At 62.0% G+C, this 55512-nt stretch carries 59 protein-coding genes, 1 tRNA gene and 1 other RNA gene (2 of these 61 running past the window's edge); 30 read left to right on the plus strand and 31 right to left on the minus strand.

The genetic code is table 11. From position 1 onward, the window contains the following. The 5 genes from I2H38_RS08985 to uraH all read right to left on the minus strand — a co-directional run. On the minus strand, nt 1-35 hold the start of the coding sequence (locus I2H38_RS08985) for a c-type cytochrome (RefSeq protein ID WP_196271509.1). The gene continues 400 nt to the left of window position 1, outside the view; only the first 35 of its 435 coding nucleotides appear in the window; the start codon lies at nt 33-35; the stop codon falls past the left edge of the window. Nucleotides 36-156: 121 nt separating this feature from the next. Continuing rightward, a complete protein-coding gene (locus I2H38_RS08990; RefSeq protein WP_196271510.1) occupies nt 157-477 on the minus strand; it encodes a rhodanese-like domain-containing protein in 321 nt (106 codons plus the stop codon). Nucleotides 478-559: 82 nt separating this feature from the next. Then, a complete protein-coding gene (gene lysM, locus I2H38_RS08995) occupies nt 560-1006 on the minus strand; it encodes a peptidoglycan-binding protein LysM (protein ID WP_196271511.1) in 447 nt (148 codons plus the stop codon). Nucleotides 1007-1139: 133 nt separating this feature from the next. Further along, on the minus strand, nt 1140-2582 hold the full coding sequence (gene puuE, locus I2H38_RS09000) for an allantoinase PuuE (protein WP_196271512.1): 1443 nt from the start codon (nt 2580-2582) through the stop codon (nt 1140-1142). Nucleotides 2583-2584: 2 nt separating this feature from the next. Then, on the minus strand, nt 2585-2938 hold the full coding sequence (gene uraH / locus I2H38_RS09005) for a hydroxyisourate hydrolase (protein WP_196271513.1): 354 nt from the start codon (nt 2936-2938) through the stop codon (nt 2585-2587). 193 nt (nt 2939-3131) lie between these two features. Here uraH and I2H38_RS09010 point away from each other — a divergent pair, with 193 nt between their 5' ends. The 6 genes from I2H38_RS09010 (at nt 3132) to I2H38_RS09035 (ending at nt 10530) form a co-directional block, all read left to right on the plus strand. Then, nucleotides 3132-4358 (plus strand): urate hydroxylase PuuD, encoded by a 1227-nt coding sequence (locus I2H38_RS09010; RefSeq protein WP_196271514.1) that lies wholly within the window; start codon nt 3132-3134, stop codon nt 4356-4358. Nucleotides 4359-4571: 213 nt separating this feature from the next. Continuing rightward, nucleotides 4572-5006 carry a GlcG/HbpS family heme-binding protein gene (locus tag I2H38_RS09015; RefSeq protein WP_196271515.1) on the plus strand — a complete coding sequence of 145 codons (435 nt, stop codon included), beginning with the start codon at nt 4572-4574 and terminating at the stop codon, nt 5004-5006. Nucleotides 5007-5165: 159 nt separating this feature from the next. After that, nucleotides 5166-6749: a peptide ABC transporter substrate-binding protein gene (locus tag I2H38_RS09020; RefSeq protein WP_196271516.1), complete on the plus strand. Its 1584-nt coding sequence runs from the start codon at nt 5166-5168 to the stop codon at nt 6747-6749. Between the two features lie 79 nt (nt 6750-6828). Next, a complete protein-coding gene (locus tag I2H38_RS09025) occupies nt 6829-7749 on the plus strand; it encodes an ABC transporter permease subunit (RefSeq protein WP_196271517.1) in 921 nt (306 codons plus the stop codon). Between the two features lie 8 nt (nt 7750-7757). Next, nucleotides 7758-8894, plus strand: coding sequence for an ABC transporter permease subunit (locus I2H38_RS09030; protein WP_196271518.1), 1137 nt, complete (start codon nt 7758-7760; stop codon nt 8892-8894). 1 nt (nt 8895) lies between these two features. Then, a complete protein-coding gene (locus I2H38_RS09035) occupies nt 8896-10530 on the plus strand; it encodes an ABC transporter ATP-binding protein (protein ID WP_196271519.1) in 1635 nt (544 codons plus the stop codon). Nucleotides 10531-10639: 109 nt separating this feature from the next. Here I2H38_RS09035 and I2H38_RS09040 read toward each other — a convergent pair whose 3' ends face one another. Beyond that, nucleotides 10640-10972, minus strand: coding sequence for a GYD domain-containing protein (locus I2H38_RS09040; RefSeq protein ID WP_196271520.1), 333 nt, complete (start codon nt 10970-10972; stop codon nt 10640-10642). An 87-nt stretch (nt 10973-11059) separates the two neighbouring features. Then, nucleotides 11060-11695 carry a glutathione S-transferase family protein gene (locus tag I2H38_RS09045; RefSeq protein WP_196271521.1) on the minus strand — a complete coding sequence of 212 codons (636 nt, stop codon included), beginning with the start codon at nt 11693-11695 and terminating at the stop codon, nt 11060-11062. Between the two features lie 128 nt (nt 11696-11823). On the opposite strand from I2H38_RS09045, the gene I2H38_RS09050 reads away from it, so the two are divergent. The 10 genes from I2H38_RS09050 (at nt 11824) to greA (ending at nt 21133) form a co-directional block, all read left to right on the plus strand. Further along, nucleotides 11824-12645, plus strand: coding sequence for a polyphosphate kinase 2 family protein (locus I2H38_RS09050; protein WP_196271522.1), 822 nt, complete (start codon nt 11824-11826; stop codon nt 12643-12645). Nucleotides 12646-12747: 102 nt separating this feature from the next. After that, nucleotides 12748-13557: a GNAT family N-acetyltransferase gene (locus I2H38_RS09055; RefSeq protein ID WP_196271523.1), complete on the plus strand. Its 810-nt coding sequence runs from the start codon at nt 12748-12750 to the stop codon at nt 13555-13557. A 44-nt stretch (nt 13558-13601) separates the two neighbouring features. Further along, on the plus strand, nt 13602-14438 hold the full coding sequence (locus I2H38_RS09060) for a universal stress protein (protein ID WP_196271524.1): 837 nt from the start codon (nt 13602-13604) through the stop codon (nt 14436-14438). A 315-nt stretch (nt 14439-14753) separates the two neighbouring features. After that, nucleotides 14754-15686, plus strand: a complete 933-nt coding sequence (locus tag I2H38_RS09065) for a DMT family transporter (RefSeq protein WP_196271525.1) — start codon at nt 14754-14756, stop codon at nt 15684-15686. Nucleotides 15687-15779: 93 nt separating this feature from the next. After that, a complete protein-coding gene (locus I2H38_RS09070) occupies nt 15780-16970 on the plus strand; it encodes a substrate-binding domain-containing protein (RefSeq protein WP_196271526.1) in 1191 nt (396 codons plus the stop codon). A 9-nt stretch (nt 16971-16979) separates the two neighbouring features. Beyond that, nucleotides 16980-17756: an ABC transporter ATP-binding protein gene (locus I2H38_RS09075; protein WP_196271527.1), complete on the plus strand. Its 777-nt coding sequence runs from the start codon at nt 16980-16982 to the stop codon at nt 17754-17756. Then, nucleotides 17749-18474 (plus strand): ABC transporter ATP-binding protein, encoded by a 726-nt coding sequence (locus I2H38_RS09080; RefSeq protein WP_196271528.1) that lies wholly within the window; start codon nt 17749-17751, stop codon nt 18472-18474. Before I2H38_RS09075 ends, I2H38_RS09080 begins: the two co-directional genes overlap by 8 nt. Further along, the gene (locus I2H38_RS09085) at nt 18471-19493 is read left to right on the plus strand and encodes a branched-chain amino acid ABC transporter permease (RefSeq protein ID WP_196271529.1); all 1023 of its coding nucleotides are present in this window, start codon (nt 18471-18473) and stop codon (nt 19491-19493) included. The genes I2H38_RS09080 and I2H38_RS09085 overlap by 4 nt, the downstream gene beginning before the upstream one ends. Next, a complete protein-coding gene (locus tag I2H38_RS09090; protein ID WP_196271530.1) occupies nt 19490-20611 on the plus strand; it encodes a branched-chain amino acid ABC transporter permease in 1122 nt (373 codons plus the stop codon). Before I2H38_RS09085 ends, I2H38_RS09090 begins: the two co-directional genes overlap by 4 nt. A 54-nt stretch (nt 20612-20665) precedes the next feature. Further along, entirely contained in the window at nt 20666-21133 is a 468-nt protein-coding gene (gene greA / locus I2H38_RS09095) for a transcription elongation factor GreA (protein WP_196271531.1), read from the plus strand. 16 nt (nt 21134-21149) lie between these two features. Here greA and I2H38_RS09100 read toward each other — a convergent pair whose 3' ends face one another. Continuing rightward, nucleotides 21150-22913, minus strand: coding sequence for a mechanosensitive ion channel family protein (locus I2H38_RS09100; RefSeq protein WP_196271532.1), 1764 nt, complete (start codon nt 22911-22913; stop codon nt 21150-21152). A 402-nt stretch (nt 22914-23315) separates the two neighbouring features. Between I2H38_RS09100 and I2H38_RS09105 the strand changes: the two genes are divergently transcribed. Next, nucleotides 23316-23780 (plus strand): hypothetical protein, encoded by a 465-nt coding sequence (locus tag I2H38_RS09105; protein WP_196271533.1) that lies wholly within the window; start codon nt 23316-23318, stop codon nt 23778-23780. A 101-nt stretch (nt 23781-23881) separates the two neighbouring features. Here the strand turns inward: I2H38_RS09105 and I2H38_RS09110 are convergent, their stop codons facing one another. From I2H38_RS09110 to phhA, 3 genes are all read right to left on the minus strand, one after another. Continuing rightward, a complete protein-coding gene (locus tag I2H38_RS09110) occupies nt 23882-25378 on the minus strand; it encodes a sensor domain-containing diguanylate cyclase (protein ID WP_196271534.1) in 1497 nt (498 codons plus the stop codon). Between the two features lie 376 nt (nt 25379-25754). Further along, a tRNA-Lys gene (locus I2H38_RS09115) sits at nt 25755-25830 on the minus strand. 101 nt (nt 25831-25931) lie between these two features. After that, nucleotides 25932-26789 carry a phenylalanine 4-monooxygenase gene (phhA, locus tag I2H38_RS09120; RefSeq protein WP_196271535.1) on the minus strand — a complete coding sequence of 286 codons (858 nt, stop codon included), beginning with the start codon at nt 26787-26789 and terminating at the stop codon, nt 25932-25934. A 118-nt stretch (nt 26790-26907) separates the two neighbouring features. On the opposite strand from phhA, the gene I2H38_RS09125 reads away from it, so the two are divergent. Beyond that, nucleotides 26908-27384, plus strand: a complete 477-nt coding sequence (locus I2H38_RS09125; protein WP_196271536.1) for an Lrp/AsnC family transcriptional regulator — start codon at nt 26908-26910, stop codon at nt 27382-27384. 253 nt (nt 27385-27637) lie between these two features. Here the strand turns inward: I2H38_RS09125 and I2H38_RS09130 are convergent, their stop codons facing one another. Beyond that, nucleotides 27638-29203, minus strand: coding sequence for a 2-isopropylmalate synthase (locus I2H38_RS09130; RefSeq protein ID WP_196271537.1), 1566 nt, complete (start codon nt 29201-29203; stop codon nt 27638-27640). 445 nt (nt 29204-29648) lie between these two features. Between I2H38_RS09130 and I2H38_RS09135 the strand changes: the two genes are divergently transcribed. Beyond that, entirely contained in the window at nt 29649-29975 is a 327-nt protein-coding gene (locus tag I2H38_RS09135; RefSeq protein ID WP_196271538.1) for a hypothetical protein, read from the plus strand. Here I2H38_RS09135 and I2H38_RS09140 read toward each other — a convergent pair. Genes I2H38_RS09140 through pdxY form a run of 3 tightly spaced genes read right to left on the minus strand, consistent with a single transcriptional unit; the run spans nt 29966 to nt 32453 of the window. After that, the gene (locus I2H38_RS09140; RefSeq protein ID WP_196271539.1) at nt 29966-30679 is read right to left on the minus strand and encodes an NUDIX hydrolase; all 714 of its coding nucleotides are present in this window, start codon (nt 30677-30679) and stop codon (nt 29966-29968) included. The genes I2H38_RS09135 and I2H38_RS09140 overlap by 10 nt on opposite strands. 14 nt (nt 30680-30693) lie before the next feature. Continuing rightward, nucleotides 30694-31599 (minus strand): PhzF family phenazine biosynthesis protein, encoded by a 906-nt coding sequence (locus I2H38_RS09145; protein WP_210324744.1) that lies wholly within the window; start codon nt 31597-31599, stop codon nt 30694-30696. A 5-nt stretch (nt 31600-31604) separates the two neighbouring features. Continuing rightward, nucleotides 31605-32453, minus strand: coding sequence for a pyridoxal kinase PdxY (gene pdxY, locus I2H38_RS09150; RefSeq protein ID WP_196271541.1), 849 nt, complete (start codon nt 32451-32453; stop codon nt 31605-31607). Nucleotides 32454-32604: 151 nt separating this feature from the next. Between pdxY and I2H38_RS09155 the strand changes: the two genes are divergently transcribed. Continuing rightward, complete coding sequence (locus I2H38_RS09155; protein WP_196271542.1) at nt 32605-33126, plus strand: DedA family protein; 522 nt, start codon at nt 32605-32607, stop codon at nt 33124-33126. A gap of 179 nt (nt 33127-33305) precedes the next feature. Further along, a complete protein-coding gene (locus I2H38_RS09160) occupies nt 33306-33662 on the plus strand; it encodes a hypothetical protein (RefSeq protein WP_196271543.1) in 357 nt (118 codons plus the stop codon). A gap of 77 nt (nt 33663-33739) precedes the next feature. Here the strand turns inward: I2H38_RS09160 and ilvC are convergent, their stop codons facing one another. Next, complete coding sequence (ilvC, locus tag I2H38_RS09165; RefSeq protein WP_196271544.1) at nt 33740-34759, minus strand: ketol-acid reductoisomerase; 1020 nt, start codon at nt 34757-34759, stop codon at nt 33740-33742. A gap of 289 nt (nt 34760-35048) precedes the next feature. Between ilvC and I2H38_RS09170 the strand changes: the two genes are divergently transcribed. Next, nucleotides 35049-35597: a DUF924 family protein gene (locus I2H38_RS09170; RefSeq protein WP_196271545.1), complete on the plus strand. Its 549-nt coding sequence runs from the start codon at nt 35049-35051 to the stop codon at nt 35595-35597. Here I2H38_RS09170 and ilvN read toward each other — a convergent pair whose 3' ends face one another. Together ilvN and I2H38_RS09180 are read right to left on the minus strand one after the other, a co-directional pair. Further along, on the minus strand, nt 35598-36140 hold the full coding sequence (gene ilvN / locus I2H38_RS09175) for an acetolactate synthase small subunit (RefSeq protein WP_196271546.1): 543 nt from the start codon (nt 36138-36140) through the stop codon (nt 35598-35600). Nucleotides 36141-36240: 100 nt separating this feature from the next. Further along, nucleotides 36241-38013: an acetolactate synthase 3 large subunit gene (locus tag I2H38_RS09180; protein ID WP_196271547.1), complete on the minus strand. Its 1773-nt coding sequence runs from the start codon at nt 38011-38013 to the stop codon at nt 36241-36243. Between the two features lie 281 nt (nt 38014-38294). On the opposite strand from I2H38_RS09180, the gene I2H38_RS09185 reads away from it, so the two are divergent. Further along, nucleotides 38295-39122, plus strand: coding sequence for an RMD1 family protein (locus I2H38_RS09185; RefSeq protein WP_196271548.1), 828 nt, complete (start codon nt 38295-38297; stop codon nt 39120-39122). Here I2H38_RS09185 and miaA read toward each other — a convergent pair. Further along, a complete protein-coding gene (miaA, locus tag I2H38_RS09190) occupies nt 39100-40032 on the minus strand; it encodes a tRNA (adenosine(37)-N6)-dimethylallyltransferase MiaA (protein WP_196271549.1) in 933 nt (310 codons plus the stop codon). The genes I2H38_RS09185 and miaA overlap by 23 nt on opposite strands. Nucleotides 40033-40047: 15 nt before the next feature. Between miaA and serB the strand changes: the two genes are divergently transcribed. Beyond that, nucleotides 40048-40956, plus strand: a complete 909-nt coding sequence (serB, locus tag I2H38_RS09195) for a phosphoserine phosphatase SerB (protein ID WP_196271550.1) — start codon at nt 40048-40050, stop codon at nt 40954-40956. A gap of 136 nt (nt 40957-41092) precedes the next feature. Here the strand turns inward: serB and I2H38_RS09200 are convergent, their stop codons facing one another. From I2H38_RS09200 to I2H38_RS09250, 11 genes are all read right to left on the minus strand, one after another. Then, the gene (locus tag I2H38_RS09200) at nt 41093-42616 is read right to left on the minus strand and encodes a DegQ family serine endoprotease (protein WP_196271551.1); all 1524 of its coding nucleotides are present in this window, start codon (nt 42614-42616) and stop codon (nt 41093-41095) included. 89 nt (nt 42617-42705) lie between these two features. Beyond that, a complete protein-coding gene (locus tag I2H38_RS09205) occupies nt 42706-42897 on the minus strand; it encodes a DUF2065 domain-containing protein (protein WP_196271552.1) in 192 nt (63 codons plus the stop codon). A gap of 9 nt (nt 42898-42906) precedes the next feature. Next, nucleotides 42907-43833 carry a protease modulator HflC gene (hflC, locus tag I2H38_RS09210; RefSeq protein ID WP_196271553.1) on the minus strand — a complete coding sequence of 309 codons (927 nt, stop codon included), beginning with the start codon at nt 43831-43833 and terminating at the stop codon, nt 42907-42909. After that, nucleotides 43830-44978: an FtsH protease activity modulator HflK gene (gene hflK, locus I2H38_RS09215; RefSeq protein ID WP_196271554.1), complete on the minus strand. Its 1149-nt coding sequence runs from the start codon at nt 44976-44978 to the stop codon at nt 43830-43832. The genes hflC and hflK overlap by 4 nt, the downstream gene beginning before the upstream one ends. 135 nt (nt 44979-45113) lie before the next feature. Next, nucleotides 45114-45626 (minus strand): dihydrofolate reductase, encoded by a 513-nt coding sequence (locus I2H38_RS09220; RefSeq protein ID WP_196271555.1) that lies wholly within the window; start codon nt 45624-45626, stop codon nt 45114-45116. Next, nucleotides 45623-46105, minus strand: a complete 483-nt coding sequence (locus I2H38_RS09225) for a GNAT family N-acetyltransferase (RefSeq protein WP_196271556.1) — start codon at nt 46103-46105, stop codon at nt 45623-45625. The genes I2H38_RS09220 and I2H38_RS09225 overlap by 4 nt, the downstream gene beginning before the upstream one ends. Before the next feature lie 87 nt (nt 46106-46192). Continuing rightward, nucleotides 46193-46570 (minus strand): DUF6481 family protein, encoded by a 378-nt coding sequence (locus I2H38_RS09230; RefSeq protein ID WP_196271557.1) that lies wholly within the window; start codon nt 46568-46570, stop codon nt 46193-46195. Beyond that, nucleotides 46567-46758, minus strand: a complete 192-nt coding sequence (locus tag I2H38_RS09235) for a hypothetical protein (protein ID WP_196271558.1) — start codon at nt 46756-46758, stop codon at nt 46567-46569. The genes I2H38_RS09230 and I2H38_RS09235 overlap by 4 nt, the downstream gene beginning before the upstream one ends. A 121-nt stretch (nt 46759-46879) precedes the next feature. Further along, on the minus strand, nt 46880-47089 hold the full coding sequence (locus I2H38_RS09240; protein WP_196271559.1) for a cold-shock protein: 210 nt from the start codon (nt 47087-47089) through the stop codon (nt 46880-46882). Nucleotides 47090-47469: 380 nt separating this feature from the next. Next, nucleotides 47470-47820 carry a DUF2293 domain-containing protein gene (locus I2H38_RS09245; protein WP_196271560.1) on the minus strand — a complete coding sequence of 117 codons (351 nt, stop codon included), beginning with the start codon at nt 47818-47820 and terminating at the stop codon, nt 47470-47472. After that, complete coding sequence (locus I2H38_RS09250; protein ID WP_196271561.1) at nt 47780-48574, minus strand: thymidylate synthase; 795 nt, start codon at nt 48572-48574, stop codon at nt 47780-47782. The genes I2H38_RS09245 and I2H38_RS09250 overlap by 41 nt, the downstream gene beginning before the upstream one ends. An 80-nt stretch (nt 48575-48654) precedes the next feature. On the opposite strand from I2H38_RS09250, the gene ssrA reads away from it, so the two are divergent. From ssrA to I2H38_RS09280, 6 genes are all read left to right on the plus strand, one after another. Then, nucleotides 48655-49011: a transfer-messenger RNA gene (gene ssrA, locus I2H38_RS09255) on the plus strand. A gap of 21 nt (nt 49012-49032) precedes the next feature. Further along, nucleotides 49033-49659: an SspB family protein gene (locus I2H38_RS09260; RefSeq protein ID WP_196271562.1), complete on the plus strand. Its 627-nt coding sequence runs from the start codon at nt 49033-49035 to the stop codon at nt 49657-49659. Between the two features lie 169 nt (nt 49660-49828). Beyond that, nucleotides 49829-51919, plus strand: a complete 2091-nt coding sequence (locus I2H38_RS09265; RefSeq protein WP_267875955.1) for a hybrid sensor histidine kinase/response regulator — start codon at nt 49829-49831, stop codon at nt 51917-51919. 152 nt (nt 51920-52071) lie between these two features. After that, complete coding sequence (fumC, locus tag I2H38_RS09270; protein ID WP_196271564.1) at nt 52072-53463, plus strand: class II fumarate hydratase; 1392 nt, start codon at nt 52072-52074, stop codon at nt 53461-53463. Between the two features lie 17 nt (nt 53464-53480). Beyond that, complete coding sequence (locus I2H38_RS09275) at nt 53481-53666, plus strand: DUF4169 family protein (RefSeq protein ID WP_196271565.1); 186 nt, start codon at nt 53481-53483, stop codon at nt 53664-53666. A 1-nt stretch (nt 53667) separates the two neighbouring features. Continuing rightward, nucleotides 53668-53901, plus strand: coding sequence for a ribbon-helix-helix domain-containing protein (locus tag I2H38_RS09280; protein WP_196271566.1), 234 nt, complete (start codon nt 53668-53670; stop codon nt 53899-53901). 15 nt (nt 53902-53916) lie between these two features. On the opposite strand, the gene I2H38_RS09285 is transcribed toward I2H38_RS09280, so the two are convergent. Next, nucleotides 53917-55512, minus strand: the end of a protein-coding gene (locus I2H38_RS09285) for an AsmA family protein (protein ID WP_196271567.1). It continues 1917 nt past the right edge of the window; the window shows 1596 of its 3513 coding nt (coding positions 1918-3513); its start codon lies off the right edge, out of view — the gene reads right to left on this strand; it ends in the stop codon at nt 53917-53919.

The raw sequence follows: 55512 nt of genomic DNA on the forward strand, positions 1-55512 counted from the left end.
GCCAGGAGGCCGGCAACGAAAATAGCACGCTTCATATATTCTTCCCTTCGTTGGCCCAAGCAATCGCATTTTGTCGATCTAAGCTCGGCAGGCTGTTACTAGCACACACTTTTCCCGATTCCGGCAATCCGAGACGGACACACATCTCCGTGAGGCCTATTCGATCGGCTCTCCCGCCAAGACCCAATCCTTGAAGCCTCCCTTGTAGTGCTCGCGGATATCCCGTCCTGAGGCTTGTGCGAATTCGAGTGCCCGGATCGATCGGACGCCGGCGGCACAGGAAAAGACGATCCGCTTGTCTTGCGGGAGGGAGGACGGATCGAAGGACGACAAGGGATGGGAAATGGCCCCCGGAATATGGCCCGCCGCGTATTCCTGCGGCTCCCGCACATCGACCAGAAGGATGGAGCCGCCCTGAAGCCCCTGCTTGATGGCCTCGCGGTCAAGATCGACGATTTGGGTTGTTACTCCGCTCATGGGGCTCCTCCGTGCGCATGCCTGAACCCTATCGGTTTCGCACGGAGAACGGCAATCGGAAATAGTCCCATTTCCGGAGTGCCTAAGCGAGCGCCGGAATGCGCAGCACCCAGCCCGGCTGGATCATGTCGGGGTTTTTGACCGGGGGGGAGTTGGCCTTCACGATCTCCGTGTATTTCGCGCCCTTGCCCTTGCCGTAGTGCTTCTCGGCGATCGCCCAAAGGGTGTCGCCCTTTTGAACCGTGTACATGGTGGATTCGGGGGTGGGATTTTGGATCTGGAGCCCGGCCGTGTCTACCTCGGCCACCCCAAAGGTGTTGCCGAGAGACAGGATGATCTTCTCCGCCTCCTCCTGGCTGACGGCCTGGCCGGACAGCTTGACCTTGTCGCCATCGACCTCGATTCCGAGCTTGTTGGCATCGAAACCGTGCCCTTGAACCTCTTGCTTCAATTTGTCCGGAGTGGCCGCTTCGGCGCTGCCGCCGAAAATCTTGGCTCCCGCCTCCTTGATGAACGTGAACAAACCCATGGCCCCGTCTCCTCTCGCACGGCCCAGGCCGAATTTGGCCAAGCCGAGACGAAGACGCGCAGGCCGCGCCAGCGGTTCCGCTTAAGGCGGGAAAGAAGGGACTAAAGTCACCCCTCTCCCCTTGAAAGATTGCCTAAGCCAGGGACGAGAACACATCAGCAAGCGACGGCAGGCGATCCTTCAGCCGCAACAGGGCGATCAGCTCGATCTGGACAACTGCCGTGTCGAATTCCCGGTCCGGATCGTGATTGAGCCGCTCCTCAAACGCCGCCAGGATTTCTTCCTTCGTCCGCCCTTTGACCGCCATGATGAAGGGGAACCCGAATTTCTGCTTGTAGGCGTCGTTGAGCGCCAGAAAGCGGTCACGTTCAGCTTCGGTCAGGCTGTCGAGCCCGGCGGAAGATTGCTCGCTGCGGGAATCGTCGGTGAGGTCGGCGAGCTTCAACCGGCCAGCGAGATCGGGATGCGCCCGGATGAGCGCGAGTTTCGGCTCGCGGCCGGCGTCCGACAGCACGTGAACCATCGCGGCATGCAAGCCCTCCGCCGTGTCCTGCGCCGAGGACAGACCGGCGTCATAGGCCTTCTCGGCAATCCAGGGCGAATGCTCGAAGATGTCACCATAAAGCTCGACGAAGACCGCCTTGTTCATGGTGCTTGGCCTCAAGCCCGGGAGGCGATGCTGCCTGATCCAGTGCCGTGCGATATCGATCCGCTTCGCGACCCAGACGTGCTCGTGCGAGGCGACATAATCCAAGAAACGCGCCAAAGCGGCGGCGCGGCCCGGTCGGCCGACGAGGCGGCAATGGAGGCCGACCGACATCATCTTCGGCGCGGTCGCGCCCTCGGCATAGAGCGTGTCGAACGAGTCCTTCAGATAGCTGAAGAACTGGTCGCCCGAGTTGAAGCCCTGCGGCGTTCCAAACCGCATATCGTTGGCATCGAGCGTGTAGGGCACAATCAGTTGCGGGTGCTTCGTGCTCTCGTCCCAGTAGGGCAATTCATCCGCATAGGAATCGGCGCAGTAGAGGAAACCGCCCTCCTCCGCCACGAGACGGATCGTGTGTTCCGAGGTGCGGCCTGTGTACCAGCCGAGCGGCCTTTCTCCCGTGACCTCGGTGTGGATGCGGATCGCCTCCCTCAGATGTGCGCGCTCCTCGTCCGAGGAAAAATCCTTGTAATCGATCCATTTGAGCCCGTGGCTCGCGATCTCCCACTCCGCCTCCCTCATGGCGGCGACTGCCTCCGGATTGCGCATGAGGGCGGTCGCAACCCCATAGACGGTCACCGGCATGGCTCGCTCGGTGAACATCCGCCACAACCGCCAGAAGCCGGCGCGGGAGCCGTATTCGTAGATCGACTCCATGCTCATGTGCCGCTGGCCCGGCCAGGGCGCAGCCCCAACGATCTCCGACAAGAATGCCTCGGACGCCCGGTCGCCATGGAGGATGTTGTTCTCGCCGCCCTCCTCATAATTGATCACGAACTGGACGCAGACCCGCGCGCGGTTCGGCCAATGGGGCTGCGGCGGATTGCGGCCGTAGCCGATCAGGTCGCGGGGATAGGATGCGTCAGCCATGGTCAGCTTCCTCGATAGGTCGAATAGCTCCAGGGCGAGACGAGAAGCGGCACATGATAGTGCCCATCAGGCTCGGCGATGGAAAAGCGGATCGGGACAACATCCAGGAAAGGCGGATCGGCCATCGCCGTTCCAGCCGATCTGAAATAGGCTCCGACTTCAAATACGAGTTCGTAAGTCCCGGTACGGAAGGCCTCGCCGATCATCAGGGGCGCATCAGTCCGTCCGTCCGCATTGGTCGTGGTGCGCAGGACGGAGCGGCGTCTGTCGCCCTCAACTGCGAACAGCTCGATAGCGACACCCCTGGCCGGCCTGCCATTGGCGGTATCCAGGACGTGGGTGGACAGGCGGCCCATGAGAACCTCGCGTGAAATAAAGAATAGGAATGTTCCGACCCCTCGCCCCGCCGTCAAGCGGCGACTTCAGAACAAGCCGACGAAGATTGGATTATTTGGAATCGGTTCCTGTTGAAAAAGCCTAACGGCAGGTCTTTCGCAAACAGCAAAGCCCCCCTAGGCTCTCATTTCCTTAAATCTCACAAGTGGCCGCATGATCGACCCGCAAATTTCCGAATGGATCAGCCAGCTTCTTCGCTGGACCCACGTCATCACCGCCATTGCCTGGATTGGCTCGTCTTTTTACTTCATCCATCTCGACCTGAGCTTGAAGAGGCGGGAAGGCCTGCCTCAAGGGGTCGGCGGCGAGGCCTGGCAGGTTCATGGCGGCGGCTTCTACAACATGCGCAAATATCTCGTTGCGCCGGCGGAGATGCCGAAGGAGCTGACCTGGTTCAAATGGGAAAGCTACGCGACCTGGATCACCGGTTTTTTCCTGATCGTGTGGGTCTATTATCTCCAGGCGGATCTCTACACGATCGACCCGTCCGTCCGCGCGCTGAGCCCCTGGCAGGCTCCCGCCATCGGTCTGGGGGCGATCGCGCTGAGCTGGTTTGTCTATGAGGGGCTGTGCCGGTCGCCGCTCGGCCGGAGCGCTCTCGCCCTTGGGATCGTCCTGTTCTTCTACATTCTGGCGGCGGCTTATTTCTTCACGCAGGTCTTCAACGGCCGCGCCGCCTTCCTCCACACCGGTGCGATGATCGCGACCTGGATGTCGGCCAGCGTGTTCTTCATCATCATCCCGAACCAGAAAAAGGTCGTGGCGGATCTTTTGGCCGGGCGCTCGCCCGATCCGGCCCTCGGCAAAGAGGCGAAGCTGCGCTCGACCCACAACAATTACCTGACGCTGCCCGTCATCTTTCTGATGCTCTCGAACCACTATCCGCTGACATGGTCTTCGCGATATTCGGTCGCGATCATCGGGCTCGTGGTGATCGCCGGCGCGGTGCTCCGCCACTTCTTCAATTCCCGCCATGCCGACAAGGGCTCGCCCTGGTGGACATGGGGTGTGGCGACAGCGTGTCTCGTTGCCGCGATCTGGCTCTCGATCATCGGAAAACCCGGCGGCTCCAACATGGCGAACGCTCAGGCCGAGCCAACGCGAGCGACGCTCGCTGCCTCTTTCGAGGAGGCGACGCTTGCCGTTCAGTCACGCTGTTCCATGTGCCATGCGGCCGAGCCCGTTTGGGAAGGCATTCACATCGCACCGAAGGGCGTGCGTCTCGACACGCCGGAGGATATCGCCCGCCATGCTGACCAGATCCGGATCCAGAGCGTCCTGACCCATGCCATGCCGCCCAACAACATCACCGAGATGACCTTGGAGGAGCGGACGGCCGTCGCGGCCTGGCTGGCTCAAAAGGATGCGGTAACGCGCTAAAGGTCTGCGAAAGCGCGTACTGCGGCCGACCCAAAATGCGGCAAAATCGCTCAAGCGCATGATCCGCCGAAGCGGTTCGGCGGCCAAATTATAGTCCATTTCAAGAGTTTAGAGCGCGAACACGAAGCTGGTTTCCACTTTTGCTGATCACGCTCTGAGACGCCTCGTATATTCCCACACCTCAAAACTGGCTCTCAAAGGAGGGACCCCAGAATGTCCGAACTCACCCTGCAAACGGCGCAGACCATCGTCACGGCCGCTCTCAAGACCGCGCGGGAAAAGGCGTTCAAGCCGCTCGCGATCGTCGTTTACGATGAGCGCGGAGCCCTCAAGGCCCTCCTGTCCGAGGACGGAACCAGCCTCAAGCGCGCCGAGATCGCCATGGGCAAGGCCTATGGGGCCCTGTCTCTCGGAGTCGGCTCGCGGGCCCTCCACAAAATGGCGACCGAGCGCCCCTATTTCATCGCGGCTGCGACCCACGCGGTCGGCGGGCAGCTTGTCCCCGTTCCCGGCGGCGTCCTGATCAAGGATGCGAAGGGACGTGTCCTCGGCTCCGTCGGGGTGTCGGGCGATACTTCTGACAACGACGAAATTGCGGCTGCCGCAGGCATCGAAGCCGCCGGTCTGGTCTTCGACGCCGGAGCATAATGCTTCTCCACACCCTGAAATCCTTGGTTTTCCTGGATTTTGAAGGGGGCTCTGGACAGAAACAGTTGTTTGAACAACAAATGAGATAAGGTCACGTCCGACGGGCGGGACCGAAGCATTTCGAAACCCTAACGAATAACAGTAAAGGGAACGCGTCTAATGTCATGGTTGAAAACGTTGGCTCTCGCCTCTGTCGCGACGGCCGCTCTCATGGGCGCAGCATCGGCTGAAGTCGTCTATAATCGCGCTAATTCCGGCGAGCCGGAAACCCTCGATACGCACAAGACCTCGACCGTTCAGGAAGCCCACATTCTGCGCGACATGCTCGAAGGCCTTGTGACTTACAACGCCAAGGGCGAGGCGATCCCCGGCCAAGCCGAGAAGTGGGACATCAGCGCCGATGGCAAAACCTACACCTTCAAGCTGCGCGACGGCATCAAGTGGTCGAACGGCGATCCGGTGAAGGCGTCCGACTTCGTCTTCTCCTACCGCCGCATCATGAACCCGGAAACGGGCGCGAAGTACGCGAACATCCTCTACCCGATCCTGAATGCCGAGAAGGCCAACAAGGGTGAGGGCAAGGTCGAGGATATCGGCGTCAAGGCGATCGACGACAAGACGCTCGAAATCAAGCTCGAGGCGGCGACCCCCTACTTCATCGAGCTTCTGACCCACCAAACCAGCCTTCCGGTCCATCCGGGTTCGGTCGAGAAGTTCGGCAAGGACTTCGTGAAGCCGGGTAACCTGGTATCGAACGGCGCCTACAAGCTCGCAGAGTCCGTGCCGAACTCGCACATCAAGCTCGTGAAGAACGAGAACTACTACGGTGCGAAGGACGTCAAGATCGATACGGTCATGTACTACCCCACGCCCGATTTCGCGGCGATGGTGCGTCGTTATGAAGCCGGCCAGCTCGACACGACCGACGATATCCCGGCGGATCAGACCAAGGCCCTGAAGGAAAAATTCAAGGATCAGGTCAAGCTCGGCCCGTATCTCGGCACCTGGTATCTGGTGATCAACTCGTCCAAGGCGCCCTTCAATGACGTGCGCGTCCGTCAGGCGCTCTCGATGGGCGTGGACCGCGAGTTCATCTCCGAACAGATCTGGGGCCAGACCATGCAGCCCGGCTATTCGTTCATGCCCCCCGGATTGGGCAACTACGGCGAGCCTGCCTACGCGGACTTCAAGGACGCCTCGCCGATCGACCGTGAGGAAAAGGCGAAGGCCCTTCTCAAGGCAGCTGGCTTCGGCCCCGGCAAGCCGCTGAAGGTCGAGATCCGCTACAACACCACCGACAACAACCGCAACACGGTTGTGGCTGTGGCCGAGCAGTGGAAGCAGATCGGCGTCGAGACCTCGTTCATCAACACGGACGGCAAGACCCACTTCGCTTATCTGCGTGACGGCGGCGACTTCGACGTGGCCCGCTACGGCTGGATCGCTGACTACTCGGATCCGAACGTCTTCCTGTTCCTGCTCCTGAGCGACAACAAGGGCTTCAACTACGGCAAGTACAACAACCCTGAGTACGATGCCCTTCTGAAGCAGGCCGCTACCGAGCTCGACCTGAAGAAGCGCGCAGACCTCATGAAGAAGGCCGAGGCCATCACCATGAAGGACATGCCGTGGATCCCGGTCATGTACTACGGCAAGAGCAATCTGATCTCGCCGAAGATCCATGGCTACGTCCATAACACCCGCGGCGTCTATCCGTCGCGCTTCCTGTCGAAGGACCAATAAGCTTTAAGCAATGGGGTGGCTCGTGCGAACGGGCCACCTCTTTTTGTTTTTTGCGGTCCTGGGCAATGGAGGCGTCACCTTGCTCTCGTACATCTTACGCCGATTGTTATCGGCGATCCCGACCCTTTTCGTGATCATCACGATCGCGTTCTTCCTCATCCGCCTTGCGCCGGGTGGTCCGTTCGACCTCGAACGCCCCCTTGAAGCCAAGGTGATGGAGAACCTCAACCGGATCTATAAGCTCGACCGGCCGCTCATCGAGCAATTCTGGCTTTATCTCAGCTCCGTCCTGCACGGCGATTTCGGCCCTTCCTTCTATCTCCGGGATTTTTCCGTCGCCGAACTCTTCGCCCGCGGTCTTCCCGTTTCCATGACTCTCGGCGGCCTCGCCCTCTCGCTCGCCGTCCTCGTCGGCGGCACGCTCGGAGCCATCGCCGCTTTGCGTCAGAACAGCGGCATCGATTATCTCGTCACCGGTCTCGGTGCTCTGGGCCTCACGATCCCGAACTTCGTCGTTGCGCCCGTCTTCCAGATCGTCTTCGGCCTGGCGCTGGCCTGGCTGCCCATTGCGGGCTGGAACAACGGCTCCCCGCCTAACCTCGTCCTCCCGGTGCTCGTGCTCGCCCTGCCTCAGATCGCCGTCGTGTCGCGCATGACCCGCGCGGCGATGATCGAGAACCTGCGCTCGAACCATATTCGTACGCTGCGTTCGCTGGGCCTGCCGTCGCTGACGATCATCAAGCATGCGCTTCGCGGCGCGGCGTTGCCGGTCGTCTCCTATCTCGGTCCGGCTGCCGCCGCGCTGTTGACGGGTTCGGTGGTGGTGGAAACCATCTTCGGGTTGCCTGGAGTCGGCCGCTATTTCGTCGAAGGTGCACTCAACCGTGACTACACGCTCGTCATGGGCACAGTCGTCGTGGTCGCCGTCTTCGTCCTGATTTTCAACCTCGTGGTCGATATCCTCTACGCGATTATCGATCCGCGCATTCGCTACGATTGAGTTGTTCCATGGCTGAAGGCGCTGTATTTCCCGCTGAAACGCTAAAAGATCCGGTCGTGGGGCGCTCGCTTTGGGTGGAGGCGCGTGGCCGCCTCGTCCGCAACAAGGCCGCCCTCACCAGCATCATCGTGCTGGGCTTCGTTGCGCTGGCCTGCATATTCGGGCCGCTCGTGACCGGACACCCGTTCGACAAGGTCTATCCCGACTACGTGAAGGTCCCCGCCAGTCTCGAATCCTATCCCAAGCCCGATCAGATCGAGCCGAACATCGAACGCATCGGCTCGCGCGTTCGCGCAAAGGCAGAGAACATCACCATCAATGGTGACAACGTCCACATGACGCTCGTCGGTCAGCGCCCCATCGATGAGCGCCTGCTCGCCTATTTCGAGCGATCCGATCTTTTCGGCGCGGCGAAGGTTGTCGAGCGCGCGGATGAAGGGAAGCGGCTGGTCGTCGATGTTCCCATGAAGCGCAAGTATTTCTTCTTCGGCACAGACACGAACGGACGCGATCTTCTCACGCGCACCATGAAGGCGGGTCAGGTTTCGCTCGCCATCGGCCTTCTCGCCACTTTCGTCGCCATTGTGATCGGCGTCATCTACGGCGCGACCTCGGGCTATCTCGGCGGACGGGCGGATCTCGTGATGATGCGCGCGGTCGATGTTCTCTATTCGCTGCCGTTCATCTTCTTCGTGATCATGCTGGTCGTGTTCTTCGGCCGGAACTTCGTCTTGATGTTCATCGCGGTCGGCGCGGTCGAGTGGCTCGACATGGCCCGCATCGTTCGCGGCCAGACGCTGTCGATCAAGCGTCAGGAATATGTCCAGGCGGCCGAGGCCCTCGGCGTCGAGACGAAGGGCATCATCCGTCGTCACGTCATCCCCAACACGCTGGGTCCCGTGGTCGTTTACATGACGCTGCTTGTGCCCAAGGTCATCCTGCTCGAGAGCTTTCTCTCCTTCCTCGGCCTCGGCGTGCAGGAGCCCAACACCAGCCTTGGCGTGCTGATCTCGGAAGGCGCCAAGAATATCCAGGGCGCGACCTGGATGCTGCTCTACCCGTCCATCACCCTCGTCACGATCCTGTTCTGTCTGAACTTCATCGGCGACGGCCTGCGCGATGCGCTCGATCCGAAGGACCGCTAACATGGCCGAACCTGTTCTTGCGGTCCGCAACCTTCACGTCCGCTTCCGCACGGGCGATGGCATCCTGCATGCCGTGAAGGGCATCGATATCGACGTCAACGCGGGCGAAACCGTCGCCATCGTCGGCGAGTCCGGCTCCGGCAAGAGCCAGACCATGATGTCGGTCATGGGTCTTCTCGCCTCGAACGGCTGGGCCGAAGGCTCGGTGAAGTATCGCGGCGATGAGCTGGTGGGTCTCTCCCCCGACAAGCTCAACCGCTATCGCGGCTCGAAGCTCACCATGATCTTCCAGGAGCCGATGACCTCGCTCGATCCGCTCTACAAGATCGGCGATCAGCTCGCGCTGCCGCTGACCACCCATGGCGGGTTGAGCAAGGCGAAGGCGCGCGAGCGCGCCATCGAACTGTTGGAGCTGGTGCGTATCCCCGATCCGGCCCGGCGCATCGACTCCTATCCGCACGAAATGTCGGGCGGCCAGCGTCAGCGTGTCATGATCGCGATGGCGCTCGCCAACAGTCCGGACGTGCTGATCGCGGACGAGCCGACGACCGCCCTCGACGTGACGGTCCAGGCAAAGATCCTCGAACTTCTCGCGGATCTGCAAAAGCGGCTTGGCATGTCGATCGTGTTCATCACCCACGATCTCGGCATTGTGCGCCGCTTCGCCGACCGTACCTATGTGATGAAGCGTGGCGAGGTGGTGGAGAGCGGCAAGACCGCCGACATTTTCGCCACGCCGAAGCATCCCTACACGCAGATGCTGATCGACGCCGAGCCGACTGGACGCAAGGAGCCCGCGCCGGCCAACGCGCCGATGGTTCTGGAAGCCAAGGATGTCCAGGTCGTATTCGGCCTGAAGAAGGGCTTTTTGGGCAAGACGGGGCACGTGCTTCGCGCGGTCGACGGCGTCAGTCTTTCGGTGCGCGCGGGTGAAACCGTCGGCGTCGTCGGCGAGTCCGGCTCGGGCAAATCGACGCTCGGCCGCGCGATCCTGAGGCTGCAGACGGCCTCCGGCATGGTGCGGTTCGAAGACAGGAACCTGATGCCCCTCGACCGCGCGGGCATGCGCCCCTTAAGGCGTCACCTGCAGTTGGTGTTCCAGGACCCGTTCGGCTCCCTGTCGCCCCGCATGACCTCAGGCGAAATCGTCACCGAAGGCCTCCTCGTCCACGAGCCGAGCATCTCCCGCAAGGAGCGCGACCGGCGCGCAGCGCAAGCCTTCGAGGAAGTGCGCCTCGATCCGGCATGGCGCAACCGCTTCCCGCACGAATTCTCGGGCGGCCAGCGGCAGCGTATCGCCATTGCCCGCGCGATGATCCTGCATCCGAAGCTCGTCGTTCTCGATGAGCCGACTTCGGCGCTCGACCGCTCGGTGCAGAAGGAGATCGTCGAACTGCTGCGCGACCTGCAGAAGGCCCACGGCCTGGCTTATGTCTTCATCAGCCACGACCTCGCCGTCGTGCGGGCGCTCTCGGACGAGATCATGGTCATGAAGTCCGGCAAGGTGGTGGAACGTGGAACCGCCGAGCAGATCTTCGAGCGGCCGAAGGAGGACTATACCCGCGATCTGATCGCGGCAGCCTTCCTAACGCAGCGCGATAATGCCGAAGCGAAGGGCCAATCTCTGGCCTCCTAGACCATCGAGACCCTGGAACCGATTTTCATGGCGCGGGTTCAACTCCGCGCCATCAAGAAGCTCGCGGTTTATCGCGCAAAGCGCGGCTCCCGGGGCTGACTCGGGAAACCTACGCCGCCCCAGCTGGCCGGAAAGAGGCTGTGATCGAGCCCGCGTTCGTGAAAGCGGTCTTCATCTCGGCGGATGTAAAGGCAACCGTTGTCTTGAGATCGGTCACCGCGCCGCTCGCGCCCACGATGACGGCCGCTGTCGGGGCCCCCTCGAGAGGCCCTTCCGAGATGGTGAGAAAGTCATACTCGCCGAAGGTCATGTAATAAGCGATGAGCCGTCCGCCCGATTTGGCGAAAAGTTGCCCGACAGCCTCGGCGCGATCCTCCGGCTTGGCCAGCATCCCCTTGAGAGCCTGCGGCGTGAAACGTCCCTGCGTGATGAAAATCGGCATGTTTCAATCTCCCGTCGAAAGGGAGAAAATCCTCGCACAGGGGCGCGCGGTCTTATTGATGGATGTCAATAAGACCTGGACCCCGCCTCAAATGAACGGGGCTGCAAGGCCTTCGACCTTGAGTGTCTCCTGAACGGCAGGTCGCGCCAGAACCCGTTCGACAAGCGCGTTCAGGTTCGGGATCGTGCGTGCCGGACGCGGCATGTTGCGGCTCCAGCGGATCAGCATGAAAAGGAAGAGATCGGCGGCGGAAAACTGATCTCCCAACAGCCATGTTTTGTCGCCGAGCTGTTCGGAAATCAGGTCGAACATCCCGTTGAGGCGCTGCCCGGCCGCTTCCTTCACGGTCGCCGCGGCCGTCTGATCGATGACATGTTCATGCGGATAGAACCACGCGCGGTATTCCGGCTGCGGCGTATTCGTGAGGTGAATCATCCACTTGTAGAACTCGGCCCGCTCCGGGCTTCCGACAGCAGGCGCGAGACCGGATGCGGGGAACTTATCCGCGATGTGCAGCGCAATGGCCGCAGTCTCGAAAACGACGAGATCGCCATCGACGAGCAGCGGAATGCGCCCATTCGGATTGAGCTTGCGGTATTCCTCGCCCTTATGCGCATCGTTGTCCCGGTCGATAAAGCGCAGTTCGAACGCTGCTCCGGCCTCCCGCAGCATCATATGGGGGACCAGGCTGGCAAGGCCGGGCGAATAGTAGAGTGCGAGCATCGTCTTTGCGCCTTCCAGTCTTCATCTGTGATGCGCTTTGATAGCGAGTAAAGCTGTAGCGCGCCAGCCAGGCCTTTCTTTCGCGCTACCTTGCCCTATCGTTCTGGTGCCAAGCTAAAGGGCGAGCGATGGATCTTTTGCAGGACGCGATCAAGAAACTTCAGGTCAAGCCGGGCGAGCATATCAAGCTGAAGGAGCGCGACCCGCGCGACAAATGTGGCTTTGAGGACGAGGTCAAGACCGAAGCGCAAACGGCGATCATCGCGCAGGAGATCGATCAGCTTCAGGACAGGCTTTACGCGGAAGGAAAGCGCGCCCTGCTCGTCGTCCTGCAAGGCATGGACACGGCCGGCAAGGATGGCACCATTCGCGGTGTCTTCAACACCACCGGCCCCATCGGCATCGCCGTGACCGCGTTCCGGCAACCGACCGAGAACGAGTTGGCGCACGACTTTCTCTGGCGCGCCCACGCCGCGTGCCCTCGCCGCGGCACCATCGGCATCTTCAACCGCTCGCATTATGAGGACGTGCTCGTGGCGAAGGTGCGGGGCTTTGCACCGAAGGATGCCATCGAGCAGCGCTACGAGCAGATCAACGCCTTCGAGAAGACGCTGATCGAGAACGGCACGGTGATCCTGAAATTCATGCTCCACATCTCGAAGAAGGAGCAGGCCGAGCGGCTGCAGGAGCGTCTCGACAATCCGAAGAAGCACTGGAAGTTCAATCCCGGCGACCTGGAAGACCGGAAACTCTGGGACGAGTTCGAGGACGCCTACGAGACCATGCTGCATCGCTGTTCGACCAAGTGGGCACCCTGGTACCTGATCCCCGCCGATCGAAAATGGGTTCGCAACGCCGCCATCGCCGGTGTGGTTCAGGCAACGCTCGAAGACATGAATCCCCACTATCCGCAGGTTTCCTGGAAGCCCACCGATTTCAAGATCGTCTAGCCGCAATCGTCTAGAGGACCCTGCACAGCTTCAAGGGCGGCCGGAGTTGCGCAAAAATCGCAATGTGATTTCATGGCACTCTGTTGCTCGCGGGGCTTTCGAATGGGCACATCTGACTTGCTCAACCTTTACGATGCCGAAGTCCGGGCGTGGACGGGCCAACTCTCGCCCGGATATGTCACGGAGCGGGACGGCGCCGTCGTGCGCCTGATCGGGCCCGGCCCGGAAGCGCATGACAATGCGGTGCTCTGGACCAGGCTCGACGGCGCGAATGCCGACGCGGTCATAGCCGCGCAGGTCGATTTCTTCGGATCTCGCGGGCGCGCCTTCGAATGGAAGCACTTCAGCCACGACAAACCCTCCGACCTTGCCGCGCGACTTCAGGCGGCAGGCTTTGTCGCGCAGGAGACAGAAACCTTCGTCGCCTTCGATGTCGCCCAGGATCCGGGCCAGAAAAATCTGCCTTCCGCCATCCGCGTCGAGCGGCTCGATGATCCGGCGGCTTGCAAGGACATCGCAGCCGTAAACGGCGCGGTCTATGGGGATGCCGACAGCGCGGGGCGGCTTGCAGACATGATCGCGCGGGAAAAGCAGTCGGACCCGGACAGTCTGTCCATCTACGCCGCCTATGTTGATGGCAATCCGGTCAGCGTCGGCTGGATGCGGCACAAGCGGGGAGATGCCTTCGGCGGCCTGTTCGGCGGCTCGACGCTCATGGAGTGGCGCGGCAAGGGTGTCTATTCGGCGCTCGTCGCCGCCCGCGCCCGCGAGGCTTTGGCGCGCGGCTGCCGCTGGTTGACCGTGGATTGCAGCCCCATGAGCCTTCCTATCCTGGAGCGCCGGGGCTTCCAGCGCCTCTCAGTCATCACGCCCTTCATCTGGTCGCCGGAATCCGCCGCCTCACAACCTTAACCGGAGGGCTTGCCGAGGGACGGTTTGAGCGCGACAATATTGGTATGAAAAGCATCCTCGTCCCCATCGAAGATCACGGCGTCGTCGAGCCGATCCTGGAAACGGCCCTCCTGCTTGGGCGGATGTTCGACAGTTATATCGAGGGCATCGCGATCACCCCGGATTATCCGGTGGTGCTCCCGGTGGACATCGCTATCGGGGTTCCCTCCCCCATTACCCCAGAGAACCGGGTCGAGATTGCGCAAGCGTGCCGCGAACGTTTCCAAGCCTTCATGGTGACGAAACAAATTCCCCGTGCCGCCTCTGCGCTTGCCGGGTTGAGCTACGCTTGGCGCCAGGACGGGTTGGTGGAAGACGCCTTCCTGGGGGCCTATGGGCGCGTGTTTGATATCAGCGTGGTTGGGCGTCCCGATGGAGCGAGTGGCCACACGCGCCTTTCGACGGTCGAGGCGGCCTTGTTCGAGACGGGCCGGCCCGTTCTCATCGCCCCTCCGAAGACGCCGACCACCCTCGGCGAGACCGTCCTGATCGCCTGGAACCGGAGCACAGAGACCGCGCGCGCCGTGCTGGGCGCCATGCCGATTCTCGCCAAGGCGCGCCGCATCGTCGTGCTTGAACTCGAGGATTGGGGCCTTCCCGGACCATCCGCTGCGGAACTGGTGCGATCCTTACGGATCCACGGCATGACCGCCGAGGCGCTGACCCTGCCGGATCCGGCAAACAAACCGGGAGAAGCGATCCTCGCCGAGGCCAAGGCGCTCGGCTGCGATCTCCTGGTCAAAGGTGCTTACACCCAAAGCCGCCTGCGGCAGATGTTCTTCGGCGGTGCGACGAGCCATATCCTGAGCCAGACGACGATCCCTGTTCTGATGGCACACTGATAAAGGCGGCCAAGTCCTCGCCACCTGCACGATTCTACGCGACGATCTCCCTCTGCTCATGCTTCTGGTCAGCGGGACCAAGACCTCCTGAGCCGGAGCCGCTCGGCGCAGCGCTCTACCATGGCTTGTGAATCGCGCATGTTTCACTCATGAATGCGCCTCATTGACAAAAACACGGATACATCGCGCGAACGCGCATTCCGATACGGCTTTTCCAGAGTTTTCAATGCTTTTCCCAATCATGAGATTACCCAACCTGCGACAAGCGGCGGCCGCCTCGCTTTCTCGCCGTGTCTTCGAGTTTGATGGTGTGAAATGAGTCGCTCCGCATCGTTGCCGGATTCCAAGCTCCGGTCGGGAGCGCTCGCCGGCATCGGCTTCATGGTGCTCGGCGTCTTCCTGTTCTCCGTCAATGACGTCATGGGGAAATGGCTGGTGGCCACCTATTCGGTCGGCCAACTCCTTCTCTTGCGCAGCATCGCGGCACTCGCCGTGCTCTTTCCGCTCATGCGGAAGCAGAATGTCCCCCTCCTCGCGATTCCGCCTCAGCCGGGGATGCATCTCCTGCGTGTCATCTTCTCCACGCTGGAGGTCGCCTGCTTTTATTGGGCCGTCACCTATCTCTCCCTCGCCGACGTCATGACTTATTATCTGGCGGGCCCGATCTATGTGGCGGCCCTGGGCGTGTTCTGGCTCGGCGAAAAACTCGACTGGCCCCGGGTAGCGACCATCGGTGTCGGCTTCATTGGCGTTCTCATCACGCTGCGCCCATCTGCAGCAACGCTCAGCCTGCCTGCCCTCGTCGCGCTGGCGGGCAGCGTGTCCTACTCGATGTTGATGATAACGACCCGCCAATTACGCGATACCCACGACGCCACCCTGGTTCTGGGCCAGATCCTGGGCGCTCTGCTGTTCGGCGTGTTCACCGCGCCCTTCGCCTGGGTCGCGCCAGGGTTCCTCGATCTCGCGGCCCTCTTTCTTCTGGGCATCGTCTCGATGGCCGGGCACGCCTGCACCAATCGCTCCTTGAAGATCGCACCGGCCTCCATCGTCGCGCCCTATCAATACACGCTGATCGTCTGGGCCATCGTTTTGGGCTATCTCGCCTTCGGCGACATCGTCGAATTCTGGACGCTCGTCGGCGCGGCGGTCATTTGCGCATCGGGACTCGTGCTGATGGTGCTGGAAAGAAGTACCGCGCTGCGCGCCCGGAAGGACATCGAAGCGCCGATCCTGCCGGAAGCTTGAGACAGCTAAATAATCTCCACAGGGGGTCCAAGAGTAGAACTTGACAGGCAACAGGACGGCAACCTCAATAACCTTACAAAAATGGGGAGTCGGATGCGTCTAAAGCTTTCATTTGCTACCGCTGCGGCAGGTCTTTTGTTGACCTCGGCGGCTTTCGCCCAGGATATCAAAATCGCCCTCATCGCGGGCAAGACCGGACCGCTCGAGGCTTACGCCAAGCAGACCGAAGCGGGCTTCATGATGGGGTTGGAATACCTCACCAAGGGCACGATGACCGTCGGCGGGCGCAAGATCTCCGTCATCGTCAAGGACGACCAGCTCAAGGCGGATCTCGCCAAGACCCTTCTCGAGCAGGCCTATAACGACGATAAGGTCGACCTCGCCATCGGCACGACCTCATCGGCTGCCGCCCTTGCGATGCTTCCGGTCGCGGAAGAAAATGGCAAGGTGCTGATCGTGGAGCCCGCCGTCGCGGACGCGATCACCGGCGAAAAATGGAACCGCTTCATCTTCCGCACCGCCCGCAACTCGACGCAGGATGCGTACGGCGCGGCTGCCGCCGTTCCGGCGACCGGCGATGTGTCGATCGCGACGCTGGCGCAGGACTATGCCTTCGGCAAGGACGGCGTCGCCGCGGTCAAGACCGCGCTGGCCGAAATCCGTCCGAACGCCAAAGTCGTGTTCGAGGAGTACGCCCCTCAGAACGCCACCGACTTCACCGCCTCCGCCCAGCGCATCTTCGACGCACTCAAGGACAAGCCGGGCAAGAAGATCATCAACATCATCTGGGCGGGCCAGCATCCGCTGCCGAAGATCGCTGACCTGAAGCCCGAGCGCTTCGGCATCGAGATCGCACCGGGCGGCAACATCCTGCCGGCCATGCAGATCTACAAGAACTATCCCGGCATGGAAGGCGCGGTTTACTACTACTACGCGTTCCCCAAGAACCCGATGAACGACTGGCTCGTGGCCGAGCACCAGAAGCGCTTCAACGCGCCGCCGGACTTCTTCACGGCGGGCGGCTTCGCGGCGGCGTCCGCCGCTCTCACGGCCATCGAGAAGGCTGGCGGCACCGATACCGAGAAGCTGATCAAGGCCATGGAAGGCATGAGCTTCGAGACGCCCAAGGGCACGATGACCTTCCGCAAGGAAGATCACCAGGCGCTGCAAGCCATGTATCACTTCAAGGTCAAGGCCGACGGCAAGGACGCGAACGATCTGCTCGATCTCGTCAACACCATTCCGGCCGACAAGATGCCGATCCCGGTCCGGAACAAGCGCTGATCTGACATCGTGTCTCAAACAACAACAACGCCCGCGCTGGAAACGCGCGGGCTTACCATTCGTTTTGGCGGCCATGTGGCCGTCAATGACGTTTCGTGCCGGTTTACCCCCGGCACCCTGACGGCGATTGTCGGACCGAACGGGGCCGGCAAGACCACCTATTTCAACCTCGTCTCCGGCCAGCTGCGCGCCAGCGCGGGACAGGTGCTGGTCGATGGCGAGGACGTCACGAACCTAGCGCCCTCCGCCCGAACCCGGCGAGGGCTCGGACGCGCGTTCCAATTGACCAATCTCTTCCCGCAATTGACCGCGCTGGAGAATGTGCGTCTTGCGGTGCAAAGCCGCGCCGATGCGGGCTGGTCCTTCTTCAAGGTCTGGAACAGCCGCCGCGATCTGATCGAGAAGGCGGAAGCCGTCCTCGAGCGCGTGCGCCTCGCGGACAAGCGCCATGTGGCCCCCAAGACGCTCTCGCATGGCGATCAGCGCAAGCTCGAAGTGGCGTTGCTCATCGCCATGGAACCCAAGGTGTTCATGTTCGACGAGCCGACGGCCGGCATGAGCGTCGATGAGGTGCCGACGGTGCTCGAACTGATCCACGACATCAAGCAGCGCGGAGATGCGACCGTTCTTCTCGTCGAGCACAAGATGGACGTGGTGCGCTCGCTCGCCGACCGCATCGTCGTGCTCCACAACGGAACGCTCGTCGCCGACGGCGACCCGGCGACGGTGATCGCCTCGCCGGTCGTGCAGGAAGCCTATCTCGGAGTGGAGACCACCCGTGACTGAGCCCCTTCTCCAACTGACCGACGTGCACACCCACATCGGCCCCTATCACATCCTGCAAGGCGTGACCTGCGACATCCCCACCGGCAGCCTGACCATGCTTCTCGGCCGCAACGGCGCGGGCAAGACCACGACGCTCCGCACGATCATGGGTCTGTGGCGGGCTTCAAGCGGCAAAATCCGGTTCGACGGACGTGACATCACGACGTGCTCGACACCCAGTATCGCGCAAGCGGGCATCGCCTATGTGCCGGAATCCATGGCCATCTTCACCGATCTGACAGTGCGCGAGAACATCGTGCTTGCCGCCCGCAGCGGCCCCGTGGACAGCGCGAGGCTCGACTGGATGCTCGGCCTCTTCCCTGCCCTCAAACGGTTCTGGAACCTGCCCGCCGGCAATCTATCCGGCGGCCAGAAGCAGATGCTCGCCATCGCCCGCGCTATCGCGGAGCCCCGCCGGTTGCTGCTCGTCGACGAACCCACCAAGGGCCTCGCGCCCGTCATGGTGCGCAGCATGATCGAGGCGTTCCGCGCCCTGAAGGCGGCGGGCGAAACGATCCTGCTCGTGGAGCAGAATTTCTATGCGGCTTCCGCACTCGGCGACAATGTGCTGGTGATGGATGACGGGCGCATCGTGCATTCGGGGGCCATGAGCGATCTCGTGGCCGATCAAGTCCTGCAACAACGCCTGCTCGGCCTCAGCCTGGATGCCCACCAATGACCGACATCGCCGTTGAAACCTCCGCTCCGGCTGAACTGCCGCGTACCAAGACGGATTGGGTTCCGCTGGCCCTCGTGCCGGCGCTTGCCCTTCTCGCGCTCCCCTTCATCGGGTCCCCCTCCGCCTGGGTAACGCTGACCGTCGCCGGGCTCGCGATGGGCATGATGATCTTTCTCATGGCCTCCGGACTGACCCTGGTCTTCGGCCTGATGGACATCATCAATTTCGGCCACGGCGTTTTCATCTCGCTCGGGGCCTATGCCACGCTCATCGTCCTCGGCCCGCTCGCCGGATGGGGCGAGGCGGATTCGATCGGGCTCAATCTGGCCCTTCTCGGGCTTTGCATCGTCACTGCCATGGCGGTGACGGGCGTTGTCGGCGCAGTGTTCGAGCGGGTGATCGTCCGCCCGGTCTATGGCAGCCACCTCAAGCAGATCCTCGTCACCATGGGCGGCCTGATCGTGGCCGAACAGGCGATCCACGCCATCTGGGGCGCATCGCCCATTCCGATCCGCCTGCCGGAAACCTTACGCGGCGCGTTCGTCATCGGCGACATCGTGATGGAGCGTTACCGCGTCGTCGCCGTCGGGGTCGGCCTCGTCGTCTTCATCGGCATGCAGCTCCTCCTGAACCGCACCCGCATCGGCCTCCTGATCCGCGCGGGCGTCGAGAACCCGGAAATGGTCGAGGCGCTCGGCTATCGCATCCGCCGCCTGTTCGTCAGCGTGTTCGTGGCGGGCTCGGCGCTCGCCGGCCTCGGTGGCGTCATGTGGGCCTTCTATCGCCAGACGCTCACCGCCGGCATGGGCATGGAGGTGATGGTCCTCGTGTTCATCGTCATCATCGTCGGCGGTCTCGGCTCGGTCGGCGGATGCTTCGTCGGCTCCATCCTCGTCGCTCTCGTGGCGAACTACGTCGGCTTCCTCGCGCCCAAACTAGCGCTGATCTCCAACATCCTCGTGATGGCTCTCGTGCTGACCTGGCGTCCGCAGGGCCTCTTTCCGGTAGCACGCCGATGACCGCGACCTCCGTTATTCCTGCCCCCTTTGATGAAAGCCGGAGCCGCGCTGGCTTCCTTAGCCGGGCTCTTTCCTCGGACCTGCCGCGCTCACGGGCGCTATCCTTCATCCTCATCGCCATCGTGCTCACACTGGCGCTGACGCCCCTCCTCTTCTCGGGCAGTCAACCTCTGAGCACGGCGGCGAAGATCTGCGTCTTCATCGTGCTGGTCGCGAGCTACGACCTGCTGCTCGGATATTCGGGCATCGTCTCGTTCGCCCACACCATGTTCTTCGGCATCGGCGGCTACGGCATCGCCATTGGTCTCGAAAAGCTAGGGCCGGATTGGAGCTCCGTCGCCATCGGTCTTATCGCGGCGCTGGCGCTCTCGGCGGTGCTTGCCATCGCCATCGGCCTGTTGTCGCTGCGCGTGCGGGCGATCTTCTTTTCAATGATCACCCTTGCCGTCGCTTCCGCCATGGCGGTCCTGGCCTCCCAGATGTCCGGCATCACGGGGGGCGAGGACGGGCTGTCCTTCCAACTGCCCTATGCCTTGCGTCCTGCCTTTCGCGTCTTCTCGGAGCCGGTTTTCGGCGTCATGATCAACGGGCGCATCGTCGCCTATTACCTCGTGTTCTTCGTGACGGTCGGCGTGTTCCTCCTCCTGCTGCGCATCGTGAACTCCCCCTTCGGGCGCGTGTTGCAGGCAATCCGCGAGAATGAGTTTCGCGCCGAGGCCCTCGGATACCGCGTCGTGGCCTATCGCACCGCCGCCTCGGTCATCTCGGCGCTCGCCGCCACCATCGCAGGGGGCCTGCTCGCCCTGTGGCTGCGCTATAACGGTCCGGACACGACGCTGTCGTTTGCGATCATGATCGACATCCTGCTCATGGTCGTGATCGGTGGCATGGGAACCATGTATGGCGCGATCATCGGCGCAGCGCTCTTTGTCCTGGCTCAGAGCTATCTTCAGGTTCTGATGGACGCGGGCAGCAAGGCGTTGGCGGGCATTCCGCTCCTTCCGAACCTCGTCCACCCGGATCGCTGGCTCCTCTGGCTCGGCGCGCTGTTCGTCATCAGCGTCTATGCCTTTCCCGGTGGGATCGTAGGACGATTGCGGCAGGGCAAGCAGTCTTGATCGAACCAAGCCCGCGTCGGATCGTTGGTCCTTCAAAGCTTGGAGGGATGCCCGATGAGTCGTGCCTTTGTTCGTGAGGCCGAAGGCGGTGAGGCCTATGAGGACCTCCCCGACCGGCCGATCAGCCCGCACGCCAATCTGGTAACACCGGAAGGCCTCACGCGGATCGACGAGGATGTCGAGGCCTTGCGACAGAGGCTTGCCGAGGCGCAAAAGACGGCGGATCGAGCCGAAATCGCCCGGGTCTCGCGGGACCTGCGCTACTGGTCGCATCGCAAGTCCACCGCGGAGGTCGTCCCACCTCCCATGGACACCTCGCATGTGCGCTTCGGATCGCGAGTGACCTTCGAGCGAGATGACGGGCGCAGGCAGACCTATCGGATCGTTGGGGAGGATGAGGCGGAACCGGCGCGCGGCAGCATCTCCTATGTCTCCCCGTTGGCGCAGGCTCTCATGGGTAAAGAGGTTGGCGATACCGTGCGCATCGCCCAGGGCGAGGCCGAGATCATCGAGATCGAATAACGCATCGGGCCTTTGCTCACGCGAGGCTCGATGCTCTCGCCTCGTCGCCCACTCCCACTTCCTTCAACGGGTAGATGTTGCCGGCGCCAGAAGTGTCGGCCTTGTTGGCGGCCAACGCCGTGTCACGCAGCAAGAGATCTATCTCCTGCTGAATCTTCAGGAACTCGTCCCAATTCGACGTCAGAATGAGGCCGCGGATTTCCGCCTTCGGCTTCTCCTCGTGGCCTTCGCGTAGCCGAACCTGCACGGTGCCCGGTTCGATCTTCGGATGCCCGGCCACAAGGGCGGCCAGTGCCTCCGTCTCAAGCCGGATCGCGGCGCTGTCGCCAGCCTGAAGTGCGACGGTCCGGTCATAGGGCATCCGGTCGCGATTGGTCAGGTTGATGATGTTCATATTCACGAAGGTCGCATTCGGAATCGTGATCAGCGACCGGTCGAGCCCTCGGATGCGGGTCGATCGGATGCCGATCTCCTGCACGCGGCCTTCGAGGTTACCGAACCGGCACAGATCCCCGACCCGGACCGGCCGGTCCGCGTAGAGGATCAGTCCACCGATGAAGTTCTCAAGCGTCGGTTTCGCCGCCAACGCCACGGCAAGACCGCCGACACCGAGACCGGCGAGGAGACCGGCGATCGGTATGCCGAGATAGGAGGCGCCGTAGACCAGAAGGCCGAGCGCGGCCACGATGCCGGCGATACGCACCGCAGCCCGCGCGAGGTGAGCATCGATGCTCTCGGATTTGGAAAAATTCAGCCTACCGGCGAGCGCATTCGAGAATTTCAAAACGCCCCATATGGCGGCGATATAGGCTACGATTTCGGCTGCCTGTTGGACGAAGTCATTCACGCGGCCGGTGAGATTGATCTGATAGTCGGCCACGTACACCACGAGCAACGCAGCGACCGCGACCGTCCCCGGCACGACTACATTCGCCGTCAACGATGTCGCCGAGCCGTGGCGCCGCTCGCGTGCCAGGGTCAGTTGGCGAACTCCGAAGACCGCCGCGCCGACAACCGTGAGAAGCAGAGCGAAGCCGATCCATTGCCACACCGCCTGCCCATGGATTTCCGTCCTCAGAGGTGCTGGCAGGGCTTCGACAAGGCCATACCATTTCGGCGGCAGCAGATGGCCCGGGGACTGGCTGAAGAAGTCGTAGAAGTCCTCGGTCGCGTCATTCGTGTCGGACTGGTCGCGGATCAGCCTGTAGAAATCATCGAGCCGTCGGACGGTTTCGCCCGAGAACAGATATTCCCCCGCGCGCGGACCCTCCGAAATGCGGGAGATCCGGATCTCCGTTCCGGGCACACTCCAACCCGGCAGAGGCTGTAGCGGCTCGATTTCCCTATCGCCCGGGATTGTCCCGGCCTCGGGCAGCGGCAGGCGGTCCAGGATCTCCTTAAGCAGGAGGGTTGCCTCAAGACGGCGATGTTCCAGTTCGACCGGCGGGACGTCACGCAAGTCGAGCGCGCGGGATGCCTTCGCAAGCAGGGTCTCCGCGTCCCTTACCTTCTCCTTCACGGCCGGACTCCAGAAGAAGCCCGGCTCGGTGCGGTTCTGACGGTACGCCTCCATCAGAAGCACTGAGGCTTGCCCGGCATTGGCCCGAAACCCTTCGAGCGTCGCGCGTGGGCTCGACGTCTCAGCGGGAGCGAGAAGCCGAAGATTGCCGAGTGCCGGTGGAGTAGCGAGAAACTGGAATGCGACGAGCAGCGCGGCCAGGAGCGCGCAAACCAGAGGAATCGCCGCGTCCCGAAGGCGTTGCCCGGGTGACATGCTCATGAAATTCCCCGTTCTTCCGCAGGAGCACGGCGCCAGCCGGCTAGATTTCGCGGTAACTTACCCGAACATCGCGACTCGATAAACTGCCGAGAAAATATCATTTCCAATACAAGATGATATGAAGTAATATTCGATAGAGAGCTTCGAATATTCGTCCTTCTCTCATTGCATTGAATGAAAAAGGCCAACTCGATCATCCTCACTCAAATGTCACCATGCAAGTGTTGCGCGAACCGGTCCACGGTCTATATCATTGGGAGAGGCTTTTTTTTGAGAATATTTTGTTATCTGAGATGACTCCGTTGATTCGCGTATCCCGCCGCCGTTACGGCGGTTCCATTTTCCAGGAACGCCACATCACTACGGAGGCGTTTGGCGTCGATGGTGGAGGAAACGAGCCGCATGGACGAGACTGAAGTCGAAATCGTTGCGGAAGAGCTTGCGAAATTAGGGGGCACGGCCTGGTACCCCGGTCGGGAACAGGGGGGGCCCGTTCTGCGGGTGGTGCATGAGCGCTATCGGGATCGAGCCCGCGCAGCTATCGCGGCGTTGGATCGTTATCGAGCCGAAAAAAATCGCCCCTATGGCGCGCCGGCGTTGGATCCACGAGTTCATGAACTGAATGAGGTCGCTTCCACCCCCAACCTTCCACCGAGCGATCAGATCGAGGTCGGGGCGACGGTAGTCTTCCGCCCCCCGGGAGATCGAAGGGCCTATCCCTGTATCGTCGAAAAGATCACCGAGGGGCATGTTTACCTCATCCCCCAGGATCGGACCGGCATCAGCTGGGTTTATGCGACGGGATCGGCCGAACTGACAGAGGCACCCCGTCCTCGCAAGGAAGAGCCGACAGTCAAGGACAGTTAGAATCGCGAAACCGCCCGTCGCATGGCATCCAAGCGGCGGCGTCCATGGATTTGCCAAGAAGGCCCGAGGCCCCAATCCTCGGGCCTGATTATTTTCAGCCCTCAGGTTGTCGCCAAGCGCCGGTCTTGCGTCGCTTCATAATAAGCGCGCTTTGCCGCGTACATTCGCATGTCGGCTCTTTTGACCACGGCCTCGAGGCGCTCTCCCGCTCGACTGGTCGCCGCGCCCATCGCGAAACTAAGCGTGAGGCCGGAGTAAAACTGGTTATTGATCTCCACCAGTTTCTCGATGCTGTCCATCATCGCCGCGCCTTCCCGCTCGTCAGTCCCGGGCAAGAGCACGGCGAACTCGTCGCCGCCGATGCGCGCCGCGCAGCACGGCCTTTCGACAGCGCCGTTCAGAACTTCACCGGCCCGGCGCAGCAAGGCATCACCGGCGGCATGTCCCAATTGGTCATTGGCCGCTTTCAGACCATTGAGATCGACGATGATGATCGTCACAGGCGAAGGGCCTTTACGCTCCAGGCGGTTCAGCTCGTCGGCATAGAAGGAGCGGTTATAAAGCTTGGTGAGGACATCATGCTTGCCGAGATATTCCAGATAGGCCTCAGCCCTCTTGCGAGCCGTAATATCGGTTAATCCCACCTGCACCAACGACCAATCGCGCTCGTACCCCGGCAGCACGGAGAACTGCATGTGGAGATAGAGTTCACTCCCGTCGAGCGAATAATTGACCACCTCCCGCTGCTGGAAAATCTTTCCCTGCCAAAGGTCGATCAACTGCTCCCGGAAGGGCTCCTGCATATCATCGCGGAAGACGTCACCGAGTCGGCGCAATAACGTCGGTTTGTCGGGAGCGCCGAATAGGTCGAGCGTCTGCCGATTGACGTCGATCACGCGGATCTCGCTCATGCAGCGCTCGACGAATTCGGGATGCACGTCGGTAAAGACGCGGAAATCCATGATGCCTCTCGCGCGCACTTCGTCCAGCAATCGCTTGACGCTGCTGAAATCCTCCACCCAAAGCGAAACCGGAGAGTGCTCGAACAATCCGCGCGCGTATTCATCGCTAACTGCGAGCTTGCGCTGTGCCGTCTCCCGATCGGTCACGTCCTCGACGGCGACCAGAACGCGCTCCCACCCATCCTCGTATCCCGGCAGGACACTGCCCTTGAGCTGGATGTCGAGCCGTTGGCCCGAGAGGGTATAGTTCACCGTATTGCTGAAGAACTCCGTCTTCCCATCCCAAAGCTGCACCAGCTCGTTGATGTGGGTCTTGAGCATGTCATTGCGAAAGATGCGTCCGAGGTTTTCGACCAGATGCGACAGGTCCTCGGCCTCGAAAAGCGAGAGCGTCCGCTGGTTGACCTTGATGACGCGGATCCGGTCCGAACAGGCTTGAACCCGCGCCGGATCCTCGCTCAGAAAATCCCGCAGCGACGTCACGCCGGCCTCGCGCCACTCGGCGAAAAGATTCTTCACGCCGCTGTAGTCTTCAAGCCAAAGCGAGACAGGCGCCAGATCGAACATCTCAGCGTCATCATCATCATGATCGCCGCTCCGCCGAGCGCCAATGGCATCGTTATTGGAATGCTGCATGAGGGGCCTATTGGTCAGGACCACGGAAACAGTATTGCTCAACACCTGCGTGCAATGCCAGGTGAAGCCTTAGTAGAACAATTTCACGTTTTAAATCAAACGCCACGACATTCCGTAGCGTCAAAACCTTAAAAAACCAACTTCGCTCCGGAAACGCGCGTGCAAATCATCAGTCGTTGAGGGCGGACGCGCTACGCGGCATTCCGGATGCTGAGCGTTCGGTTCCCCATTGCCTTGGACCAGAGGTCCGCGCTGTCGGAGCTATCGATGTCGGAGGATTTGAATTGCGGAGAGAAGCAACGCTCCGTCGAACGCGAATTCGCGGCGGCGTGTCGGAGTGACACACCGGGAATTCGATTACATTTCTTGGAGGAAATGGTGGGTGATGTAGGGCTCGAACCTACGACCCGCTGATTAAGAGTCAGCTGCTCTACCAACTGAGCTAATCACCCGTCGCCGAAGCGATTTTCCGCAGCGAGATATTCGCTGAAGAGGCCGTGCGTGTAACAAACCGCCCGGCCCCTGTCTACCCCATTCAGAGAGGTTTTTCGCCTCACGCTGCAGATTTCGATTTTGCGCGATGATAAGTGCCGTCTCCGCGAGAAATGATGCGGTCGTCCGGCTGCAAATCGCCGGGCTTGATGTCTTCTTTTGCCTCCAACTCCTTCCAGAGTGGAATCAGCCGATCGAGGTCAAGACTCGGCCAAGCTTCGATTCCATCCAGGACGAAATAGGTCTCCTGGAAATCGTCGATCCGATAGAGCGTACGCATGACGCGGGCGAGATCGAACCCGACACGGTTTGGCGATGGGCTCTCCAGCGAAAATACCGTCTCCGAGGGCGACGAGGCGATGCCCGCGCCGACAATGCGCAAACCCTCCGGCGTCTGGGCGAGGCCGAACTCCACCGTGTACCAGTAGAGCCTCGCAAGGCGCTTCAGAGCTCCGTGTTCGGCGGCGACGAGGCCAGCCTTGCCATAGGCTTCGAGATAGTCGGCATAAATCGGCTGCATGATCAGCGGCACATGGCCGAACACGTCGTGGAAGATGTCCGGCTCCTCGATGTAGTCGATCTGCTCCGGCTTGCGGATCCAGAAACCCGCCGGGAATTTCCGGTCGGCCAGGAGCCGGAAAAACGCGAGATCGGGAATCAACCCCGGCACAGCCACCACCTCCCAGCCCGTCGCGGCCTCGAGGCGCTGGTTCATGACCCGGAAATCGGGAATGCCCGCTTCGCCGATCCCGAGCCTGTCCAACCCCTCCAGGAACTGATCCGCGATGCGGCCCTTCAGGATCTCCCGCTGACGCTTCGCCAGAATACGCCATGTGGCGTGATCGGCGTTGGTGTAGTTCTCGAAGCCTTGCTCGACGAGATAATCACGCGGATCGTCGCTACCGGTGGCGCTGTTCATGGGGCGTCTCCTCCGTTGGTCACGGCATAATATCATCCCGTCCGGGTCATTGTTCGCCGGACTGAAACCGGATTAAGGTCAGGAAGGTCAGAAAATGACCTTCTGCCGTGAGGAACCGATGAAGCGTCCCCTCTCCCCCTCCGACCGCCGTATCCTGCGCGTTCTTCAGAACGATGGGCGCATCACCAATTCGGCCTTGTCCGAGAAGGTCGGGCTTGCCGCCTCGCCCTGCCTGAGGCGGCTCAAGGCGCTCGAAGATGACGGAATCATCGAAGGCTACCGCGCAGTGGTGAACCGCAAGGCGCTCGGCTTCGAGGTGGAGGCCTTCGTGTTCATCAAGCTCGAGCAATCGGAGCCCGGCTGGCGCACGCGGCTTGTGGAACGTCTGAAGGGCTATGAGGAAGTGATCGCCTGCCACGCGCTCGCCGGCGAGGTGGACCTGATCGTCCACGCCGTCGCCAAAGACATCGAAAGCTTCGGCGAATTCACCATGAACCAGTTGCTCACCCTGCCCGGCGTGGCGGATGTGCGCTCAAGCTTCGTGTTGTCGAGCATCAAGCCGATGGGGCCGATCCCGGTGCCGGACCATGGGTAGCGCAGCCGTGAAAGACTTCTGGAACGCAGTACCCCACTGTCATTCCGGGGCCGCGAAAAGCGGAGCCCGGAACCCATAGCCGCTGAGGTTCAAGAAGACGGTGCAGAGTAAGAATCTCTGCGCCCGCTCCTGAAGCGTCAGCGTTTATGGGTTCCGGGCTCGCGCTAAAGGCGCGCCCCGGAATGACAACGAGGGATGTGTTCAACACATGAATGCCCGGCACAAGGCCGGGCACGACGTTGAGTGGCTGCGGCTACTCCGCCGCGTGCTGAGCGTGCAGGCGCGCGCCTCGGCTCATGAGCTTGTTGAGCGCACCGAGATAGGCCTGTGCGGATGCGACGAGCGTATCCGGGTCTGCCGCGCGGGAGGTCACGCTGCGGTCGTCGGCGGACAGCCGAACCGAGACTTCGGCCTGGGCGTCCGTTCCCTCGGTGACCGCGTGGACCTGATAGAGCTCCAACACGGCCTCGTGCGGCACCAGCGCCTTGATGGCGTTGAAGGTGGCGTCCACGGGGCCGTTGCCCTCCTGCTCCTCGGTGATGACCTTGCCATCGACCTGGAGCTTCATGGTGGCGCGCTGCGGCCCGCGTGTGCCCGCGACGATGGAGAGCGAAACCAGCTTGATGCGGTCATGGGCCATGGCGATGTTCTGATCGACCAGCGCCTCGATATCCTCGTCGTAGACGTGCTTCTTGCGGTCAGCGAGATCCTTGAAACGCTCGAACGCATCCTGGAACTGATTGTCCGAGAGCTTGTAGCCCAACTCGTCCAGCTTGTTGCGGAAGGCGGCGCGGCCAGAATGCTTGCCCATGACCAGGTTGGTCTTGGAGACACCGACGCTCTCCGGCGTCATGATTTCATAGGTCTGCGCATTCTTCAGCATGCCGTCCTGGTGGATTCCGCTTTCATGCGCGAAAGCGTTCCGACCCACGATGGCCTTGTTGTACTGCACCGGGAACGAGGTCGCCGCCGACGCCAGCTTCGACGCGCGCGTCAGCATCGTGGTCTCGATGCCGGTCTCGTAGGGCAGCACGTCGCCGCGGGTCTTGATCGCCATCACGACCTCTTCGAGAGCCGCGTTGCCCGCGCGCTCGCCGATGCCGTTGAGGGTGCACTCGATCTGCCGCGCACCGCCTTCCAAAGCCGCGAGCGAGTTCGCTACAGCGAGGCCGAGGTCGTTGTGGCAATGGGCGGAGAAGATCGCCTTGTCCGCGTTCGGCACGCGCTCGCGAACCGCGCGGAACATGGCGCGGTATTCGTCCGGCGTCGCATAGCCCACCGTGTCGGGCAGGTTGATCGTGGTCGCCCCCGCTTTGATGGCGGCGTCAACGCAGCGGCAAAGATATTCAATCGGGGTGCGCGTGGCGTCCATGGCGGACCATTCCACATCCTCGACGAGGTTACGGGCCTGGCCGACCGTCCTGGTGATGATCTCCAGCACCTCGTCCTCGGTCTTGCGCATCTGGTGCGCCAGATGGATCGGCGAGGTGGAGACGAAGGTGTGGATCCGCGGCCGCACGGCATGGCGAACCGCCTCACCGGCCCGAGCGATGTCGGCCGAGATGGCACGGGCGAGACCGGCGATGGTCGCTCTTTTCACCTGCTTGGCGATCAGCGAGACGGCTTCGAAATCGCCGTTGGAGGCAATCGGGAAACCCGCCTCGATGATGTCGACGCCCATGGTGTCGAGCAGCTCGGCCACTTCGAGCTTCTCTTCCAGGGTCATCGTCGCGCCGGGGCATTGCTCCCCGTCGCGCAAGGTGGTGTCGAAGATCAAGACGCGGTCTTTGGAAGAGCCGGCGGCGGAAGAAACGGTCATTCGGTTAGTCCTTCTCGGGGCGAGCGATCCAAATGCAAAGGTTGGTCCCGCTCAAGGTTGGTTCCTGTTCGCGAACCCCTGAGAGCCCAGGCGACAACGCCCAGCCGACCCTCAGGGGCGACTAAGGAGAAGGAGGCCAAGGAGGCGCGCGCGACCGGCCGCGGAAGCGGACGAGGTCGTCAATGCGCTGGGGGAGCCGATGAACATCGCTTCCCATTCCTCCTGAACATCGCGGACCATGCCACGATCGACGGACGTGTTTGTAAAGGTGCTTCGGTTCGATGGCAAGAGAATGAAACATCCGCAAAGCCAAAACTTGCCCTTGCGACAGAACCTTTCTCACCCGGCAGGCTTGGCTGTGTACCCGAATGAATTGCCACGCTGTCCCCCCACCCTAGTTGAGTGCGAAGCCCGAATGGGCACTCATTGAAGGGGAGACATTCTGATGAGGACCTTATCCGTTTCCGCATGGCTGCTCGGCGCCGTGGCCCTTCCCCTCGCCGCCTGCAACCAGACCACGTCCAATGCCGTGGTGATCACGAACATCACGCCGGCAAGCTTCCGCATGCCTGAGGGAACCGGCTGCCGGGGCGAGGCGGCCCGCTATCGCGCGGTCATGGACAACGATCTGCGCATGGGCCACGTCAATCAATCGGTCTATGTACGGGTCGACAAGGAAATCGCCCAGGCTGAGTCAGCCTGCGCCAGCGGGCGCGAAGCGGATTCCGTGCGCATGATCAACGCCACCAAGAGCCGCTACGGCTACCGCTGATCGAAACTCCAGCGGAAGAAGGATTGCAGGAACAACGGCATCGTTTTCGGGTCGATATCTTCTACTCCGCGAACGATCCGCACGTCCGACAATTCGGGATCGTCCTGCGCGGCGATGGTGGCGCGGATACGCTTCGCCCCCTCCTCCGCAGAAACCGGAAGCGTGACCATGCGCATCAGGGCGACGGCGGGCCAGCGCTGCACGACGATCCATTCGTCCTCGACGTGATAGTCGGCCTCCGACAGGCCGGTTTCCTCGAATAGTTCACGGGTCAGGCTGGTCGCCAGATCGACAGAGCCGTCCGGCTGCATATCCGCCCGGTCTGGCGTCCCGGCGGGGAAATAGACCCGGCCGCCATTGGCCGTATCTCCGCTCATGACTCCGCAGATGAACGCGCCATCCGCCCCCCGTAACGCACCCATGGCGAAGCCATTGGCGACGCCGGGATCGGGGTGGCCCAGATCCATCCACCCGATCATGTCGGCGTAGTCGACCTCGAAATAGGTGTTGCGACACAGCTCCGGCGTCACTTCGATGTCCCGCAGCAGCAGGACGCGTCCGTTGAACATCTTCGGTGTCTTGACGAGGCGGCGCTGCCAGTTCGCTTCGATCTTGTCCTGGTTCTGCTCGGCCCACGGCCAATCCCACGGCGTGAACCGGGCCTTCACCTCGGCCACGCGGGTGATCGTGACAGTCTGGGTCATGCGAACTGCCTGGTTCATCCGAGAAGCTCTCCACGGCTGACCATGACCGCATGGCCGCCAATTTCCGCTGAAACGAGCGCGCCATGCTCGATCACCATTTGCAGGGCGATCTCGCTCGGACGGCCCATTTCGACGCCCTGTTCAATGACGATGTTATGCTCGCCGTCGCCGAGGGGCTCGCATTGCATGAGCGCGCCTGCAAAGGCGGCCGCCGCCGACCCTGTTGCGGGGTCTTCCGCGACTCCGAGTCCGAAGCCGAACATCCGCGCCCGGAAGCGGTGGCCGGTCGCGCCCGGAACGCGGGTATAGACATAGGCCGCCGGGTGATCGCTGTCGCTGAACACCTTCTCGAAGGCTTCCCCCTGCGGCCTGGAGCGCGCCAGCGCATCGAGCGAGGCCACGGGGATCAAATCGTAAGCGACGCCCGCCGAATGGCGGCTCGGAATGTGACGTTCAAAGCCGATTTCCGTCGGATCGAGCCCCAAGGCCCAAGCGCAATCGCTGGCTTCCTTGCCCTCTCCCCAGGTCGAGGGCAAGCGCGGCAACCGGAAGCGTGCCCTGCCCTTCACATCACTCTCGACTTCGACGGCGCAGGGGACGATGCCGACCTTTTCCTTGAGACCGAATGCGACCGCTCCCTTCTCGCCCTTCTGGTCGAGCAGCGCGAGAAGCACGGCCGTTCCCACCGTCGGGTGGCCCGCGAAAGGCAATTCCCGCGCCGGGGTGAAGATGCGGATGTCAGCCCGGTGGTGCGGGTCGGTTGGGGGCTCGACAAACACCGTTTCGGAGAGGTTGAACTCCTTGGCGATGGTCTGCATGCCATCCGTATCGAGCCCCGCCGAATCCAGAACGACGGCCAGCGGGTTTCCGGTGAATCGTTGGCCGGTGAAGACGTCGAGGGTCACGAAACGGCGGGACATGGGCATCAAACCTCTTCGGCTTGGAAGCGATGGGTGGGCGAGACGAATTCGTCCTGCGCCGCGATGGTCAGGATCTCGCGGGATCCCGCCTCCTCGGTACGCTTCAACAGGCCGTAGACCGAAGCCGAAGCCTCCGCAAGGGCGGTCGCCACGGATCGCGAACGGGCATAATGGACGAAAAACAAGGCCGCAATCGCATCGCCCGCACCGTTCACCGACACTGCCAGCTTCGGTGTCCGAACCCGCCAGAAGCGGCCACCCTCGCCTGCGATCAGATCCAGCGCGTCGGACGGCGTTTCTCGGGTCTCGACGGAGGTAACCAGCACGGCCTTGGGCCCAAGCGCCTGCACCGCGCCAACCGCCCGCTTCACCTCGTTTAAGGTCTCTGTAGCGTGACCCGAAAGATAGTCGAGCTCGAACTGGTTCGGCGTCACGATGTCGGCGGCGGGTACCGCCTGATCGCGCATGAACTCGGGGATGCCGGGGCGAACGAACACCCCGCGCCCCACATCGCCGATCACCGGATCGCAGCAATAGAGCACATCCGGGTTGAGCGCCCGCACGCGCTTCACGGCGGACACGATCGCATTACCGATGTCGGCCGAGCCCATATAGCCGGAGAGCACGCCATTGCAGCGCTCGAGCACACCCCGGTCGGCGATCCCGTCGAGCAGTTCTTCGATGGCGGGCCCATCGAAGACACGACCTTTCCACGAGCCGTAGCCGGTATGGTTGGAAAACTGCACCGTGTGGATCGGCCACACCTCGACACCAAGGCGTTGCATCGGAAACACCGCTGAGGCATTGCCGACGTGACCAAAGGCGACATGGGATTGAATCGAGAGAACATTCATAGCCAGAGCCTCGCTGAACGATTTCGGTTAGCGCGTTGGCGGCCGTGCATCAAATTGCGGAATGTGATCGGATTCATCAGTAAGAATGAATACTCTCTTCCGTTAGCCAATAAACCTCCCTCGCTGGAGGGGCCAAACTTGGAGCATCCCTGTGGATTTCGCGAGCATCAAAGCCACGATCGTTGAATTCGTACGCGATCACGAGGTCTACGCACCCTTCATCCTCGGGCTCCTGACATTTGGCGAATCGCTCGCCTTCATCTCGCTCGTTTTGCCGACGCTGACCATTCTCGTGGCAATTGGCTTCGTACTCGCGGCGGCCGAAATTCCTTTCTGGTCGGCGTGGCTGGGGGCCGCCGCTGGCGCCGTCATCGGCAACTGGGTGTCCTTTGAGGTCGGACGCCACTTCAAGACGTCCGCCTATCACGTCTGGCCTCTGTCCAAGCACCCGCACCTGACTGTGCGGGGTGAAGATTTTTTCCATCGCTTTGGCCCCTGGGCCGTATTTTTCGGGCGCTTCTTCGGCCCCACGCGTGCCGTGGTCGGCTTGATCGCGGGGATATTCCTGATGCCGGGCATCCTGTTCCAGGCGGCCAACTTCGCCTCCGCCTCGGTCTGGGCCTTCGCGATCCTCGCGCCCGGCGCGGGCTTGGCGAAATACCTGCTTTGGTAATCTCAAGCTGACGCGTCCCTCGCAGGAAGGCTACCGGAGCAGGAAGGTTCCCAAGAGCAATACTTCGGATTCCCTAGCGTCCATCTTGGACTTTTTTACTCTCCCCCTCTATTCGCGTGGGAGGCAAAGGCTGCGGACAATGTTATGAAATAACTTTGTAGCATTTCAGAAGCAGCATTATGAGACAAAGTTCTCACAATTCGAACGATTGGTATGACGACGACTATGCCAGGCAGGCGATGGATCCGGAATCTGGCGTCGGCTTGGCCGGCCTCCCGGATTCCTGGCGTCACTACGGTTGGTGGATCGCCGGCATCGTCTATTCCGCCATCTGGATGGCGGAGAGTTGGACATCGGGCGGGTCGGCACCGGGCATGGCGGGCATCGGTTATCTGGCTCAGGGCCTTTGGAGGCTCGCGCTCGCCCTGCTGATCTGCTGGGGCATCTTCAAATTCTGCAAGCCCCGCTTCGAGCGGCTCGCCTCGGCCCTGTGTGTGCTTGGGGCTGTCGTCATGCTGGTTCGGTACGGGCTTTAAGGCCGCTCGGTTCACGCAGCGCGAAAGCAAAAAAGGGGCGGATGATCCGCCCCTTTTCCTTGTCGCCTATAGGGCGATCAGTTCCGGCTCTTGTCGACGAGAGCCTTTTCCTTGATCCACGGCATCATGTCGCGAAGGCGTCCACCGACCTCTTCGATCTGGTGCGCGGCGTTGCGGGCGCGGACCGCCTTGAACGAGGTCTGGTTGACCTTGTTCTCGAGCATCCAGTCGCGGGTGAACTTGCCCGTCTGGATGTCGGTGAGAACGCGCTTCATCTCGGCCTTCGTGTCCGAGGTGATGATGCGCGGGCCGGTCACATACTCGCCGTACTCGGCGGTGTTCGAGATCGAGTAGTTCATGTTGGCGATGCCACCCTCGTAGATGAGGTCGACGATCAGCTTCACTTCGTGGAGGCACTCGAAATAGGCCATCTCGGGGGAGTAGCCTGCCTCGACGAGGGTCTCGAAGCCCGCCTTGATGAGCTCGACCAGACCGCCGCAGAGCACGACCTGCTCACCGAAGAGATCGGTTTCGCACTCTTCCTTGAAGGTCGTCTCGATGATGCCCGCGCGGCCGCCGCCATTGGCGGAGGCGTAGGAGAGCGCGATGTCATGGGCGTTGCCCGTGGCGTCCTGGTGGATCGCGATGAGCGTCGGCACGCCGCCGCCACGCTGATACTCCGAGCGCACTGTGTGGCCGGGGCCCTTGGGGGCGACCATCAGTACGTCGAGGTCCTTGCGGGGCTCGATGAGGTTGAAGTGGACGTTGAGGCCGTGAGCGAAGAGAAGCGCCGCGCCCTGCTTCATGTTGCCGTGCAGCTCGTCACGGTAGATGTCGGCCTGCAGCTCGTCGGGGGTCAGCATCATGACCACGTCGGCCCACTTGGCGGCCTCGGCCACTTCCATGACCTTGATGCCTGCCTTCTCGGCCTTCGCGGCGGAAGGCGAGCCCTTGCGGAGCGCCACGGCGATGTCCTTCACGCCGGAATCCCGCAGGTTCAGGGTGTGGGCATGCCCCTGGCTGCCATAGCCGACGATGGCGACCTTCTTGCCCTTGATCAGGTTGATATCCGCGTCGCGATCGTAATAGACACGCATGGTCCTCAAGTCCTTGTATTTAAGGGGATTTTCGCCCCCGCCCTTCGTTTCCGCCGCGCCCGCATACCTGATGCCCGCGCAACATTCGTATTTTCCAGCGCCGCTTGTAGCGATGAAAGCTGCGCTGGCAAGTCATCGTTTGTAGGAAAAATGCGGAGCCTCTCTGCGTGGAGCGCAGGGCGGGACCAGCCCTTTTTCTACGAACGATCAGAGCACCGAGAGTTCACAAGGCTCGCCGACACTCTAGATTGTTTTGGCGTGACCCATGACCGCATGACTGGATAAGCCGATGCAGCGCCTTGCCACTCCCGATGAAGTTCTTGCCTTCTGGCGCGAAGCCGGACCCGACAAATGGTTTTCGAAGGACGATGCCTTCGACCAGGCTTGCCGGGACCACTTCCTCCCCACCTTTGAGGCCGCCGCAAGGGGCGATCTCAACGAGTGGGAAGTCGCCCCCGATGGGGCACTCGCCGTCATTCTCCTTCTCGACCAGTTCCCGCGAAACATGTTCCGCGGAACCCGCAACGTTTACAAAACCGACCCCGCCGCCCTCCTCGCCGCCGAAAGGGCCATCGAGAAGGGCTACGATATGACGGCGGAGCCGGAACTCCGCCAGTTCTTCTATTTGCCCTTCATGCACTCAGAGAACCTGAGACATCAGGAGCGCTCGGTCACCTTGAATGAGGCTCTCGGTGAACCGGAATCCGTCAAATACGCCCACCACCACCACGATATCGTCGCCCGCTTCGGCCGCTTTCCCCATCGCAATGGCATTCTCGAACGAGAGACGACGCCGGACGAGGAAGAGTTTTTGAAAGTGAGCGACTTCAGAGGGTGATTACATTCCATCCACGCCGCGCGCCATGGCGGCGACGCCGGTGCGCGAGACTTCGACCAGGCCAACCGCCGTCATCAGCTTGATGAAACGCTCGACCTCGTCCGTCGTACCGGTGAGTTCGTAGACGAAAGAGGAGAGCGTCGCATCAAGGGTCCGCGCGCCGAAGGCCGAGGCAAGACGCATGGCTTCCACGCGATGGTCGCCCTTGCCCACCACCTTCACGAGGCACATCTCGCGCTCGACTGCTTCGCCGGTGAGCGTGAGATCGACCACCCGGTGCACCGGCACGAGGCGCTCGAGATGGTTCTTGATCTGCTCGATGATGCTGTCGGTGCCCGCCGTCACGATGGTGATGCGCGAGATATGCGCCTCATGCTCCGTCTCTGTGACTGTGAGGCTCTCGATATTGTAGCCGCGACCCGAGAACAGACCCGCGATGCGGGCAAGGACCCCCGGCTCGTTGTCGACGACGACGGCGAGCGTATGCCGGTTGATGGGTTCGATGCGGGTTGCGTCGGGATAATGGGTGCTCATTTGGATCATGCTCGTGAATTCCGGGCGTATTCTAGGTTCAAGCGGCGTTTCGAGAATGCGTAGTCGCGAGGCTTGGCCCCTCTCCCATCCGGGAGAGGGGTTTATTGCATCACACCAGCATCTTGCCCTTCTCGTCGATGACGGAGCCAATATCGGTGCCCGCCTCGCCGAGATAGTCGTTGAGCAGCATCTCGTTATGCGCCTTGCCCGACGGGATCATCGGGAAGCAGTTCTCGGCCTTGTCAACGATGCAGTCGAAGATCACCGGCTTGTTGACGTTGATCATCTGCAAAATCTTGGCGTCGAGTTCTGCCGGATTGTCGCAACGGATGCCGACTCCGCCATAGGCTTCCGCGAGCTTCACGAAATCCGGCAGGGATTCTGAATAGCTGTGCGAGTAGCGCCCGCCATGGAGCAATTCCTGCCACTGGCGCACCATGCCCATGTATTCGTTGTTCAGGATGAACACCTTGATCGGCAGGTTGTACTGCAGCGCGGTCGACATTTCCTGCAGCATCATCTGGATCGAGGCCTCACCCGCGATGTCGATGACGAGCGCGTCCGGATGCGCGAGCTGCGCGCCGACGGCGGCGGGCAGGCCATATCCCATGGTTCCGTGACCGCCCGAGGTCATCCAATGGTTCGGCTTTTCGAACTTGAAATACTGCGCCGCCCACATCTGGTGCTGGCCGACCTCGGTGGTGACGTAGGTCTCGCGGTCCTTGGTGAGTTCATAGAGCCGCTGGACCGCGTGTTGCGGCTTGATGGTCTCCGTGGAGTTCCGATAGGCGAGGCAGTTGCGGGCGCGCCAGCCTTCGATCTTGTTCCACCAATCCTTGAGGGCGACCTTGTCGACCTGCGGAGCGGTCTGACGCCACAGGCGGACCATGTCTTCCAGCACATGCGCGCAATCGCCGATGATCGGAATGTCGACCTTGACGTTCTTGTTGATCGAGGACGGGTCGATGTCCACGTGAATGCGCTTCGAGTAAGGCGAGAACGCATCGAGACGCCCAGTGATGCGATCGTCAAAACGCGCGCCGATATTGATCATCACGTCGCATTCATGCATCGCGAGGTTCGACTCGTAGGTGCCGTGCATGCCGACCATGCCGAGGAATTGCGGGTCGGAGGCCGGATACGCGCCAAGCCCCATCAGGGTCGAGGTGACGGGAAAGCCGGTGAGCTGCGCGAGTTCGCGCAGCAAGGCCGACGCATGCGGACCGGAATTGATGACACCGCCACCGGTATAGAAAACCGGACGCTTCGCTTTCGCCATGAGTTCGATGGCTGCGCGGATCTTGTCCATGTCGCCCTTGACGATCGGGCGGTAGGTCTTGTGCTGGTTGTTGGTCGGGCGCACGTAGGTGCCGGTCTTGAACTGGATGTCCTTCGGCAGATCGATGACCACCGGGCCCGGCCGGCCGTTCGACGCGACATAGAACGCCTCGTGCAGGATGCGCGGCAGGTCTTCGATCGATTTGACCAGATAATTGTGCTTCGTGCAGTGGCGCGTGATGCCGACCGTGTCGCATTCCTGGAACGCGTCCGAGCCGATGAGATGCGTCGGCACCTGCCCCGTGATGCAGACGAGCGGGATCGAATCCATCATCGCATCCGCCAGACCCGTCACCGCATTGGTTGCGCCCGGCCCCGACGTCACCAGCACAACGCCCGGCTTGCCGGACGAGCGCGCATAACCCTCGGCCGCGTGCACCGCACCCTGCTCGTGACGAACGAGGATGTGCTGCACCGTATCCTGATGGAACAGGGCGTCGTAGATCGGAAGGACCGCGCCGCCCGGATAACCGAAAATATGCTCGACTCCCTGATCTTGCAGGGCACGGATCACCATTTCGGCGCCGGTCATCGTCTCGCTCATGTCACTCACTCCGTCGCGTCTGTTTTTTCGGGGTGTTGGAGGAATTTAGGCAATAAAAAAGGCCCCTGAGGGGGCCTGTGCGCCATCGCCGGACCTGCGGGGGTCAATCCCGCTCCGTCGATGGCGCTCGTACTACGAGAATAAGCTTGCGCATTTATGCGACTCTCAGTTCAAAAGTTGCGCAGACGCTAAACGATGTGTTTCATTCGGTCAAGCGGGATCGAATTTGGCAGGAAACAGTCTAGCACTTATGCTGCTACGACCAATTCGAAAAGTTTGTCATGCCCGAAACCGTATCTTCAACCGGCGCTCTCATGCAAGGCCAGCGTATTACCGCCCGAGCCCTTTTGCTGGGCGACCGCCTCGATATCGCCGGGCTTGAGCGCAGCGACGTACTGTCCTCGGCCCCTCTCGCCTTCCGGGCAGGCCAGGAAGGATTCGTTGCCCTGTTCCGCTTTGGCGTTGCCGTTCTCGTTGGCCTGACGCCCATTGAGGAGGACGAGGTTATCCGGGGCCTCGGCCAGCGCGTCATCGGCGAATTCGCACGCCATGAGGAAGAAACGGCGATCATCGAACTGTCCCCTGACAAGGACGACCAGATCCCGCCAGGCGGCCCCATCTATATCAGGCAACTCTCTACCGAGCGCCTGATCGTAATCGCCGACGCGCTCTCGAAAAGCGTGGCGCTTTCCCGCGACGAACACGAGGCAGCCGCGGTCTTCGACGTGGTGGAGCCGTTCGCCCGGCATCTAGCCGAGCAGGGCCGCCGCCCCGGCGGACGCCGCGAAATCCTCAAGCATGTGGGCCACGCCCTTCTCGTCCGTCAGCGGGTATCCGGCCGCGTCGCGGTGGAGGAAAAGCCGGACGTCCTGTGGGACCGCCCCGATCTTGAGCGCCTCTATGCGCGTCTCGAGGACGAATACGAATTGAAGGAACGCGCCACTTCGCTTCACCGCAAGCTCGAGGTGATCGGTGACACGGCCCAGGCCTTGACCGACCTCATCGACACGGAACGCTCGCTCAGGCTCGAACTGATCATCGTACTCCTGATCGTGTTCGAGATTTTCATCTCATTTTACCAGATATTCACGGGCCGCTTCGGGCATTGAGCTTCGCCATCACGGCGTCATATCCCCGCTCCGGCTCGACCCAGGTCCAATCCGGCAATTGGTGGCGAAACCAGGTGAACTGGCGCTTGGCGTAGCGGCGCGTGTCACGCTGCCCGCGTGCAACCGCCTCCTCCAGGGAAATCTCGCCCCTCAAATGCGCGAGGAGCCCTGGCACGCCGTGGGCCCTCATGGCGGGAAGCATGGGATCGAGGTTTCGCTCGCCGAGCTGACCCACCTCATTGAGCGCGCCCTGCTCCATCATGGCAAGGAAACGTTGATCGATGCGGCGGCGCAGTTCCTCGCGCTCCGGCGCGAGGAAGAGCTTGATGACAGACAGGTCGTTCAAGGGACCCGGCTGGCGGGAGCCGTGGAACGAGACAAGGGGCTGTCCGGTCGCCGCGAATATCTCCAGAGCACGCTGAATGCGCAGGCGGTCGGAGGGCCGTAAGGTCTGCGCTGTTCGCGGATCGCGCTCAACGAGGAGACGATGAAGTTCCGGCGTCTCCAGCCCCTCGCTCTCCCGGCGGATCTGCTCTCGCACCTCGTCGGGGACGGCAGGCATGTCGGACAGCCCCTCCGTCAGTGCTTTGAAGTAAAGACCGGTTCCACCGACGAAAATCGGCACCTGCCCGCCTTCAAGATCACGCAGAGCCTCGATAGCGTCGGCGACATAACGCCCGACCGAGTAATTGATAGCCGCATCCACATGCCCGTAAAGCTGATGCGGGGCCTGCGCCTCCTCGTCCATCGTCGGGCGGGCGGTGATGACGCGCAAATCCCGGTAGACCTGCATGGAATCGGCGTTGATCACCACGCCACTCAAGGCCTGAGCCAGTTTGATGCCCAAAGCGGACTTGCCTGATGCAGTCGGCCCTGCAATGAGAACCGCGCCGATCCGAACGTCTCTCACCTTACGGTCCTCACGATGGCGTCTCCCCAAAATCTTCTTGTCGCGACACTCGTCGCAAACCCGTCGAACCCCGCCCTGACTGACAAGACGGTGGCGTTGGCCGCCGAGGCGCTCGGACAAGAGACGGAACGCTCCATTCTGGCAAGTGGAATTGCGGCCGACTTGATCCTCGCCGCTCCGGCCGATGCCCGGGCCGTCGAGGCAACGCTGCGGACCGCACTGCACGCAGAGCCCATCGACATCATCGTCCAACCGTTGAACGGCAGGCGCAAGCGCCTGTTCCTGGCGGATATGGATTCCACCATGATCGGCCAGGAATGCATCGACGAACTGGCGGATTTCGTCGGGCTCAAGGCCGAGGTGTCCGAGATTACGGAACGCGCCATGCGCGGTGAGATCGCCTTCGAGCCGGCGCTCCGCGAACGGGTCGCCCTTCTGAAAAACCTGCCGGTCGGCGTGGTGGACGAGATTCTTGGGGGCCGCATCACTCTGATGCCGGGCGGGCGGACGCTGGTCCAGACGATGCGCGCCAATGGCAGCTACACCTGCCTCGTCTCAGGTGGATTCACGCTGTTCACAGGTCCCGTCGCCGCCAGGATCGGCTTCCACGAGCACCGCTCGAACACCCTTATCGTCGAGGGCGAAAAGCTCGCTGGTGAAGTGACGGAGCCGATTCTGGGCCGCGAGGCCAAGCTCGCGACCCTCATCGAGTTGCGTGACCGCTTCCAGCTTCGGCCCAGCGAAACCATGGCGGTCGGCGACGGCGCCAACGATCTCGCCATGCTCGGCGAAGCGGGCCTCGGCGTCGCCTTCCACGCCAAGCCTGCGGTTGCCGCTGCCGCCCACGCACGGATCGACCACGCGGACCTGTCGGCGCTTCTCTACGCCCAGGGATACCGGGCCGAAGAAATCGTTGGTGAATAAGGCTCAGTTTCGAGGCTCATGAAGGCCCCCGATCAGGTCGCTTTCAATTCGGCCTTGGCGGAATGTCCACTGCAGGGCGCCGCACCAATAAAAAAGGCGGCTCGAAGCCGCCTTTTTCCATCGAGATTACGCAGCCTTACTCGATCGACAGGGCCACGAAGCGAACTTCGCCTTGTGGGTTGGCGACGAGAAGCAGCGCCGATTTCCGGCCCTGGCTCTTCAACGCGTCGATCTTCTTGGTCACGTCGGCAGGGCTCGAAACAGCTTCCTGATTGACCTCGACGATAACCTCGCCCGCCTGGATCCGCTTGTCGGCGGCGGAGGAGTTCGGATCGACGCGGGTGATGACGACACCCTTCAGGTCATCCTTGAGGCTGTAGCGGCGACGCAGGTCATCCGTGATGCCGGAGAGGTTGAGGCCCAAAGCCTGACGGGTCGCCGTCGGCGTTTCGGTCGAGGGCTGCTGCAGATTGGCCTGCTTCTCGCCATCCTCCAAGCGACCGAGCGTGACCTGCTTCTTCAGCTCCGTGCCTTTGCGAACGATGGTCACATCGACCGCCTTGCCGACCGGGGTGGAGGCGACGATCCTTGGCAGATCGCGTGAATCCTTCACGTCCTTGCCGTCAAAACGGGTGATCACGTCGCCGACTTCAAGACCGGCGGGCTTCGCCGGACCCTTATCGTCAATGCCGGCGATCAGCGCGCCGCGAGCGGAGCCGAGGTTGAGGGCCTCCGCAGTCGCATCATCCACGTTCTGGATGCGAACGCCGAGCCAGCCACGGCGGGTTTCGCCGAACTGACGCAACTGGTCGATGACGGGCACAGCCGTCGAAGCCGGCACGGCGAAGCCGATGCCGACAGAGCCGCCGGTAGGCGAGAGAATGGCCGTATTGATGCCGATGACTTCGCCATTCATGTTGAACAGCGGACCGCCGGAATTGCCCTTGTTGATGGCCGCATCGGTCTGGAGATAATTGTCGTAAGGGCCAGAGTCGATGTTGCGCCCGCGCGCCGACACAATACCGGCGGTGACCGAGCCCCCGAGGCCAAAGGGATTGCCGATCGCCAGCACCCAGTCGCCGGGACGCAGCGTGTCGGAATTGCCGAACTTCACCGCCTTCAACGGCTTGTCGGACTTCACCTTCAGCACGGCCAAGTCGACCTTGGTGTCCTTGCCGACGATCTCGGCCTTGAGGCGCGTGCCGTCAGAAAAAATGACGCTGATGTCGTTGGCGTCGCCAATGACGTGATTGTTCGTCACCACGATACCCGAGGGATCGATCACGAAGCCCGAGCCGAGGGAGTTCGACCGGCGCTGCCGGGGAGCGTTGTCCGCGCCGCCATTGCCTTGGCCATTACCCTGGCCGCGACGGTTGAAGAATTCTTCGAAGAGATCCTCGAAGGGCGTTCCCGGAGGCAGCTGAGGCAGGGTCCGATTGCGGGCTTCGACGGTTGTCGAAGCGGAGATGTTGACGACCGCGCCCGTCACCTCCTCGGCCAGATCGGCGAACGATTCCGGGGCGGAGCGCGCTTGGGCGGCCAGAGGCATCGCGGTCGCGACGAATGTCAAAACCGCGAAGCAGGAGGCGGCCAGCCGGCGCAAGGGGCGTTGAGGCTGCACCGACCCGTAAGGAGTCGGCGCGTTGATCGCGTAGGTCATCGAAAATCCTCTCTCGGAGAATATGAAGATAGATTGTCGTTCTGTTCCGTCATTCAAGCGTCGATTGCGGCGGAAGCGGGGCTAGCGGTCTAGCCAAACTGCCGGACCAGCCAGATCACACCCAAGCCGACGACGGCGGAAATGATGCCGACAAGTCGCATGCGATCGCTCGGGCTGTGGGCTGCCTCGTACATGGCTCGTCGCATGCCGTCAGGGAAGGCGGCAAACAAAATGCCCTCGACCGCGAGAGCGAGGCCGAGGGCTGCGATAAGGTCCAGCATAAGGACGATTTATTGCGCGGGCGCGGGCCGGGCCGGAGAGGCGGAGCCGCCTCCCGCGCCGTTCCGTCGACCGGATGCATCGTTGAAATAGCGGAAGAATTCTGAATCCGGGCTCAACACGAGACGCGTATCTCCTGATTTGAGACCCGCCTCATATGCCTGCATCGACCGATAGAAGGCGAAGAATTCCGGGTCCTGGCCGAAAGCCTCGGCCAGAATACGGTTTTTATCCGCATCGCCCTGACCACGCAATTCCTCAGCCTGACGGTTCGCATCGGCGCGGATGACGGTCGCGTCGCGCTCCGCACGCCCGCGGATGGTCTGCGCCCGCTGCTGGCCGTTGGCACGCAGATCCGCGGCCTCTCGCTCGCGCTCGGTGCGCATGCGCTGATAGACAGCCTGGCTGTTGGCGGCCGGCAGATCGACGCGGGTCAGACGCACATCGATCATCTCGATGCCGAGGCTGCGCGCCTGCTTGTTCACCTCTTCCTGAATGCGGGTCATGAGAGGCCCGCGCTCCGTCCTGACGATCGCGTCGCGGGAGGCGTTGGCCAACACGTTACGCATCGTCGAGTTCGTGAAGCTCGTGAGACGCTGATTGGCGAAAGCGATGCTGTTGACCGCCTGATAGAACTTGAGCGGATCAATAATGCGATAGCGGGTAAAAGCATCGACCTCGAGGTTCTGTCGGTCAGCTGACAACACGGTCTGGACCGGCAGATCCAGATCGAGCACCCACTTGTCGAAGTAGGTCACGTTGTCGATCAGCGGCACCTTGAAATGCAAGCCCGGGTCGCGGATCTCGGACTGCACCGCGCCGAAGCGGAGCACAAGGGCGTACTGGGTCTGCCGGACGATAAAGGCTGAGCTGAACAGCGCGATCGCGGCAAGACCGGCCAGGATCAGCAAGCCCGTGCGAAGGGTGGCATTGTTCATCGCGTGGCTCCTTGCTGACCTGCCGCGCCGCCCTGAGGCTGCTGCTGCCGCCGCTGTAGTTCATTGAGAGGCAGGAAAGGCACGACCCCCTGCCCCTTCTGATCGATGATGACCTTGTCGACACCGCCGAGAACGCGCTCCATCGTCTCAAGGAAAATCCGCTCGCGGATGATGGCGGGCGCCTTGCGATATTCCTCATAGATCGACTTGAACCGGGCAGCCTGACCCGTCGCATCGGCCACGGACTGCTCGCGATAACCCTCCGCCTGCTGCACGGTGCGGGCGGCGTCGCCTCGCGCTTCCGGCACAATGCGGCTTGCGAAAGTTTCTGCCTCGTTCTGCACGCGCACCGCGTCCTGCTGTGCGGCGTTTACGTCAACGAACGCCTGCCGGACTTCCGCCGGCGGCTGGACAGCCTGAAGCTGCACCACGTTGATCAATGCACCCGCGCCGTAAGAGTCGAGGGTCTGCTGCATGATCTGGCGCACTTCCTGCACGACGCTCGCCTGCTCCGTGGTCAGAATGGCCTGGATGTTGCGGCGTCCGATGACCTCGCGCATGGCGCTTTCGGCCACCGACTTGATGGTGCCTTGCGGGTTCTGGAGATTGAACACGAAATCCTGAGCCCGCGCAGCGTTGACCTGCCAGACCACATCGTAATCGATATCGACGATATTCTCGTCGCCCGTCAGCATCAGGCTTTCTTCGAGCATGTCGCGCGAACGGGCCTGACCTCCTCCAACGGAGCGATAGCCGATCTCGATACGCTGCTGCTCGGTCACATTGGGCTTGAGCACGCGGCCGATCGGATAGGGAAGATTGTAGCGAAGACCTTCGCCGCTCGTATGGGTGTACTTGCCGAAGATCATGTTGATGCCGACCTCATTCGGTCGCACCGTGTAGAAGCCGGTCAGCAGCCAAACGGCGATCACACCCAGAATCAGGATGAGGACGCCCTTGCCGCCCATGGAGCCGCCGGGGATGAAGTCCTTCAGGCGATCCTGGCCGCGGCGCAGAATGTCCTCGAGATCAGGGGGCGTTCCATTGCCCTGCGGGCCGCCAGAGCCCCATGGGCTCTTGCCGCCGCCTGATCCGCCACGCTGGCCCCAGGGGCCTCCGCCGCCGCTTTGGTTACTCCAAGGCATAGGTCGCCTTTCCTCACTCTGAAAAGACCGGCCGATTAAGCCGATTGGGTAAGAGTCGGTTGTGGGTGTTGCCTCACACGCCTGTCAAGGCTGCGAATTGGGGATTGTCGCAGCATTCGTCAACCTTAGCAGGTCTCATGAGCGTCGTTCGAGGTCAATGAAGGTAAACGCGTGCTCATTGTCCGCCCCCTTCGCATGATCGGTGCGCCCGACCTCCCGGAAGCGTGAGCGGTCATAGGCAGGGAAGACCGCATCGCCCTCAGGCGCCGCATGAACCTCGGTCAGGTATATTTTCTGAACGTGCGGCAGGCCGAGCGCATAGATCTCCGATCCCCCGGCCACCACGATGGCGTCAGCGCCCATCTTCGCCGCCAAGGCCGCGCCCTGCGCGACGGCCTCATCCCATGTTCGTGCGACATTCACGCCCTCCGCGGAAAACGCCGGGTCCCGGGTCAGGACAATCGTCTCGCGGCCCGGCAAGGGCCTGCCGATGGATTCGAACGTCTTGCGCCCCATGATCATCGGCTTGCCCCAGGTCAGCTCCCGGAAGCGACGAAGATCAGTCTTGAGACGCCACAGAAGCTGATTGTCGCGCCCAATGACGCCGTTATCAGCCACCGCGACGACGAGAATGAGGGGAAGGGTCATGATTCCTGTGCCAGCTTTGTGAGGTGATCGCCTGTCACGCGCTGAACCGTCCATTCATCCATCGGCAGCGCGCCGATAGAGCGGTAGAAGCGCAAGGCGTTCTCATTCCAGTCGAGCACCCACCATTCGAGGCGTGAAAGCCCTTCGGCGACACAACGGCGCGCGAGGTGCCTTAGGAGCGCCTTGCCGATTCCCTTGGAGCGAAAATCGGGCCGGATAAAAAGATCTTCCAGGTAGATGCCGTGACGGCCCCGAAAGGTGGAAAAATTGTAGAACCACAGGGCGAAACCCGCCGGCCTCCCCTCCCATTCCGCGATATCGGCGAAAACGCGCGGCTGCTCCGCGAAAAGGGCCGCTGCGATGTCTTTTTCGGTCGCGTCGACCTCATGGGCCAGCCGCTCGTACGCGGCAAGCTCCCGGATGAAGTCGAGGATCAAGGAGGCGTCACGCGCTTCGGCTCGGCGGATGGAGAGTGTCATGTCTGCCGTTGTGCCGAAGCTTCGCGGTCCTGTCGAGCCCGGAGCGTATTCTTCCACCAAACCGGCGTCTCGTTTTACGGCTTTAGCTCACTTGCGCGCCTTTCGGGCGGCATAGCGGGCATCGCGGGCAGCCTTTTGCTCAGCCTCCAGCGTAACCTGACGCTCGACGGCCTCGACTTTGGCAGTCGCCTCATTGGCTTCCTGAGCAAGGCGTTGCTCATGTTCGGCCGCCTCACGCGCCTGCTGTTCTGCCGCCTCGCGGGCCTGGTCGGCGATCTTGTTGGCCTCGCGTTCGGCCAGCCGCGCCTCACGGGCAGTGCTGACCGCCTGCCGTGCCGCTCTACGCTCGGCCATCGCCGGATCGTCCGGCCCCGGCTTTGCCCGCACACGCTCCAGCATGGCCTTGCGGGCGTTCTCGGCCGTGCTCAGCCGATCGCCAAATCCTATGTCCCGGAAGCCGCTCATGCTCGGATCTCGCTCTCTCGGACGGCACGCTCCGTGGCACCTGATCTGATCCGATACGAGACTTCACCTGTCTCGTCGGCCGGCATGAGGCGGGTCACTTCGTAGATGCCGCTGCCGCTGGTGCGGCTGTCGGATATCGGCGCACGTACGAGGCGCACCATCTGTCGGATCTTGTATTTATGAAGCATGCTGGTTCTCCACTGTGGGACTGGCAAAGGCAGCACCACGATTGCGAACAAGAAAGCCGCTCCCCATGGGGAGCGGCCTCAACGGCTCAATGCAGATAGACCTGCACCGAAGAGACTGGCTTTATGCCATCTCGATGTTGTCGACGGCGATCTTGCCCGAGCGGCGGTCTTCTGCCGTATCAAAGGCAACCTTCTGGCCTTCGACGAGGCCGCGGATGCCAGCGCGCTCAAGAGCGGTGGCATGGACGAACACGTCCTTGCTGCCGTTGCTCGGCGCGATGAAGCCGAAGCCTTTTTGATCATTGTAGAATTTTACGGTGCCGGTGTTCATGGAAATATCCTTGAGTATGCGTGAGTGCACGTGAGCCTAAGGGTCGCGCAGCAGCGCGGTCTCGTGCTCAATTCGTCGATGTTTTGGGAGAGTGTCTGAACGTGCGCCTGGCATGCCAAGGCATAACGGCCCGATTATTCGGCCAAAGTCGATAAGATAAATATAGGGGTTCCCCGCCGGATTGCAAGCTTGGATGGAAAAGATACTCTCCACAGACCCTCTGGCGAGGCAGGCATTCTGGAAGGCTATCTGGGCACGCCATGGATGCGACTGGAAAAATACTGGTCTAAGAAGAGGATCTACTGGGAGACCGGCATGAACCGACATGCGCAATCGCTCTCGCCACCGCCGTCATCTGGTGGATGTAATGAGTCCGGACCCTAATCCGCCTCCTCCTCGCCCTGCACCCGCCTTGGCGAGGCCCAGCCTTCGAGGATCGCATTCATCTCGTCGAGCACGAAGAAACGGGCGCTCTCGACGTCATAGCCCTCATCCAGCAAGCTGTCGTAATCCGTCAGGCGGTGCCGGATATAGGAAACGAGGGAAAGCCAGGCCGCCGTTTCCGGCGAGGCGGTGTGGAGCCCCCTGCTTCCAAGCGCGTGATCCGTGACCGACTCGAACTCGTGCCTCGGGATGCGCGGCGCAAGGATGCGGACGGCGCTTTCGATGGCCGCGCGCCGGTTAGTGGGCCTAGACGGCGACGGGGGCCTTGATGGCTGGGTGCGGGTCATAGTCTTCGATGGCGATGTCGTCGAAGGTGAAATCGAACAGGGAACGCACGGCGGGATTGAGGCGAAGCTTTGGCAGAGACCGAGGCTCGCGCGTCAATTGCAGACGAGCCTGATCGAGATGGTTGAGGTAGAGATGCGCGTCCCCGAAGGAATGCACGAAATCGCCGGCTTGCAAGCCTGTCGCCTGCGCCATCATGTGCGTCAGGAGCGCATAGGAGGCGATGTTGAACGGAACGCCCAGGAATACATCGGCGGAGCGCTGGTAAAGCTGGCAGGATAGCCGCCCGTCGGCGACATAGAATTGGAACAGGCAGTGGCAGGGCGCGAGCGCCATCTTGTCGAGCTCAGCAGGGTTCCAGGCGGACACGATCAGGCGGCGCGAATCCGGGTTGCGACGAATCTCGTCGAGCACCCATTGGATCTGATCGACGGCCCCGCCATCCGGCTTGGCCCAAGAGCGCCATTGTTTGCCGTAGACCGGCCCGAGATCGCCCTTCTCATCGGCCCATTCGTCCCAGATCGTGACGCCGTTTTCCTGCAGATAGCGGACATTCGTATCGCCCTTCAGGAACCACAAAAGCTCGTGCACGATCGAGCGCAGATGGAGCTTCTTCGTCGTGACCAGCGGGAAGCCTTGGCTGAGATCGAATCGCATCTGGTGGCCAAAAACGGAGATCGTCCCGGTTCCGGTTCGATCGTCTTTCCGGACGCCCTCATCGATGATGCGGCGAAGAAGATGATGGTAGGCTTGCATGAAAGGCTCCTTGCCTCATCTTACGTCAGTCGGCGGCCAGCGTCAGAGGGTGCATTTCGTCCCCCGTGAACTTGTCCCCCGCTCTTTCAAAATGGTTCAGTCTTTCTTATATTGCGAATGCCGGCCGCAAGGTCGGCTATGGCGATAAACGGCTATCGGAATAAACCCATCGGACCCGGGGGCGGTACCCGGCGCCTCCACCAAAACCCAGGCTCAGCATGGGTTTTGGCGGGGGCGAAATAGGATCGACGAGGGCGTAAAGGGTAGACTTTCACTCGGCATGGTTCCGCCGTTATCGGGCCGATTCAATAGTTGCCAACGACAACTATGCTCCGGTTGCAGTGGCTGCGTAAGCGGTCCCTAACACCGACTCAAAGTCCTAACGGGTAGCACCGCTAGGCGGGGTCCGGAGGCACCTGGCAACAGAAGCCTCCACTTTTTTTCTCAAGGGCTCCCATATGGCCGGCAAAGACCTCATCCGCTACGATCTCCTGGTGCAGGACGCCCTGAAAGGCGTCGTGCGCAAAGTGCTGATCGATGCCGGAAAGGACGGCCTTCCGGGGGACCATCATTTCTACGTCTCGTTCCGTACCGATTTTCCGGGTGTGCGCCTTTCGAACCGCCTGCGTGAAAAATACCCGCAGGAAATGACGATTGTCCTGCAGCACCAGTTCTGGGACCTCGGCGTGACCGAGCACAATTTCGAAATCGGCCTGTCGTTCTCAGGTGTGCCGGAGCGCTTGCTCGTTCCGTTCGATGCGCTGACCGGCTTCTTCGACCCCTCGGTCCAGTTCGGCCTCAAGTTCGACGGTCAGGACGAAAACGAGGGCGAGGCCGGCGAAGCGCCTCCCGCGCCGCAGCCGGTGCGAAGCAATGGTTCGGAGCCCGTCGAGTTGAAGCAGTCGCGAAAGTCGTCTGCTTCCGCCGATAAGACGCCGGATGCGAAGAAGACGGTCGCGCCCGCCGCTCAAGCTGACGCCGATCGGAGCGGGGCAGAGGAAACCACCAAACCGGGTGCGGCGGAGCCTACGCCGTCGGGCAGCGCCGAAGTTGTAAGCCTCGACTCGTTTCGCAAAAAAAACTGAAGCGCCTCGGCTTCATCCAACCTCGACTTGGGGCCACGCCGGCATATATCTCGCGTGAACTTTTAGTATCAGTCAGCCCTGAGGGCCTTTTCCGGGGAACCGGGCACCTCAGGGCCTGGAGGTCAATCTGCTAGGCTCCCGCGCTATCGCATCAGTCGATTTCAGGGCGCTGTTCAACGCCAGCCCAAATGCATACGTCTTGTTGTCGCCCGATTTCACGATCGTCGAGATGAACGACGCGTATCTGCGCGCGGCGATGCGCCAGCGCGACGACATCATTGGCCGCAACATCTTCGAAGCCTTTGCCAGCCCTCCCGGCGAGAGCGGTGAGGCAAATGTGGCCAAGCTGCGCATATCCCTCAACCGTGTGCTGGAGCATCGCGAGCCGGACCATATCCCGCTCCTCCATTATGATATTTTGCTGCCGGAGGGCGGGTTTGGGGAGCGTTTCTGGAGCGTGACCAACACGCCTCTCTTGAACGAGGCCGGAGAGGTCGCCTTCATTCTTCAATATCCCGTGGATGTGACGGAACTTCATAGGCTGCGGCAGGCGAGTTTCTTACACGCGCGCGGCGTTTCGGGGATGATCGAAGGCGACATCCTCAAGCGCGCCCAAGCCGTGCAGCAAGCAAACGAGGAGCTTCAGGAGGAGCGACAGCTTCTTCGCAGCGTGTTTGAGCAAGCGCCCGGTTTCGTGGCGGTGCTGGGCGGCCCCGACCACGTTTTCGAGTTGGCGAACAAGGCCTATTCACAAATCATCGGAGACCGCGACATCCTTGGCAAGAGCGTCCGGGAAGCGCTGCCTGAAATCGTCAGCCAGGGCTTTATCCCTATTCTCGATCAAGTCTATGCAAGCGGTCAGCCCTATGTCGGGCACGGAATACGGGCGTCCTTCAAGCGGAAGCCATCCGAGCCGCTGGTCGAGGGCTTTTTCGATATTGTCTTTCAACCGGTCTTCGATGCGGACGGATCAACGGTCGGCATCTTCGTCCAGGGCAACGACATCACCGAGCAGAAGCGCGCCGAAGATGAACTGCGCGACTACCGGGAACACCTCGAAAAACTCGTCCAGGAGCGAACCCGCGCCCTCGAGCAGAGCGAGGCGCAGCGTCGCCAGGCCCACAGGATGGAAGCGATCGGTCAACTCACCGGCGGTGTAGCCCACGACTTCAACAACCTTCTCGCCATCGTTATCGGGAATCTGGAGCTGGCGCAGAAGCGTATCGCCGATCCCCGCGTCGATCACCTTCTTGAAAACGCCCTTCAAGCAGGCGAGCGGGGCGCCAAGCTGATCCGACAACTCCTCGCATTCGCGCGCAAGCAATCCCTGTCTCTCGAATCGACGGACCTGCCGCAAGTGATCGGCGGGATGCGCGATCTCCTGTCCCGCACCATCGGGCCGAACATCGCCATTGAAACCGATCTGGCAAGCGAGCTGTGGCCTGTCGTCACGGACCGCACGCAGCTTGAGGTCGCCCTTTTGAACCTCGCGATCAATGCGCGCGACGCCATGCCTGCAGGCGGAAAGCTGACCATCGCCGCTCGTAACGTCGCGGGGCATGACCTGCCCCGGGACCTCGCAATCGGCGAATATGTGCGCATTTCGGTGCGCGACACCGGTATCGGCATTCCGGAGGAATTCCACGGGAAAGTCTTCGAGCCGTTCTTTACGACCAAGGACGTCGGCAAAGGAACGGGCCTGGGGCTCAGCCAGATCTACGGTTTCGTCAAGCAACAGGGCGGCAGCATCACGCTCTACAGCGAGGCCGGACGAGGCACCGAGATCGCACTTTATCTTCCCCGCACCCAGGCCGCACCGCGATCCGGCACGTCGCAGGAGTCTCTGGCGGAACTTGATGGGTCAGGAATCCATCTTCTGGTCGTGGACGACGATGCGGGGGTGCGTGCCTTTGTCGTCGAGAGCCTGCGAAATTTCGGGTTCCAGGTCAGCCATGCCGAGAGCGGGGACAAGGGCCTCTCAATGCTGCGGCTTCACGACGACATAGCATTGATCGTCGCCGATTTTGCGATGCCAAGTCTCGACGGCCTCGGTTTCATACAGGCGGCGCGGGCCCGCAGGCCTGATATCCCCGTTGTGCTGATGACCGGCTACGCGGATGCGGAGCGGCTGACCGACGCGCATTTGAAGAATGTCCCGCTGGTCCTGAAACCTTTCAGCCTGGAGACCCTCATCAAGACGCTACGGGAATCCCTCGGGCACCGCCTGAGCTTGATCGCACCGGAAGGTCCGGCCTCGTAACGACGTGCGTCGGACGGCCCTGGCGCGTGAGCTGAAAGTATAACGTTCGCGAGCTTCCGCCACGAGATTTTGCAAGGCCCCAATGCTCGTTCGGGAGTTGCGAGCGCAGAACTTTGAGTTATGAACACGCAGCTCCATCGAAAGAGGTCAGGATGTCGCCCTCCACCCGCATCGAAACAGATACCTTCGGCCCCATCGAAGTTCCCGCCGACAAGCTCTGGGGCGCCCAGACCCAGCGCTCGATCCAGAACTTCCGCATCGGCGGCGAGCGGATGCCGATCCCTCTCGTCCACGCGCTCGCCATCGTGAAACAGGCCGCCGCCTTGGTAAACAAGGATCTCGGCAAGCTCGAAGCGGGCCTCGCGGACGCGATCACGACCGCCGCGGCCGATGTGGTGCAGGGCAAGTACGACGATGAGTTTCCCCTCGTCATCTGGCAGACGGGTTCGGGCACCCAGTCCAACATGAACATGAACGAGGTGCTCTCGAACCTCGCCATCGAGCGCCTCGGCGGCGAGCGCGGCTCCAAGAAGCCGGTGCACCCGAACGATCACGTGAATATGGGTCAATCGTCGAACGATTCATTTCCCACCGCGATGCACATCGCCGTGGCGCGTGAGATCAACGACCGGCTCTTTCCTGCCCTCAAGCACCTGCTCAAGGCGCTGAACCAGAAGGCGGAGGCCTTCAAGGACATCGTCAAGATCGGCCGCACCCATTTGCAGGACGCAACCCCGGTCACTCTCGGCCAGGAGTTCTCAGGGTATGCGGCACAGGTTGAGCTCGCCATCGCCCGCATCGAGATGACGCTGCCGGGCATCTATGCCCTCGCGCAGGGCGGCACGGCTGTTGGCACGGGCCTCAATGCCCATCCCGAATTCGCGGAGCGCTTCGCTGCCAAGGCGAAGGAGCTGACTTCGCTTCCCTTCACCTCCGCTCCGAACAAGTTCGAGGCGCTGGCATCCCACGACGCGCTTGTGTTCACGCAGGGTGCCCTGTCGAGCCTCGCCGCCGGCCTGTTCAAGATCGCCAACGACATTCGTCTGATGGGTTCCGGCCCACGCTCGGGTCTCGGCGAGATTTCGCTCCCCGAAAACGAGCCCGGCTCGTCGATCATGCCCGGCAAGGTCAACCCGACTCAAGCCGAAGCCCTGACGATGCTCTGCGCCCAGGTCGCGGGCAACCAGACCACGGTCACTTTTGCCGGCAGCCAGGGTCATTTCGAGCTCAACGTGTTCAAGCCGGTGATCGCGAATGCGGTTCTGCAGTCGATCCGCCTGCTGGCGGACGGCGCGATCAGCTTCACCGATCACTGCGTCGTCGGCATCGAGCCGAACCACGACCGCATCAGCGAGCTCATGCAGCGCTCGCTCATGCTGGTGACGGCGCTTGCACCCATCATCGGCTACGACAAGGCGGCAGCCATTGCGAAATCGGCGCACAAGAACGGCACGACCCTGAAGGAAGAAGCCCTCAAGGCAGGCGTGTCGGCTGCTGATTTCGACGCCGTCGTGCGGCCCGAGACGATGCTGGCTCCGCAATAAGGGTGGTACACGGCCCCATGGCCGAGATCGTCAATCTGCGCCAAGCGCGCAAACAGAAGGCGCGGGCCGAGAAGGAGGCCCGCGCCGCCGAGAACCGCATCGTCTTTGGCCGCACCAAGGCCGAACGGGAGAAGACGAAGGCGGAGCATGAGCTGGCGACACGCCGGCTCGACTCCCACAAGCGCGACGACGAGAAACCCTGATATGAGCGCAGGCATCGTCAAACGCTCTGTCGCCATCGCCGGCCACCGGACGAGCGTTTCCCTGGAAGAACCGTTCTGGGAGGTCTTGCGGGAAATCGCGGACAGACGGTCCCTCTCCGTCCAGGCCCTCATCGGGCGCATCGACGCCGAGCGCGGCGAGCAGAATCTGTCCTCGGCAATCCGCGTCTATGTCCTGGGGAGCCTGCGGGCCGCCGCTGACACGGAACCAAGCTGACCTCCTGAACGAAGTCTACCCGCCTGGACGCCCCTGAATTGACGAAGGCGGCCTTAGATCCAGAGGTTGGGACATCGGGGGCATGACAAAGGACGACGGCTGCTGCTCCGGCACAGGTTCAGGCTCGCTGGTCTGCTGTTGAGCCTGAAGACGCGCCGCTTCCTCCGCCGCAGCCTTGGCCCGCTGGCGCTCCGCCTCCTGCGCCTGAAGCTGGCGCTGACGCTCGGCGGCAGCTTTCTCGAAAGCCTCGATCTTTTCCAGCTCGCGCCTGAGCACGATGGCGGCCAGGCCGTTACGGAACGGACTGGCGTCGACCTCGCGGGTGGGGGCGCCGAGTGAACCGCGCCAGTTCAAGCCTATGGATGGCGGCGCGCCGGTCCAGCCGGGGGGCGATGCCTTTGCGGTCAGGGACCCCCGCGTTTCGAAAGTCAGGTTTTTTAGATCGTAGGTGACCGCGCCCTGCCAAACGGCGGGCCCACTCTCGACGACGAAGGGGGACAATCGCAACGCGCCGCCGACCACCGAAGCCGAAGTCGTGATAACCGGAGCCGCCAGGGAGGCACGGCCGAGCTCATTTCCGACGATCGTTTCCGCCCTGCCTTCGCCAAGCGGGTCGTTGTCGGCCAGCGCCCGTTTCAGCGCCCGGTCGAAAGCCGACGGATCGGCGGTCGGAACTCGAAGACCCGTCACGCGCCAGTCACCGGCCGCGCCGAGATTGGCGATCAGCCCCGACACCGTCTCGGCAGCCGTGCCGAACTTCAGAGGGCCTGAGAGGGTGGCATCGAAAGGCGTGGGGCCGACGAGAGTCCACAGAGGCACATCGCGAAGCGCCCCATCCCCGACGATCGTGGCGAGGCCGCCCTGACGTGTGATGGTGGCGGAACCCGACAACCGTCCGTTGCCAAGCGCCGCCTCGAGGCCCTTGATGGCAATGCCGTCCGACAACGCTTCGAGGGTGAAGTTCGCGCGTGTCCCCGCAATGCCCCGTCCGAGATCGAGACTCGCCGCCCGGAAGACCACCTGGCCACCGCTGACCAGACGCGAAGGCTCACCGAAATGGGCGGTAGACCAGAGCGCTGCCGCGTTGCCGTCGCCCGCGGGAGCGTTCAGCGCCAGCGTCCTGACAAGCCATGGCAAAGACAGCTTCTCGACCGAAATCTCGCCGCCGATCTCCGAACGCGAACGGGCCGACAGACGTCCTTGAAGCGGGTTGCCGGCAATTTGTCCCGCGAGGTCGAAAAGGGTCGCATCCCGCTCCCGACCCAGTGTGACCCGCGCCCTCGCGGGAGCAGGCGAAGCGCCGGCTATGCCTTCACCCAGCAGGGCGAGGAACGGCGTCAAATCGGACGTGACAAGTTCGGCCTCGCCGCTATCGACCACATCGTCGTCAGCGGTCAGGGAGAACGGACGATTGGTCGTCACCTGGACGCCGCCCAAATCACCGCCGATGGTCATGCTGAAAAGGCCGGAGCTGATCCGCGTGCCGCGAAGGTCAACCCTGGATGGACGGTCGAGACCCGGCACATTCGGCCGGTTCACCCAGCGTCCCGTCTTGTCGGTGGCGAGATTCACATTGAGATTCTCGGTCCGCCCATCGGCTGAGTCGACCCG

This window comes from Microvirga alba (assembly GCF_015694465.1).
Lineage (GTDB): Bacteria > Pseudomonadota > Alphaproteobacteria > Rhizobiales > Beijerinckiaceae > Microvirga > Microvirga alba.

Bases quoted from the DNA above. Each gene is read 5' to 3' on its own strand.
- I2H38_RS08990 (WP_196271510.1), bottom strand. From the start codon at position 477: ATGAGCGGAGTAACAACCCAAATCGTCGATCTTGACCGCGAGGCCATC.
- lysM (WP_196271511.1), bottom strand. From the start codon at position 1,006: ATGGGTTTGTTCACGTTCATCAAGGAGGCGGGAGCCAAGATTTTCGGC.
- puuE (WP_196271512.1), bottom strand. From the start codon at position 2,582: ATGGCTGACGCATCCTATCCCCGCGACCTGATCGGCTACGGCCGCAAT.
- uraH (WP_196271513.1), bottom strand. From the start codon at position 2,938: ATGGGCCGCCTGTCCACCCACGTCCTGGATACCGCCAATGGCAGGCCG.
- I2H38_RS09010 (WP_196271514.1), top strand. From the start codon at position 3,132: ATGATCGACCCGCAAATTTCCGAATGGATCAGCCAGCTTCTTCGCTGG.
- I2H38_RS09015 (WP_196271515.1), top strand. From the start codon at position 4,572: ATGTCCGAACTCACCCTGCAAACGGCGCAGACCATCGTCACGGCCGCT.
- I2H38_RS09020 (WP_196271516.1), top strand. From the start codon at position 5,166: ATGTCATGGTTGAAAACGTTGGCTCTCGCCTCTGTCGCGACGGCCGCT.
- I2H38_RS09030 (WP_196271518.1), top strand. From the start codon at position 7,758: ATGGCTGAAGGCGCTGTATTTCCCGCTGAAACGCTAAAAGATCCGGTC.
- I2H38_RS09035 (WP_196271519.1), top strand. From the start codon at position 8,896: ATGGCCGAACCTGTTCTTGCGGTCCGCAACCTTCACGTCCGCTTCCGC.
- I2H38_RS09040 (WP_196271520.1), bottom strand. From the start codon at position 10,972: ATGCCGATTTTCATCACGCAGGGACGTTTCACGCCGCAGGCTCTCAAG.
- I2H38_RS09045 (WP_196271521.1), bottom strand. From the start codon at position 11,695: ATGCTCGCACTCTACTATTCGCCCGGCCTTGCCAGCCTGGTCCCCCAT.
- I2H38_RS09050 (WP_196271522.1), top strand. From the start codon at position 11,824: ATGGATCTTTTGCAGGACGCGATCAAGAAACTTCAGGTCAAGCCGGGC.
- I2H38_RS09055 (WP_196271523.1), top strand. From the start codon at position 12,748: ATGGGCACATCTGACTTGCTCAACCTTTACGATGCCGAAGTCCGGGCG.
- I2H38_RS09060 (WP_196271524.1), top strand. From the start codon at position 13,602: ATGAAAAGCATCCTCGTCCCCATCGAAGATCACGGCGTCGTCGAGCCG.
- I2H38_RS09065 (WP_196271525.1), top strand. From the start codon at position 14,754: ATGAGTCGCTCCGCATCGTTGCCGGATTCCAAGCTCCGGTCGGGAGCG.
- I2H38_RS09070 (WP_196271526.1), top strand. From the start codon at position 15,780: ATGCGTCTAAAGCTTTCATTTGCTACCGCTGCGGCAGGTCTTTTGTTG.
- I2H38_RS09085 (WP_196271529.1), top strand. From the start codon at position 18,471: ATGACCGACATCGCCGTTGAAACCTCCGCTCCGGCTGAACTGCCGCGT.
- I2H38_RS09090 (WP_196271530.1), top strand. From the start codon at position 19,490: ATGACCGCGACCTCCGTTATTCCTGCCCCCTTTGATGAAAGCCGGAGC.
- greA (WP_196271531.1), top strand. From the start codon at position 20,666: ATGAGTCGTGCCTTTGTTCGTGAGGCCGAAGGCGGTGAGGCCTATGAG.
- I2H38_RS09100 (WP_196271532.1), bottom strand. From the start codon at position 22,913: ATGAGCATGTCACCCGGGCAACGCCTTCGGGACGCGGCGATTCCTCTG.
- I2H38_RS09105 (WP_196271533.1), top strand. From the start codon at position 23,316: ATGGACGAGACTGAAGTCGAAATCGTTGCGGAAGAGCTTGCGAAATTA.
- I2H38_RS09110 (WP_196271534.1), bottom strand. From the start codon at position 25,378: ATGCAGCATTCCAATAACGATGCCATTGGCGCTCGGCGGAGCGGCGAT.
- phhA (WP_196271535.1), bottom strand. From the start codon at position 26,789: ATGAACAGCGCCACCGGTAGCGACGATCCGCGTGATTATCTCGTCGAG.
- I2H38_RS09125 (WP_196271536.1), top strand. From the start codon at position 26,908: ATGAAGCGTCCCCTCTCCCCCTCCGACCGCCGTATCCTGCGCGTTCTT.
- I2H38_RS09130 (WP_196271537.1), bottom strand. From the start codon at position 29,203: ATGACCGTTTCTTCCGCCGCCGGCTCTTCCAAAGACCGCGTCTTGATC.
- I2H38_RS09135 (WP_196271538.1), top strand. From the start codon at position 29,649: ATGAGGACCTTATCCGTTTCCGCATGGCTGCTCGGCGCCGTGGCCCTT.
- I2H38_RS09140 (WP_196271539.1), bottom strand. From the start codon at position 30,679: ATGACCCAGACTGTCACGATCACCCGCGTGGCCGAGGTGAAGGCCCGG.
- I2H38_RS09145 (WP_210324744.1), bottom strand. From the start codon at position 31,599: ATGTCCCGCCGTTTCGTGACCCTCGACGTCTTCACCGGCCAACGATTC.
- pdxY (WP_196271541.1), bottom strand. From the start codon at position 32,453: ATGAATGTTCTCTCGATTCAATCCCATGTCGCCTTTGGTCACGTCGGC.
- I2H38_RS09160 (WP_196271543.1), top strand. From the start codon at position 33,306: ATGAGACAAAGTTCTCACAATTCGAACGATTGGTATGACGACGACTAT.
- ilvC (WP_196271544.1), bottom strand. From the start codon at position 34,759: ATGCGTGTCTATTACGATCGCGACGCGGATATCAACCTGATCAAGGGC.
- I2H38_RS09170 (WP_196271545.1), top strand. From the start codon at position 35,049: ATGCAGCGCCTTGCCACTCCCGATGAAGTTCTTGCCTTCTGGCGCGAA.
- ilvN (WP_196271546.1), bottom strand. From the start codon at position 36,140: ATGATCCAAATGAGCACCCATTATCCCGACGCAACCCGCATCGAACCC.
- I2H38_RS09180 (WP_196271547.1), bottom strand. From the start codon at position 38,013: ATGAGCGAGACGATGACCGGCGCCGAAATGGTGATCCGTGCCCTGCAA.
- I2H38_RS09185 (WP_196271548.1), top strand. From the start codon at position 38,295: ATGCCCGAAACCGTATCTTCAACCGGCGCTCTCATGCAAGGCCAGCGT.
- serB (WP_196271550.1), top strand. From the start codon at position 40,048: ATGGCGTCTCCCCAAAATCTTCTTGTCGCGACACTCGTCGCAAACCCG.
- I2H38_RS09200 (WP_196271551.1), bottom strand. From the start codon at position 42,616: ATGACCTACGCGATCAACGCGCCGACTCCTTACGGGTCGGTGCAGCCT.
- I2H38_RS09205 (WP_196271552.1), bottom strand. From the start codon at position 42,897: ATGCTGGACCTTATCGCAGCCCTCGGCCTCGCTCTCGCGGTCGAGGGC.
- hflC (WP_196271553.1), bottom strand. From the start codon at position 43,833: ATGAACAATGCCACCCTTCGCACGGGCTTGCTGATCCTGGCCGGTCTT.
- hflK (WP_196271554.1), bottom strand. From the start codon at position 44,978: ATGCCTTGGAGTAACCAAAGCGGCGGCGGAGGCCCCTGGGGCCAGCGT.
- I2H38_RS09220 (WP_196271555.1), bottom strand. From the start codon at position 45,626: ATGACCCTTCCCCTCATTCTCGTCGTCGCGGTGGCTGATAACGGCGTC.
- I2H38_RS09225 (WP_196271556.1), bottom strand. From the start codon at position 46,105: ATGACACTCTCCATCCGCCGAGCCGAAGCGCGTGACGCCTCCTTGATC.
- I2H38_RS09230 (WP_196271557.1), bottom strand. From the start codon at position 46,570: ATGAGCGGCTTCCGGGACATAGGATTTGGCGATCGGCTGAGCACGGCC.
- I2H38_RS09235 (WP_196271558.1), bottom strand. From the start codon at position 46,758: ATGCTTCATAAATACAAGATCCGACAGATGGTGCGCCTCGTACGTGCG.
- I2H38_RS09240 (WP_196271559.1), bottom strand. From the start codon at position 47,089: ATGAACACCGGCACCGTAAAATTCTACAATGATCAAAAAGGCTTCGGC.
- I2H38_RS09245 (WP_196271560.1), bottom strand. From the start codon at position 47,820: ATGACCCGCACCCAGCCATCAAGGCCCCCGTCGCCGTCTAGGCCCACT.
- I2H38_RS09250 (WP_196271561.1), bottom strand. From the start codon at position 48,574: ATGCAAGCCTACCATCATCTTCTTCGCCGCATCATCGATGAGGGCGTC.
- I2H38_RS09260 (WP_196271562.1), top strand. From the start codon at position 49,033: ATGGCCGGCAAAGACCTCATCCGCTACGATCTCCTGGTGCAGGACGCC.
- fumC (WP_196271564.1), top strand. From the start codon at position 52,072: ATGTCGCCCTCCACCCGCATCGAAACAGATACCTTCGGCCCCATCGAA.
- I2H38_RS09275 (WP_196271565.1), top strand. From the start codon at position 53,481: ATGGCCGAGATCGTCAATCTGCGCCAAGCGCGCAAACAGAAGGCGCGG.
- I2H38_RS09280 (WP_196271566.1), top strand. From the start codon at position 53,668: ATGAGCGCAGGCATCGTCAAACGCTCTGTCGCCATCGCCGGCCACCGG.